This is a genomic window from Mycobacterium sp. 1245805.9 (assembly GCF_001672915.1).
GTDB lineage: Bacteria > Actinomycetota > Actinomycetes > Mycobacteriales > Mycobacteriaceae > Mycobacterium.
In genome coordinates, this window is record NZ_LZKR01000040.1 from 1 (window position 1) to 50,588 (window position 50,588).

At 68.3% G+C, this 50,588-nt stretch carries 51 protein-coding genes and 1 pseudogene; 11 read left to right on the forward strand and 41 right to left on the reverse strand.

Features of this window, described 5'->3' with window-relative positions; translation table 11 throughout:
* The 9 genes from A9X00_RS06610 to A9X00_RS06650 all read right to left on the reverse strand — a co-directional run.
* Positions 1–727: hypothetical protein (locus A9X00_RS06610; protein ID WP_197515081.1), on the reverse strand; the 727-nt coding region annotated here is incomplete at its 3' end.
* 16 nt (positions 728–743) lie between these two features.
* On the reverse strand, positions 744–1,709 hold the full coding sequence (locus A9X00_RS06615) for an MlaD family protein (protein WP_067150786.1): 966 nt from the start codon (positions 1,707–1,709) through the stop codon (positions 744–746).
* The gene (locus A9X00_RS06620; protein ID WP_067150789.1) at positions 1,706–2,779 is read right to left on the reverse strand and encodes an MlaD family protein; all 1,074 of its coding nucleotides are present in this window, start codon (positions 2,777–2,779) and stop codon (positions 1,706–1,708) included. Before A9X00_RS06620 ends, A9X00_RS06615 begins: the two co-directional genes overlap by 4 nt.
* Complete coding sequence (locus A9X00_RS06625; protein WP_067150792.1) at positions 2,776–3,933, reverse strand: MlaD family protein; 1,158 nt, start codon at positions 3,931–3,933, stop codon at positions 2,776–2,778. The genes A9X00_RS06620 and A9X00_RS06625 overlap by 4 nt, the downstream gene beginning before the upstream one ends.
* Position 3,934: 1 nt before the next feature.
* Positions 3,935–4,957 (reverse strand): MlaD family protein, encoded by a 1,023-nt coding sequence (locus tag A9X00_RS06630; protein ID WP_067150795.1) that lies wholly within the window; start codon positions 4,955–4,957, stop codon positions 3,935–3,937.
* Positions 4,957–5,967, reverse strand: coding sequence for an MCE family protein (locus tag A9X00_RS06635; protein WP_067150798.1), 1,011 nt, complete (start codon positions 5,965–5,967; stop codon positions 4,957–4,959). The genes A9X00_RS06630 and A9X00_RS06635 overlap by 1 nt, the downstream gene beginning before the upstream one ends.
* Positions 5,964–7,016 carry an MlaD family protein gene (locus A9X00_RS06640; RefSeq protein WP_067150801.1) on the reverse strand — a complete coding sequence of 351 codons (1,053 nt, stop codon included), beginning with the start codon at positions 7,014–7,016 and terminating at the stop codon, positions 5,964–5,966. Before A9X00_RS06640 ends, A9X00_RS06635 begins: the two co-directional genes overlap by 4 nt.
* A 3-nt stretch (positions 7,017–7,019) precedes the next feature.
* On the reverse strand, positions 7,020–7,880 hold the full coding sequence (locus A9X00_RS06645; RefSeq protein ID WP_067150916.1) for an ABC transporter permease: 861 nt from the start codon (positions 7,878–7,880) through the stop codon (positions 7,020–7,022).
* Between the two features lie 8 nt (positions 7,881–7,888).
* Positions 7,889–8,650 carry an ABC transporter permease gene (locus A9X00_RS06650; RefSeq protein WP_067150919.1) on the reverse strand — a complete coding sequence of 254 codons (762 nt, stop codon included), beginning with the start codon at positions 8,648–8,650 and terminating at the stop codon, positions 7,889–7,891.
* Positions 8,651–9,239: 589 nt separating this feature from the next.
* On the opposite strand from A9X00_RS06650, the gene A9X00_RS06655 reads away from it, so the two are divergent.
* Genes A9X00_RS06655 through A9X00_RS06675 form a run of 5 tightly spaced genes read left to right on the forward strand, consistent with a single transcriptional unit; the run spans position 9,240 to position 13,342 of the window.
* On the forward strand, positions 9,240–10,199 hold the full coding sequence (locus A9X00_RS06655; RefSeq protein ID WP_067150804.1) for a DUF4129 domain-containing protein: 960 nt from the start codon (positions 9,240–9,242) through the stop codon (positions 10,197–10,199).
* Positions 10,196–10,678, forward strand: coding sequence for a hypothetical protein (locus A9X00_RS06660; protein WP_067150807.1), 483 nt, complete (start codon positions 10,196–10,198; stop codon positions 10,676–10,678). Before A9X00_RS06655 ends, A9X00_RS06660 begins: the two co-directional genes overlap by 4 nt.
* Positions 10,675–11,643: a MoxR family ATPase gene (locus A9X00_RS06665; RefSeq protein WP_067150810.1), complete on the forward strand. Its 969-nt coding sequence runs from the start codon at positions 10,675–10,677 to the stop codon at positions 11,641–11,643. Before A9X00_RS06660 ends, A9X00_RS06665 begins: the two co-directional genes overlap by 4 nt.
* A gap of 5 nt (positions 11,644–11,648) precedes the next feature.
* On the forward strand, positions 11,649–12,908 hold the full coding sequence (locus tag A9X00_RS06670; protein ID WP_067150813.1) for a DUF58 domain-containing protein: 1,260 nt from the start codon (positions 11,649–11,651) through the stop codon (positions 12,906–12,908).
* On the forward strand, positions 12,905–13,342 hold the full coding sequence (locus A9X00_RS06675) for a hypothetical protein (RefSeq protein WP_067150816.1): 438 nt from the start codon (positions 12,905–12,907) through the stop codon (positions 13,340–13,342). Before A9X00_RS06670 ends, A9X00_RS06675 begins: the two co-directional genes overlap by 4 nt.
* Position 13,343: 1 nt before the next feature.
* Here the strand turns inward: A9X00_RS06675 and nuoN are convergent, their stop codons facing one another.
* The 27 genes and pseudogenes from nuoN to A9X00_RS06805 all read right to left on the reverse strand — a co-directional run bounded on the left by nuoN (position 13,344) and on the right by A9X00_RS06805 (position 39,390).
* Positions 13,344–14,924 carry an NADH-quinone oxidoreductase subunit NuoN gene (nuoN, locus tag A9X00_RS06680; protein WP_067150818.1) on the reverse strand — a complete coding sequence of 527 codons (1,581 nt, stop codon included), beginning with the start codon at positions 14,922–14,924 and terminating at the stop codon, positions 13,344–13,346.
* Positions 14,921–16,507 (reverse strand): NADH-quinone oxidoreductase subunit M, encoded by a 1,587-nt coding sequence (locus A9X00_RS06685; protein ID WP_067150922.1) that lies wholly within the window; start codon positions 16,505–16,507, stop codon positions 14,921–14,923. The genes nuoN and A9X00_RS06685 overlap by 4 nt, the downstream gene beginning before the upstream one ends.
* The gene (gene nuoL, locus A9X00_RS06690) at positions 16,504–18,390 is read right to left on the reverse strand and encodes an NADH-quinone oxidoreductase subunit L (RefSeq protein ID WP_067150821.1); all 1,887 of its coding nucleotides are present in this window, start codon (positions 18,388–18,390) and stop codon (positions 16,504–16,506) included. Before nuoL ends, A9X00_RS06685 begins: the two co-directional genes overlap by 4 nt.
* 12 nt (positions 18,391–18,402) lie before the next feature.
* A complete protein-coding gene (gene nuoK, locus A9X00_RS06695) occupies positions 18,403–18,702 on the reverse strand; it encodes an NADH-quinone oxidoreductase subunit NuoK (RefSeq protein WP_007168303.1) in 300 nt (99 codons plus the stop codon).
* The gene (locus A9X00_RS06700) at positions 18,699–19,490 is read right to left on the reverse strand and encodes an NADH-quinone oxidoreductase subunit J (protein ID WP_067150823.1); all 792 of its coding nucleotides are present in this window, start codon (positions 19,488–19,490) and stop codon (positions 18,699–18,701) included. Before A9X00_RS06700 ends, nuoK begins: the two co-directional genes overlap by 4 nt.
* Complete coding sequence (gene nuoI / locus A9X00_RS06705; protein WP_067150825.1) at positions 19,487–20,032, reverse strand: NADH-quinone oxidoreductase subunit NuoI; 546 nt, start codon at positions 20,030–20,032, stop codon at positions 19,487–19,489. Before nuoI ends, A9X00_RS06700 begins: the two co-directional genes overlap by 4 nt.
* The gene (nuoH, locus tag A9X00_RS06710) at positions 20,025–21,284 is read right to left on the reverse strand and encodes an NADH-quinone oxidoreductase subunit NuoH (protein WP_197515083.1); all 1,260 of its coding nucleotides are present in this window, start codon (positions 21,282–21,284) and stop codon (positions 20,025–20,027) included. Before nuoH ends, nuoI begins: the two co-directional genes overlap by 8 nt.
* An 8-nt stretch (positions 21,285–21,292) precedes the next feature.
* Positions 21,293–23,710: an NADH-quinone oxidoreductase subunit G gene (locus A9X00_RS06715; protein ID WP_067150832.1), complete on the reverse strand. Its 2,418-nt coding sequence runs from the start codon at positions 23,708–23,710 to the stop codon at positions 21,293–21,295.
* Positions 23,707–23,781 (reverse strand): annotated as a pseudogene (locus tag A9X00_RS31670) (16S rRNA (guanine(966)-N(2))-methyltransferase RsmD); the annotation flags it as partial. The gene A9X00_RS06715 and the pseudogene A9X00_RS31670, both read right to left, overlap by 4 nt.
* 13 nt (positions 23,782–23,794) lie before the next feature.
* A complete protein-coding gene (gene nuoF / locus A9X00_RS06720; protein WP_067150835.1) occupies positions 23,795–25,129 on the reverse strand; it encodes an NADH-quinone oxidoreductase subunit NuoF in 1,335 nt (444 codons plus the stop codon).
* A complete protein-coding gene (nuoE, locus tag A9X00_RS06725) occupies positions 25,129–25,887 on the reverse strand; it encodes an NADH-quinone oxidoreductase subunit NuoE (RefSeq protein WP_067150838.1) in 759 nt (252 codons plus the stop codon). The genes nuoF and nuoE overlap by 1 nt, the downstream gene beginning before the upstream one ends.
* Positions 25,884–27,200 (reverse strand): NADH dehydrogenase (quinone) subunit D, encoded by a 1,317-nt coding sequence (gene nuoD, locus A9X00_RS06730; RefSeq protein ID WP_197515082.1) that lies wholly within the window; start codon positions 27,198–27,200, stop codon positions 25,884–25,886. Before nuoD ends, nuoE begins: the two co-directional genes overlap by 4 nt.
* Positions 27,200–27,928 carry an NADH-quinone oxidoreductase subunit C gene (locus A9X00_RS06735; protein WP_067150843.1) on the reverse strand — a complete coding sequence of 243 codons (729 nt, stop codon included), beginning with the start codon at positions 27,926–27,928 and terminating at the stop codon, positions 27,200–27,202. Before A9X00_RS06735 ends, nuoD begins: the two co-directional genes overlap by 1 nt.
* The gene (locus A9X00_RS06740; protein ID WP_067150846.1) at positions 27,925–28,479 is read right to left on the reverse strand and encodes an NADH-quinone oxidoreductase subunit B family protein; all 555 of its coding nucleotides are present in this window, start codon (positions 28,477–28,479) and stop codon (positions 27,925–27,927) included. Before A9X00_RS06740 ends, A9X00_RS06735 begins: the two co-directional genes overlap by 4 nt.
* Before the next feature lie 8 nt (positions 28,480–28,487).
* On the reverse strand, positions 28,488–28,865 hold the full coding sequence (locus A9X00_RS06745) for an NADH-quinone oxidoreductase subunit A (RefSeq protein ID WP_067150849.1): 378 nt from the start codon (positions 28,863–28,865) through the stop codon (positions 28,488–28,490).
* 263 nt (positions 28,866–29,128) lie between these two features.
* Entirely contained in the window at positions 29,129–29,530 is a 402-nt protein-coding gene (locus A9X00_RS06750) for a response regulator transcription factor (RefSeq protein ID WP_067150852.1), read from the reverse strand.
* Between the two features lie 29 nt (positions 29,531–29,559).
* Complete coding sequence (locus A9X00_RS06755; protein WP_067150855.1) at positions 29,560–30,096, reverse strand: YceI family protein; 537 nt, start codon at positions 30,094–30,096, stop codon at positions 29,560–29,562.
* 33 nt (positions 30,097–30,129) lie between these two features.
* On the reverse strand, positions 30,130–30,531 hold the full coding sequence (locus A9X00_RS06760; RefSeq protein WP_067150858.1) for a nuclear transport factor 2 family protein: 402 nt from the start codon (positions 30,529–30,531) through the stop codon (positions 30,130–30,132).
* A gap of 65 nt (positions 30,532–30,596) precedes the next feature.
* Positions 30,597–30,938 carry a DUF6285 domain-containing protein gene (locus A9X00_RS31675; RefSeq protein ID WP_067150861.1) on the reverse strand — a complete coding sequence of 114 codons (342 nt, stop codon included), beginning with the start codon at positions 30,936–30,938 and terminating at the stop codon, positions 30,597–30,599.
* Complete coding sequence (locus tag A9X00_RS06770) at positions 30,935–31,912, reverse strand: phosphotransferase family protein (RefSeq protein ID WP_369830724.1); 978 nt, start codon at positions 31,910–31,912, stop codon at positions 30,935–30,937. The genes A9X00_RS31675 and A9X00_RS06770 overlap by 4 nt, the downstream gene beginning before the upstream one ends.
* Positions 31,913–31,914: 2 nt before the next feature.
* A complete protein-coding gene (locus tag A9X00_RS06775) occupies positions 31,915–33,153 on the reverse strand; it encodes an acyl-CoA dehydrogenase family protein (RefSeq protein WP_067150867.1) in 1,239 nt (412 codons plus the stop codon).
* Between the two features lie 2 nt (positions 33,154–33,155).
* Positions 33,156–33,773, reverse strand: a complete 618-nt coding sequence (locus A9X00_RS06780) for a TetR/AcrR family transcriptional regulator (protein ID WP_067150870.1) — start codon at positions 33,771–33,773, stop codon at positions 33,156–33,158.
* Entirely contained in the window at positions 33,773–34,669 is an 897-nt protein-coding gene (locus A9X00_RS06785; RefSeq protein WP_067150873.1) for a hydroxymethylglutaryl-CoA lyase, read from the reverse strand. The genes A9X00_RS06780 and A9X00_RS06785 overlap by 1 nt, the downstream gene beginning before the upstream one ends.
* A complete protein-coding gene (locus A9X00_RS06790) occupies positions 34,666–35,865 on the reverse strand; it encodes a CaiB/BaiF CoA-transferase family protein (RefSeq protein WP_067150876.1) in 1,200 nt (399 codons plus the stop codon). Before A9X00_RS06790 ends, A9X00_RS06785 begins: the two co-directional genes overlap by 4 nt.
* Positions 35,862–37,037: a S9 family peptidase gene (locus A9X00_RS06795; RefSeq protein WP_067150879.1), complete on the reverse strand. Its 1,176-nt coding sequence runs from the start codon at positions 37,035–37,037 to the stop codon at positions 35,862–35,864. Before A9X00_RS06795 ends, A9X00_RS06790 begins: the two co-directional genes overlap by 4 nt.
* Positions 37,037–38,128, reverse strand: coding sequence for a homogentisate 1,2-dioxygenase (locus tag A9X00_RS06800; protein WP_067150882.1), 1,092 nt, complete (start codon positions 38,126–38,128; stop codon positions 37,037–37,039). Before A9X00_RS06800 ends, A9X00_RS06795 begins: the two co-directional genes overlap by 1 nt.
* 290 nt (positions 38,129–38,418) lie before the next feature.
* Positions 38,419–39,390: an NADPH:quinone oxidoreductase family protein gene (locus A9X00_RS06805; RefSeq protein ID WP_067150885.1), complete on the reverse strand. Its 972-nt coding sequence runs from the start codon at positions 39,388–39,390 to the stop codon at positions 38,419–38,421.
* 71 nt (positions 39,391–39,461) lie between these two features.
* Here A9X00_RS06805 and A9X00_RS06810 point away from each other — a divergent pair, with 71 nt between their 5' ends.
* Both A9X00_RS06810 and A9X00_RS06815 read left to right on the forward strand, forming a co-directional pair.
* Positions 39,462–40,319 carry an oxidoreductase gene (locus tag A9X00_RS06810; protein WP_067150887.1) on the forward strand — a complete coding sequence of 286 codons (858 nt, stop codon included), beginning with the start codon at positions 39,462–39,464 and terminating at the stop codon, positions 40,317–40,319.
* Entirely contained in the window at positions 40,316–40,840 is a 525-nt protein-coding gene (locus A9X00_RS06815) for a GNAT family N-acetyltransferase (protein WP_067150890.1), read from the forward strand. Before A9X00_RS06810 ends, A9X00_RS06815 begins: the two co-directional genes overlap by 4 nt.
* Here A9X00_RS06815 and A9X00_RS06820 read toward each other — a convergent pair.
* The 3 genes from A9X00_RS06820 to hisN form a co-directional block, all read right to left on the reverse strand.
* A complete protein-coding gene (locus A9X00_RS06820; protein ID WP_067150892.1) occupies positions 40,833–42,038 on the reverse strand; it encodes an acyl-CoA dehydrogenase family protein in 1,206 nt (401 codons plus the stop codon). The two genes, A9X00_RS06815 and A9X00_RS06820, sit on opposite strands and share 8 nt — an antisense overlap.
* Positions 42,039–42,082: 44 nt before the next feature.
* Positions 42,083–43,492, reverse strand: coding sequence for an acyl-CoA dehydrogenase family protein (locus A9X00_RS06825; protein ID WP_067150895.1), 1,410 nt, complete (start codon positions 43,490–43,492; stop codon positions 42,083–42,085).
* 80 nt (positions 43,493–43,572) lie between these two features.
* Positions 43,573–44,358, reverse strand: a complete 786-nt coding sequence (gene hisN, locus A9X00_RS06830; RefSeq protein WP_067150897.1) for a histidinol-phosphatase — start codon at positions 44,356–44,358, stop codon at positions 43,573–43,575.
* 22 nt (positions 44,359–44,380) lie between these two features.
* Here hisN and A9X00_RS06835 point away from each other — a divergent pair, with 22 nt between their 5' ends.
* On the forward strand, positions 44,381–44,710 hold the full coding sequence (locus A9X00_RS06835) for a hypothetical protein (protein WP_067150900.1): 330 nt from the start codon (positions 44,381–44,383) through the stop codon (positions 44,708–44,710).
* Between the two features lie 3 nt (positions 44,711–44,713).
* On the opposite strand, the gene A9X00_RS06840 is transcribed toward A9X00_RS06835, so the two are convergent.
* Positions 44,714–45,874: a PPE family protein gene (locus A9X00_RS06840; protein WP_067150903.1), complete on the reverse strand. Its 1,161-nt coding sequence runs from the start codon at positions 45,872–45,874 to the stop codon at positions 44,714–44,716.
* A gap of 524 nt (positions 45,875–46,398) precedes the next feature.
* Between A9X00_RS06840 and A9X00_RS06845 the strand changes: the two genes are divergently transcribed.
* Positions 46,399–47,049, forward strand: coding sequence for a response regulator transcription factor (locus A9X00_RS06845; protein ID WP_304441542.1), 651 nt, complete (start codon positions 46,399–46,401; stop codon positions 47,047–47,049).
* 9 nt (positions 47,050–47,058) lie between these two features.
* Here A9X00_RS06845 and A9X00_RS06850 read toward each other — a convergent pair whose 3' ends face one another.
* Positions 47,059–48,429 carry an FAD-dependent oxidoreductase gene (locus A9X00_RS06850; RefSeq protein WP_067150909.1) on the reverse strand — a complete coding sequence of 457 codons (1,371 nt, stop codon included), beginning with the start codon at positions 48,427–48,429 and terminating at the stop codon, positions 47,059–47,061.
* Between the two features lie 141 nt (positions 48,430–48,570).
* Here A9X00_RS06850 and prfB point away from each other — a divergent pair, with 141 nt between their 5' ends.
* Positions 48,571–49,689 carry a peptide chain release factor 2 gene (prfB, locus tag A9X00_RS06855; protein ID WP_067150911.1) on the forward strand — a complete coding sequence of 373 codons (1,119 nt, stop codon included), beginning with the start codon at positions 48,571–48,573 and terminating at the stop codon, positions 49,687–49,689.
* Positions 49,679–50,588, forward strand: a 910-nt coding sequence (locus A9X00_RS06860) for a mechanosensitive ion channel family protein (RefSeq protein ID WP_067150913.1), incomplete at its 3' end; no start/stop codon positions are given. The genes prfB and A9X00_RS06860, both read left to right, overlap by 11 nt.

The window sequence follows — 50,588 nt, forward strand, 5'->3', positions numbered from 1 at the left end:
TCGTCTTAAAGGTTCGAGCATTGGCCCTACCTTTATCCACAGTCGCGGTTTTATCCACAGATTGGTGTTCGGGCGGCGGGAGCTGCTGCTCGATGGGCGGGCGGGCGCCGGCCTTGGGGCCGATATCGGCGACCTGCCAGGCGTTGCCCACCCTGTTCACCGTGACCTGCAGCAGGATGATCGACACCTTGGGCGTCGGGTTCTGCAGATTGCGCGTCGTCTGGTGGGCGGACACCACCACCTGGTAGACCCCGCCGGGCTGGGCCACCGGGTCGGTGGCCAGCACCTCACCGGTGGAGGTGACCTGCGCCTGCAGCATGATGCTCTTCAGCAGATCGGAGGCGTTGACGTACTTGTCCTTGAGTTGTTGCGACACACCGTCTTCGACCGAGCGGAAGAAGGCGTTCGGGTCCTCGAAGCTGTAGGTCAGCGACTTCAGCGCGTACTCCTTTGCCAGCTGTGCCGCCGCGTCGCGGTCGGCCTGCTGCTGGCGCAGCTGCGCGAGCTGCCTGGACACGTCGTGGTATTTGATGAACCCGAACACGCCGCCGGCGAGTACCACCGCCGAGACGACGGCCGCCGCCCATCGCCTCGAGACCTTCGGCCGGAACCTGGACAACCCTCGGGGCGGCTCGGCGGCCGCGACGGTGTCGTCGGCGCCGTCGTCGGGCGCCGTGGGCTCGGGGTCGTCCACGGTTTCATCTTTGTCGACAGTTGAGTTGGTCATGCCCGTTCTTTCTTGATCATTGGTGCCATGCGGGAACGTTGAGTTGAACCCGCATGCCGCCGGTGTCGTTGAAGGTCGATTCCCAGAAGTCGAGCCAGTGCCCGGCATCGACCTTGACGTCGTGGAGGGGTGCGAGCGCGGTTTCCATAACGGTGGCGAAGGTGCTCAGCGGGCCGGCAAGCATGTCGATGTACTGGCTCAACTTCCCCACCAGGATGCCGGCCGGGTCGTCGGGACCCACCACGCCGACGCCGCTGTGCGAAAGGGTTTCGATCTCGTGGACCATCCGCAGGAACGCCGGCACCGAACGCGGCAGCAGTTTTCCCGTCTCGCTGATCACTTCGCCGGCGTTGATGTCACCCAGGTTGGTGGTCATCGTCGAGACGTTGTTGAACAGGGTGGCCATCAGCTGCTTGTCGTCGTGGATCACTTTGGCCGTCAACCCGGCCGTGGTGGCAAGGGAATCGAGGGTGGCGTCGTTGCCGGCGAACGCCGCGGCGACGTTGCTGATGATCGTGCGAACCTGGTCGAGGTTGAGCGCCGAGATCAGGGCATTGGCCTTGGTGAGCAGGTCGGCGCCGGTGACCATCGGCGCGACCCGGTCCGGCGGGATCACCGCCCCGTCGGTGAAGTACGGCGGCGCAATCAGTTTCGGTTTGAAGTCGATGTACTGCTCGCCCGCCGCGGAGAGGTTTTCCACGCTGATCGGGCTGTCGGCGGGCACCGGGTGTTCGCGGTCGAGGTCGATCGAGACCGCCAGTCCGGTCGCGGTGGTCTCGATGCCGGTCACCCGGCCGACCTTGATGCCGCGCATTGTCACTTCCGACGTGGGCATCAGGCCGCCGGAAGTGTTGAGCAGCAGGGTGAGTCGGGTGACCTGTTTCGTCGGGCTGATGTCGAGCACGCCGATCGACATGTAGGCCGCGCCGAGCAGCGTCATCACGGCCAGGATGGCCAGCGTGACGCGGGCATTGAACTTCACGGCAGCATTCCCATCGTCTGCATCGCCGAGACCGCCGCGTCGGCCTTGTCGGCGGGGTCCACGCCCTCGCGGCCGGTCGGTGGATGAAGTTCGGAGACAATGTATTTCGGGCCGCCGTTGCGGAAAAATCCGAGGAGTTTGTAGTGCAGGAACGCGATGAGCTTGTCGGCCAGCACCGGAATGGTGGTGTCGAGGGTCGCCAGGGTTCCGACCAATGGCGTGATGTAGGAGAGCATTTGCATCATGTCCCCGGCGACCGGGTTGAGGATCTGTCCGCCGAGGTCACCGATTTCCTTGGAGTCTCCGACGACGTTCAGGATGGCGAGGGTGATCGCCGACAGCCCTTGGAGTTTGGGCGGGCCTTCGGTGACCAGCCGGTTGAACACCGTGGTGTTGGCGGCCGCGTTGGTGGTGATGTTGTCCATGCTGGACAGGATCCCGTCGATGGTGTCCTGGTTGGCCGCCAAGTCGTTGAGCACGCCGGCGACGGTCTGCTGGGTCCGGGTCAGCTCGTCGGGGTCCTTGGGGAACGCGTGGTTGAGGTTGACCACGGTGCTTTGCAGCGTGCCGATCGCGCCGCCGGCCACCAGGTTCGACACCGAGCGCAGCACGTCTTCGACGTTGTCGGCCGGCGCGGTGTTGCGCAACGGAATCGTGTCGCCGTCGCGCAGTTTCGGCTGCGCCAGATCCCCAGCTCTGTCCCCGGCTCGATCCCCGGCCCGATCCTCCGGCGGCAGCAGCGCGATGTAGATGTCGCCCAGCGGGGTGGCCTGGCGCAGTTCGGCGCGGGTGTTGGCGGGAAGCCTGCTGTCGCCGGCGATGTCGACGTACGCGACCGCCGTGGTGCCGTCGAGCTGGACGTGGTCGAGCACCCCGATCTGCACCCCGCCGAAGTCCACCTTGGCGCGGGCGGGCAGGTTGAGCACGCTGGAGAACTGGATCTTGACCCGGTAGGAGTCCTCGGGGCTGTAGGCGCCCGGGACGGGCAGCCGCGTCGGGTCCAGCGAACATGCCGCCGTCAGGCCGATCGTCAGCAGGGCCAGCAGAACGCGCATCGATCGCCGGGTCATGACAGCGCGGCCCCCAGGATGAGATCGGTCAGGCCGAGGGTGACCGGATCCGACGCGGTGCCCGACGCGCATGCCGCCGCGGCGCCGGGGACGTTGCGCTTGCGCAGCCCCTCGCAGATGGCGCCGGCCTGCGACGGCGAAATCGCCACCTGCGGTGGGATATACGTGACGTCGTGGGTTCCCCACGCCGGCTCGTAGATGTCGCTGATCCAGTGGCTGAACTGCGGCCACGAGTTGATCATCGCGAGGATGGCGGGGGTGTGCCTGTTCAGCATGTCCCGCAGCCAGGTGATTCCCTTGTCCAACTTCTGATAGAGCCGCGGCCCCCACCGGTCCAGCGCCTCGACCAGGATCGGCAGCAGGTGGGACATGTGGCTCAGGGCCGCGCCGAAGTTGTCCGACAGGCCCTCGATCAACTCGGTGGTGGTCGGCAGCATTCGGACGAACGAGGCGAAGCTGTCCCAGTTCTTGAGGAAGTCAGAGGTGAGGATCTCGCTGTTCTCGAACAGCTGCCGGTAGTCGGCGTCGGCCTTATAGGGGTCGGCCAGCATCGTGACCAGGTTGCCGAGCGTCTGGTTGAGTCCGGGGCCGGTGCCGTCCAGGGAGCGGCTGAACGCGCGCAGGCTGTCGTTGATGGCCTGCACGCCCGGCGACTTCGACGGGTCCTGGCCGGGTTGGGGCCCCATGATGGTGTCGGCGAGCTTGCCTACGGCGGAAAAGGTTTCGCTGACGCTGATCGGTGTTTTGGTGGACTTCAGCTTGATGCAGCCCGGGCCGGTGAATTTCGGACCTCCGGTGTAGGGCTTGGTCAGTTCGATATGGCGGTCGGTGACGATCGATTGCGAGTAGGTGACCGCACCGACGTCGGCCGGCAGGTCGAGGTCGGTGGGGACGGTGAAGTCGACCTCGACGTGGTCGGCCTTGTTGACGATCGCGGTCGTCGAGCCGACCTCGATGCCGAGCAGCGCCACCTTGTTGCCCGGGTAAAGCCCTACCGCGTCGGTGAATTCGGCGCACATCGCCCGGGTGTGGCTCGGCATGAGGAGCTTGGTGCCGACGACCGCCGCCGCCGCGACCGCCGCCCCCACGGCCACGACCGCGGCGATCCCCAGCGGGGACCGCAGCCGAGAGCCGAGCGCCGAAAGCCGGGCCATGTCAACAGTTCCTCATGATGTTGGGCAGGCACAGGTCCTGCCCGGGCACCAGCCGGTTGTGTTTGTCGAAGACGACCCCGTTCCCGCTGAGCATCGGCCCGACGATGTTGAGGGTCTGACCCAGGTTCTCGAGCGCCTCGCCGATGCGCTCGGGGTGGGCGCCCAGCGTCTCGCTGATGTCGTCGAGGCCGTTGACGACCGGCGCGACCTCCCGGCCCCAAAAAACGGTGAGGCGGTCCATGATGCGGGCCAATTCGGACAACAGGCCGAAGAATTCGATGATGTCGACCGACCTCGAGGTGTAGGCCCTGCCGAGGATGTCGAGCTGCTCGAACAGCGTGATGAGCTGCTTACGCTCGGCGACCGTGGCCCGCAGGCCGTTGTTGACGAAGTCCAGACCGCGATGGAAGTCGGCCGTCGTCTTGCTCAGCGACGCGGTGAGCGCGTTGGCCGACCGGAGCAGGTCGCGGACCGCGTCGGGATACCGGTTGGCCGCGTTGGCCACCTCGGTGAAGGTGTCGTGGATGACTTGGCCGTCGACTTGCTTGATCAGCGGGGTCGCGGCCTGGATTATGTCGTTGGCCTCGAACGGCAGCGTGACGCGCTGCGGCGGAATCACGTTGCGGCCCAACGGCAGACCGCCCTTCGGGTCGAGCGCCACATAGTGGCCGCCCAGCGGGGTCAGCAGCTTGATGTCCAGGGTGGATTCCGAACCGACCACCACCGACTGCTTGATGTCGAACTTCATCTCGACGACGGCGCCGGCCAGCCGGATGCCGGTCACCTTCCCGACCGGGATGCCGGCGATGCGCACCTGGTCGCCGGCGCGCACGCCGCCGGAGTTGGGCAGGTGCGCGGTGTAGCCGGTCTGGCCGGTGGGATTGAGGTAAGCCATCGCGGTGGCGGCCAACGCCGCGACGATTACGACGACGCCGACGATGCCGTTGCGGCGATTGCGGACGGCGGCCGCGCGTTCGTCGAGCACGGGGCGCCGCCGTCCCGTCCCCTTGTCGCCGAACACCATTACCGGCACACCACCAGGTTCTGTTGCGCGAATGACACCTGCCCGATCCCGGGCAGGGTGACTTCGCCGTGCGAGCAGCTAAACGTTGGCGTGGCGGGCTTTTCGTCGGCCAGCCAGTCCCGCATGCCCTGGATCAGCGACGGCGCCAGCGACAGGCCCGCGATGATCGTCGCGGTCTGCGGCCACATCCGGTTGAACAGGTCGTACAGCGGGACCGTCGTCCCGTCGAAGATGCGCTCGAAGTACTGCAGGAAATGGGTGGTGTTCCGCAAGACGGGCAGTCCGGCTTCCATCGCCTCGCTGAATTCCTCGCCCTTGGAGGCGAACTTCGTCACCACGTCGTTGAGCGTGGCGATGAGGTGAAACAGTTGCTGCGATTTGCCGCCCAGGTCCGCCGAGATCGCGCTGAGGTTGCGCAGCACGCCGGCGATGACCGCCTGCCGGTCCACGGCCAGCTTGGAAATGACGTCGAGGTCGTGCAGGAACGGGCCGATTCCGTTCTCGTCGCCCTGGATCAGCCGCAGCAGGTTCTCGCCCAACTGGTTGAACTGGGCGGGGTCGAGGGTCTGGAATATCGGCCGAAAGCCGTTGAACAGCTTGGCCACATCGAACGACGGGATCGTCTGTGCCAGCGCGATGGTACCCCCGGCCGCCAGCCGTTGCTGCGGCTCGGCCGGCTGGACGAGTTCCACGTAGCGCTGGCCGAGCAGGGTCTGATAGCGCACCGCGGCGACGGTGTTGGCGAACACCGGGTGGTCGTTTTGCGCGGTGAAATCGACTTTGGCGATGCGCCCGTCGAGCCGGATGGTCTCCACCTTGCCGACCTGCACCCCGGAAATGCGGACGTCGTCGCCGACGTAGAGCCCCGACACGTCGGAGAACGCGGCGGTGTAGCGGGAGACCGCCCCGGTGACCGGGGAACGCAAGGCGGTCAACACGATCAGCGTGCACACCACCGCGACCGCGGTGAAGACGGTCAGCCACACCACCGATTTGGTGACACTTCTCATCGGCCACCCCGCTGCGGCGCCGCCGGGGGCGGGGAGGGCAGGGCCGCCGCCAGCCCCGGCATCGTGTCCAGGGTGACCTCGATCTGCATGCGGACCTTGCCGTCGATGATGGGGAACGCCGCGCTGGTGCGGTCCAGCAGACCCGAGAGCCGGTCATAGACCGGCGCCATGCTGCCCTGCATGTACGACAGCGGCAGCAAGACATCGGTCGTCGCGCGCATGAACGGCGCCAGCCACGAAACGTTCCGCACGATCATCTTGTCGCTGGTGAACAGGAGCTTGGCGGTCTGGTCCAGGATCACGTTCATGCGCTCGACCCCGTCGGGGTGCGCCAGAAACTCCATCCCGTTGAGCAGGTCGTAGGCCAGCCCGATCAGGGGGATCGAGTCGCTGGCACCGTTGACCACCGAGGCGAACACCGAAAGCGACTGCGAGAACGGCACTTTCTGGGAGTCGACAAGCATCTTGACCAGATCGAAGTACGACCGGGTGACCGGCTCGGTCAGGTCGGCGCGCCGGCGCACCACCTCGATGATGTGGTCGACGTCGGGCGAGTCCGCGATCCGGCCGAGCTTTTGGCCCTGACGCAGCAGCCCGGTGATGGAGGCCGACCGCGCGTTGGCACCGATCAGCAGTGTCTGGTTCGGCCGCAGGCGGGGGCCCGCGCCGCTGCTGACCAGTTCGACCGCCGCGAGCCCAAAAGTGTTCGACGACATGAAATTCGCCGTCGTGTCCGAGGCCAGTGCTCTCGCCTGCCGCGGCTCGAGTTCCACCGTGATCTTCTGCCTGTTGTACCCGACCGATTGCAGCGTTTTGACCGATCCGATCGTCAGGCCGCGGAACTTCACCTCCGCGCCCGGCGTCAGGCCCTCACCGATCGAATCGGCCACCACGGTCAGCGTGAACGTGTCGGCGTAGCCGCCGGTGCCGAGCTGATACAGCACGATGCCCGAGATAGCCAGCGCTATCGCGGCGATCAGGCCACGGATCCGCAACGAGCGCGAGCTGGGCGCCCGCGCTCCCTGGTCCGAACCCGGCAGTGTCGCCATGGGTTATCCCGATATCCGAATGCCGGGATTGTTGCCCCAGAACAACAGTGTGAGCACCATGTCCGCGGCGACCACCGTGACGATGCTGGCCCGGATCGCCCGGCCCGAGGCCCGCCCCACGCCCTCGGGACCACCGCTGGCGTAGTAGCCCTGATAGCAGTGGATTGCGATGATCAGCGTCACGAAGATGGCCGCCTTGAGCACCGAGAACACCACGTCGGACGGCTGGATGAACGAGTCGAAGTAGTGATAGTAGGTGCCCGACGACTGCCCGTGCAGCACGTTGACCACCATCGCGCACGACGCGTAGCTCAACGCGAGCGTCACCACGTACAGCGGGACGATGGTGATCATGCCGGCGATCACCCGGGTGGTGACCACGAACGGGATCGACTGAATGCCAAGGGCTTCCAGCGCGTCGATCTCCTCCGAGATCCGCATGGCGCCGATCTCGGCGGTCATGCGGCACCCGGCCTGGGCCGCGAAGCCGATCCCCGCGATCATCGGTGCCATCTCGCGGGTGTTGGCGTACGCGGAGACGAAGCCGGTCAGCGGGCCCATCCCGACCATGTCGAGGGCCCCGTACCCTTCGACCCCCACCGAACCACCGACCGCCGCGCCCATGAACACCAGCACGCCGATGGTGCCGCCCCCGACGATGAGCGACCCGTTTCCCCAGATCATGTCGACCAGCAGCACCCCGGTCTGGTGCCGGTAGCGCTTCAGCGTGTGCGGGATCGCGCCGAGCACCTGGGCGCCGAAGCTGACCTGGTGACCGAGGCGCTGGACCAGCGAATCGCCCCGGTGCGCCAACCAGCGCGGGGCCCGCAGGGGCTGCGGTAGATGTCGTGCGGGCTCTGCCATGCGGGCCATCAGCCCACTCGCAGCGGCATCGACATCGACAGCCCCTGCGTGATCACCAGGTTGATGACGAACACCGAGACGATGCCGATCACCACGGAGGCGTTGACGGCGTCGGCCACGCCGCGGGCGCCGCCCTTGGTCTCCAGGCCGCGCTGGCAGGCCACCAGGATCACGATCACGCCGAACAGCCAGGTCTTGAGGACGGCCACGACGACGTCGCTGACGCTGGCGAAGGACGCGAACGACGCGATGTAGCTACCCGGGGTGCCGGACTGGAAGCCGACGTTGATCGCGTAGCCCGCCGCCAGCCCCATGAAGATGATGAAGGAGCACAGCACCGGAGCCACGATGACGATCGCGGCCAGCCGGGGGGTGACCAGCCGCTGCACCGGGTTGATGCCCATCACCCGCAGCGCGTCGACCTCTTCGCGAATGGTGCGGGCGCCGAGATCGGTGGCCACCGCCGAACCGGCGGCGCCGCCAAGCAGCAGCGCCGCGACGACCGGCGCACCCTGCCGGATTACCCCGAGGCCGCCGGCCGCGCCGGACACCGAGGAGGCGCCGACCTGCTGGACGAAGTTGCCCACCTGCACCGCCACGATCACCCCGAATGGGATGGACACCAGCAACGCGGGTATCGCGGTGACGCTGATGATGAACCAGGCTTGGTTGACGGTGTCCCGCCAGGGGTGGCGCAACCTGACCAGATCCGTGATCAGGTACCTGAAGGACTGGGCGGCCAGGTCGAAGAAGCGGCCCAGCGTCTGCATCGAGGAATCGAGCTGGCGCAGGACGTACCGGAAGGGTTTGCCCAGCGCCGTGCCGGTCCGGGAGGCCGTCGGCGCCGCGACCGCGGCATCCGGGACGGCCTGGCCGTCTTCCGGTTCGTCAGACGGCAGCACCACCTGACTGAGGTCAGGCTCACCGTTTGTGGTGGTGCCGGCGTCGGCGTCGATACAGGCGACTGCGTCGCCTTCTGTCTCAGTCGGTGGTTCAGCCGCTGTCGCGTTGTATACAGCGGTCAACGGCAGGTCCCTCCTTAATCGCTGCCACGGGTTCTCAGCCAATCAAAGATTGGGGGCTTGGTCGACGTGCGTCCAATAGTGACACCGAGTACGTGCGTTCTACCAGCGGCGGCGAGCACCTGTCCCAGGAAGCAGTGCAGTGTGACGTACGCCACATTTTGACACGACTCTAAGCCCCGAGCGGCGGCGGTCCTGGCCTGTGGATAAAGCCGCAACTGCGGTCCGGCTCGGGGCAGGAGCCGCGGCGTCGTTCCTGGCGGGATGGGCGCTTGACGTGCCAGTATGAACCAAGACAGAGCCGCAACCGCGCATGCAACCGGTCGGGTGGTGCCCCATGCCCGTTATGAAGCCCGGTATTGACAAGCCGACGGGGCGCGTGGTTGCCCTGATCGTCCTGTTGATCTTTGTCGCCGCCGCGCTCCGCGGGTACTTCCCGGCCCAAGGGCATGCGGCGCACGCGGAGGCGGGCGGCGGCCGGGCGGCGCTGCTGTTCGTCATCGCGGCGCTGAGCGGGGCGCTCGCGCTGCTGGCGATCGCGGTCATCGCGCGGTTGCGGGATCCGCGCGCGCCGGCACCCGCCCAGGCGGACCTGTCCGACCTGCTCGGCACCGGCAAGGGCCGGCCGAGCTGGCGCGTGCTGCTGATCGGGCTGCTGCTGATCGTGGCCTGGCTGCTGATCGTGACCCTGCTGGTCCGCTATCTGGTGCCGCACGACGCCAATCCCTCGGCCCCCACCCAGGTCCCCGCCGCGCGGCCGTCGGCGCCCCCCGGCGGCCCGGAGACCACCCAGCGGCCGCCGGGCCACGGTTCGGGGGACATGTTCGGCGTCCTGCTTGCCGGCACGATCCCGATGATGCTGGTGATCGTGGCCGGGTCGCTGACCATGGCCCGGCGGCGGTGGCGCGCCCCCCGACCGGTCATGGTGGCCGACGATCGTGTCGAATCGCCGGCAGGCGAGCCACGGTCGGAGTCGCTGGCCCGCGCGGCCGAAGTGGGACTGGCCGAGATCGGTGACCTCAACCGCGAACCCCGCGAGGCGATCATCGCGTGCTACGCCGCGATGGAACGCGAGCTCGCCCGCGTGCCCGGGGCCGCCCCGCAGGACTTTGATACGCCGACCGAGGTGCTGGTCCGGGCCGTCGAACACCATGCGCTGCACGCCGATAACGCGGAGCGGCTGGTCAACCTGTTCGAGGAGGCGCGTTTTTCCCCGCACGTGATGAACGAGGGGCACCGCGAGGTGGCGGTCGACGTCCTGCGGCTGGTCCTGGCGGAGTTGCGGAGCCCGGTATGAGAAGGCTTGTAGCCCTGGGTGTTTGCCTCGTGGTGGGGATCGAGCTGCTGGCCTTGACGCTGCACGGCCGCCGCTTCCTGCTGGCCGCCTCCGGTGTCGGCCTGGCCCTGGTCTTGCTCAACGTCCGCCGCTACGTGGGGCGCGGCGGCGAACCCGCGGCCGAGCCGGACTACGACGAGCTGGGGGATTCGTTGCGGCGCTGGCTTTCCACCACCGAGGCGACGATCCGGCGGTCGGACTCCACGCGGGCGGACTGGGATCGGCATCTGCGCCCCATGCTCGCCCGGCGCTACGAAATGACCACGGGGCACAAGCAATCCAAGGACCCGGCGACGTATCACGCCAGCGGTCGAATGCTTTTCGGCGCGGAACTGTGGGAATGGGTCAATCCGAACAACGTCGCGCGCACCGGTGACCGCGAACCCGGGCCCGGCCGCGGGGTGTTGGAAGAGATTCTGCGAAAGTTGGAGCAAATATGACGCTGCCGGTCGCGACCACTACCGCACGCTGCGAGGCGGTACTCGACGAAATCGAACGCGTGGTGGTGGGGAAGCGCTCGGCGCTGACGCTGATCCTGACCGCGGTGCTGGCGCGCGGCCACGTGCTCATCGAGGACCTGCCCGGCCTCGGCAAGACGCTGATCGCGCGATCCTTCGCCGCCGCGTTGGGGCTTCGGTTCACCCGGGTGCAGTTCACCCCGGACCTGCTGCCCGCGGACCTGCTCGGCTCCACGATCTACGACATGCAGTCCGGCAGCTTCGCGTTCCGGTCCGGCCCGATCTTCACCAACCTGTTGCTTGCCGACGAGATCAACCGCACACCGCCGAAGACGCAGGCGGCCCTGCTGGAGGCGATGGCCGAGGGCCAGGTGAGCATCGACGGCGAAACCCACAAGCTCCCAACGCCGTTCATCGTCCTGGCGACCGACAACCCGATCGAGTACGAGGGCACCTATCCGTTGCCGGAGGCGCAGCTGGACCGGTTCGCGATCCGGCTGGAGCTGCGATACCTCTCGGAGCGCGACGAGACCTCGATGCTGCGCCGCCGCCTCGACCGCGGCTCGGCCGAACCGACCGTCAACCAGGTGGTGGACGGGCACGACCTGCTGGCGATGCGCGAGTCGGTCGAGCAGGTGACCGTGCACGAGGACGTGCTGCACTACGTGGTGTCGCTGGCCACCGCCACCCGCCACCACCCGCAGGTCGCCGTGGGCGCCAGCCCGCGCGCCGAACTCGACCTCGTTCAACTCGCCCGCGCCCGGGCGTTGCTGCTCGGCCGCGACTATGTGATCCCCGAGGACGTCAAGGCGCTCGCCGTCGCCGCCGTCGCGCATCGCATCACCCTGCGCCCGGAGATGTGGGTGCGCAAGATCCAGGGGGCCGACGTCGTCGGGGAATTGCTGCGACGCTTGCCGGTGCCCCGAACCAGCGGGGGACACGGTTGACTTCGATGGGCACCGAAGTCGAGTTTCGATGGCGCGCATCGTCGTTGGCCCGCTCGATCGCGACCTGCGCCGGGGTTGCGCTGGCCGCCGCGGTGATCGGCGCGCGCTGGCAGCTGCTCGCGTTCGCGGCGCCGCTGCTGGGCGTGCTGTGTTCGATCAGCTGGCAACCCCCGGTGCCGAAGATCCGGGTGCACGGGCAGCCCGATTCGCAGCGCTGCTTCGAAAACGAACAGGCGCGGGTGCGGGTGTGGCTGACGGAGGAGAGCGACACCCCGACGTCGGCGGTGGAGCTGACCGTGCGGCCCGTCGCGGGCATGCAGCTCGAGGAGCTCGACACCGATTCGCGCCACGCGAAAACCGTTGCGGCGATGGCACAGCGCTGGGGCCGCTACCCCGTGCGGGCGCGGGTCGACGTGCTGGCGCGGGGCGGGTTGCTGGCGGGGACGGGCACCGTCGACGCCGCCGACGTCATCGTGTTCCCGCTGACGCCCCCGCAGTCGACGCCGATCCCGCAGATCGAGTTGCTCGACCGGCTGGGTGCCCACCTAACCCGGCACATCGGCCCGGGTGTCGAGTACGCCGACATCCGGCCCTACGTGCCCGGTGATCAGCTGCGGGCGGTGAACTGGCCGGTGAGCGCGCGCCGGCGCCAGCTGCACGTGACGCAGCGACTGACCGATCGCGCCGCCGACGTGGTGGTGCTGATCGACACGTATCGCCAACCCGCGGGCCCGGCGACCGAAGCCACCGAACGCGTCGTGCGCGGCGCCGCGCAGGTGGTGCAGACTGCCCTGCGGCACGGCGATCGTGCCGGGATCGTCGCCCTCGGCGGCAACCGCCCGCGCTGGCTGGGCGCCGACATCGGGCAGCGCCAGTTCTACCGGGTGCTCGACACCGTGCTCGGCGCCGGCGACCGATTCGAAAACACCACCGGCACATTGGCTCCCCGCGCGGCGGTTCCCGTGGGCGCGATCGTCATCGCGTTCTCCACACTGCTCGACACGGAATTCGCGCTGGCGCTGATCGACCTGCGCAAGCGCGGCCACGTCGTGATCGCCGTCGACATCCTCGACAGCTCACCCTTCGAAAGCCGCCAGGACCCGCTGATCGATCGGATGTGGGCGCTGCAGCGCTCGGCCATGTACCGCGACATGGCGACCGTCGGCGTCGACATCGTGGCGTGGCGGGGCGACAGCACGCTGGATCAGTCGATGGCCGTGCTGCCCGACCGCCGCCATCGCGTCCGGGGACGGCTGCGGGCATGAGGTGGACCACGCTCGGCGTCGCAACCGTTTTCGGCGCGCTCGTGGTGGGGCTGGCCGCGTTCGGCACGCACGGGCCGGCGCTCGTCGCGGGCGTGGCGGCCGCCGTCGCGGTGGCTGTCTCCGTGGTTTTCCGCCCGGCGGCGACGCTCGCCGTGCTGCTGTCGGTGGCGACCATCCTGGCGTCGGACCCGTCGCTCGTCTTCGCCGCCTGGTCCGGGCTGTGCGCGGTGGCCTACCTGGTGTGCCGGCACGCGGTCGGGACGCCCGCCGGCGGTGTCATGTGGGCCTGGCCGACCGCCGTTGCGGCCGTGGGGTTTACCTGCGCGGGACTGGTCGCGGCGTCGTTCCCGCTGCAGTTGCCGTGGTTGCCGCTCGCCGCGCCGGTCGGGGTCCTGGCGATCTACGTCCTGGCCACCCGCCCGTTCGTCAGCTGACTCAGTGCAGCAGCTGGGCCGCCTGATCGGCCAGATCCAGCAGCTGCTGCGGGAAGATCCCCAAAATCACTGTGACGGCGGCACATACCGCGATCGCGATTTTGCTCAGGATGCCGGGCTCCACCACGTGCGGGGTGTCGTCGGTGGCTTCGGTGAAGAACATCGACACGATGACGCGCACGTAGAAGTACGCGGCGACACCGCTGGCGACGACGCCGATGACGACCAGCGGCACGGCGCCGCCCTGGGCGGCGGCCTTGAACACCGCGAGCTTGCTGACGAACCCGCTCGTCAACGGGATGCCGGCGAAGGCCAACAGGAACATCGAAAACATCACGCCCACAATGGGGGAGCGCTGCCCAAGCCCGGCCCAGTGCGCAATCTTCGCGTCCTCGACGCCGTCGGCGTTGCGGATCAGGCTCACGATGGCGAACGCGCCCACCGTGCTGAAGCTGTAGGCGACCAGGTAGAACAGCGTGGCCGCCAGGCCCGCCGGGTTGTCGGCGATCACGCCGGTGAGGATGAAGCCCACATGCGCGACCGAGGAATAGGCCAGCATCCGCTTGACGTCGGTCTGGTTCACCGCCGTGACGGTGCCCACGGCCATGGTCAGGATCGAAATCGCCCACAGCACCGGGCGCCACTCGTGGTGCAGCGGGGGTAGCGCGACGTAGACGACGCGGAGCAGCGCCCCGAAGGCCGCCACCTTGGTGGCCGCCGCCATGAAACCCGTGATCGGGGTGGGCGCGCCCTGGTAGACGTCGGGAATCCAGGAGTGGAACGGGACCGCGCCCACCTTGAACAGCAGGCCGACCGACAGCAGCGCGACCCCGATGAGCGCCATCGAGCTATCCCCATGGGCGGCAAGGGCATCCCGGATGCCCGGCAGCAGGAGCGTGCCGGTCGCGCCGTAGAGCAGCGCGACGCCGTAGAGGAAGAACGCCGAGGAGAACGCGCCCAGCAGGAAGTACTTCATTGACGCTTCCTGGGACAGCAGACGGCGATGCCGGGCCAGCCCGCACATCAGGTACAGCGGCAGCGACAAGACTTCCAGCGCGACGAACATCGTCAACAGGTCGTTGGACGCGGGGAACACCATCATGCCGCCGACCGACAGCATCACCAGCGGGAAGAGCTCGGTCTGCGCGGCCCCGGCGCGCTCGGCCTCCCGCTCGGCATGGGCGCCGGGAACCGCGGACGCCTGCGGTGTAAAGGAATCCAGCCCGCCCGTGCCCACCTTCGCGGCGACCTTGCTTTCCGCCTTGGCTTGGGTCCGCTCGCCGATGAAGATGACCGCGAGCACCGCGACCAGCAGCACCGTGCCCTGCAGATACAGCGTCGGCCGGTCGATGGCCACCGCCCCCAGCACCGCGGTGCGACCGGACGCGGGAATCGACTCGGCGACCTCGATGTCGGCGAACAACGCCGCGATCAGGCCGCCGAGGGCCAGCGTCATCTGCGCGGCGTAGCGAATCCGCCTGGGCAGGAAGGCCTCGACGAGGATGCCGACAACCGCGACGGAAAAGATGATGAGCATCGGGCACAGCAGGAAGTACTCGACGCTGGGGGTCGGCAGGGTCATCGGTGCGGTCCTTCGGCAGTCCGGGGCGGCACGCTCGGCGCTGGGTCATGCTGGCCGATGGTGGTCATGGTGTTCGCGACGGCGGGATTGATGATGTCGAGCACCGGCTTGGGATAGACGCCCAGCACGAACAGCAGCGCGAGCAACGGTGCCACGACGACCAATTCGCGCGCCCGCAGGTCGGTGATCCGGTCGTTGCCCTCGGCCACCGGGCCCGTCATCACCCGCTGGTAGAGCCACAGCATGTAGATGGCCGCGAGCACCAAGGCGGTCACCCCGAACGCCGCCGCCAGCCAGTACCGGTTGAAAGTGCCCAGCAGGACCAGGAATTCGCTGACGAACGGCGCCAGGCCGGGCAGCGACAGCGTCGCCATGGCGGAAACCAGGAAGGTGCCGGCCAGGATCGGCGCGACCTTCTGCACGCCGCCGTAGTCGGCGATCGCCCGGCTGCCGCGCCGGGTCACCAGGAATCCGGCGATCAGGAACACCGCGGCGGTGGAGATGCCGTGGTTGAGCATGTACAGCGTCGACCCGCTCTGCCCCTGGCTGGTCATCACGAAGATCCCGGCGATGATGAACCCGAAGTGCGAGATCGACGTGTAGGCGATCAGGCGCATCATGTCGGCCTGGCCGATCGCCACGATCGCGCCGTAGATCACGCCGATGATCGCCAGCGTCACGATCGCCGGACGGAAATACGTTGAGGCGTCGGGGAACAGCTGCAGGCAGTAGCGCAGCATGCCGAAGGTGCCGACCTTGTCCATCACGGCCGTAATCAGCACCGCCGTCGCCGGCGTGGCCTCGACGCAGGCATCGGGCAGCCAGCGGTGCAGCGGCCACAGCGGGGCCTTGATCGCGAACGCGAACATGAAGCCCAGGAACAGCGCCTTGAACACCGCGGGGTCGGCGCCGTAGCGGCCCGACGCGACGCCGGCCACGATGTCACGGAAGTCGAAGGTGCCCGACCCGTGCTGCGCGGTGACTACGTACAGCCCGATGACCGCCGCCAGCATGATCAGGCCGCCGAACAGGTTGTACAGCAGGAACTTCACCGCCGCGCGGGACCGGCCGGAGCCCTGCCCGAAGCCGCCGATCAGGAAGTACATCGGCACCAGCATGGCCTCGAAGAAGACGTAGAACAGCAGCACGTCCAGCGCGACCACCGAGATCAGCACCATCGCCTCGATGGCCAGCGTCAGCGCGACGTAGGCGTGCACGCTACGGGTATTCGCCTGGGTGCCCCTGTTGCCGTCGTTCCACCCGGCCACCTGCAGCAGCGGGATCAGCACCGCGGTCAGCAGCACCAGCACCACCGCGATGCCGTCCACGCCGAGCGAGTAGCCCGCGCCGAACGCCGGTATCCACTTGTGGCTTTCGACGAACTGGTAGGTGGGGCCGCCGGTCTTGAAGCCGACGGTGACGACGATCGCCACCGCCAGCGTCAGCACACCGAAAACCAGGCCGGTCCACTTGGCGAGCTGCCGCAGCCCCGGGGGCAGCAGGATGATCAGCAGGGAGCCCGCCAGCGGCAACAGCCACAGGGCGCTCAGCCACGGCACGTCGGTAAAGAAACTTCCGCTCACCACACCCTCACCGCCAGGATCAGTGCGGCCACCAGCACGGCGCCCGCCAGCATCGACAATGCGTAGTTGCGGGCAAAGCCGGTTTGGAAGCGCCGCAGGGCGTTTGACGTCCGGCCCACCAGCGCGGCCAGGGCGTTGACCGAGCCGTCGACGCCCGCGTTGTCGACTTCGACCAGTGCGTCGGTCAGCTGCGCGCCGGGGCGCATGAACACCTCCTCGTTGAACGCGTCGCCGTAGAGGTCGGCGCGCGCGGCGGTCGTGAGCGCCGAGACCCGCACCGGGGCGACCCGCGGGACGGGCGCGGTGCCGTACATCCGGTAGGCCACCGCGATGCCGACGGCGACGACGCCCAGCGCCACGACGGTGGTGACCCAGGCCGGCAGGGCGTGGGCGGATTCCTCGTGCACCCCGACGACGGGCTCGAGCCAGCGCTGCAGGGCGCCGCCCCACCACAGCAGGAAGCCGGAGAACACCGAGCCGACGGCGAGCAGGATCATCGGCCAGGCCATCACGGCCGGCGCCTCGTGCGGATGCGCGTTGGGGGCCCAACGCTTTTCACCGAAGAAGGTCATCAGCATGACCCGGGTCATGTAGAACGCGGTGACGCCGGCGCCCGTCCGCGCGGCGCCGCCCAGCACGTAGCCCCGGGTGTCCCCGGTGGACAGCGCCGCCTCGATGATCTTGTCCTTGGAGAAGAAGCCGGCGAACGGCGGCACGCCGATGATGGCCAGGTATCCCAGCCCGAACGTGGCGAACGTGACCGGGAGGGCCTTGCGCAGCCCGCCGTAGCGGCGCATGTCCTGTTCCTCGTGCATCGCGTGGATGATCGAGCCGGACCCGAGGAACAGGCCGGCCTTGAAGAAGCCGTGGGTGAGCAGGTGCATGATCGCGAACGCGTAGCCGGCCGGGCCGAGGCCGGCGGCCAGCACCATGTAGCCGATCTGGCTCATCGTCGACGCCGCCAGGGCGCGCTTGATGTCGTCCTTGGCGCAGCCGATGAACGCCCCGAACAGCAGGGTGACGGCGCCGACGATGACCACGCCCAATTGCGCGCCGGGCGAGAGGTTGTAGAGCGGATTGGACCGCACGATCAGGTACACGCCGGCGGTCACCATGGTGGCGGCGTGGATCAGGGCGGACACCGGCGTCGGGCCCTCCATCGCGTCGCCCAGCCAGGCCTGCAGCGGCACCTGCGCGGACTTGCCGCAGGCGCCCACCAGCAGCAGCAACCCCATCGCCGTCAGCACGCCGCGGCTGGCCGCCGGGGCGCCGGCGAAAACACCGGCGTACGACAGGGTTCCGAACGTGCTGAACATGATGAACATGGCCAGGGCTAAGCCGGCGTCACCGACCCGGTTCATGACGAACGCCTTCTTGGCCGCGGTGGCGGCCGACGGCTTGTGGTACCAGAAGCCGATCAGCAGGTAGGAGGCCAGGCCGACGCCCTCCCAGCCGACGTAGAGCACCAGGTAGTTGTCGGCGACCACCAGCAGCAGCATCGAGGCCAGGAACAGGTTGAGGTAGCCGAAAAACCGGCGGCGGTCGGGGTCCTCGGCCATGTAGCCGACCGAATAGATGTGGATCAGCGACCCGACCCCGGAGATCAACAGCACGAAGCACATCGACAACTGGTCGATCTGCAGCCCGAGGTCCACCTGCAGTTGCCCGACGGGGATCCAGGTGAACAGCTTCTGGTGGATGGCGCGGTCGGCGTCGCCGCGGCCGAGCATGTCGGCGAGCAGCGTCGCGCCCACCCCGAACGCCGCCAGCGCGGTGGCGCAACCCAACAGGTGGCCCCACGCGTCGGTGAGCCTGCCCCCGAACAACAAGATCGCGGCACCCGCCAACGGCAGCGCCACCAGCAGCCAGGTGTAGTCAGTCATCTCGGCGTTCTTTTAGCCTTTGAGTAGGTTCGCGTCGTCGACGGAAGCGGATTTGCGCGCACGGAAAATCGTCATGATGATCGCCAGGCCCACGACGACCTCGCACGCGGCCACCACCATCGTGAAGAACGCGATCATCTGGCCGTCGAGGTGGCCGTGCATTCGCGCGAACGTGACGAACGCCAGGTTGACTGCGTTGAGCATCAGCTCGACGCACATGAACATCACGATGGCGTTGCGGCGCAACAACACACCCGATGCCCCGATGGTGAACAGCAGCGCCGAAAGGTAGAGGTAGTTGGCCGGATTCACGACGCACCACCCTTCACCGCTTTGGCGGATCGGGTCTCTTTCCCGTCCGCGCCGCGGATCCGCAGGATGGGCGACACCGACAACTCCGAGTACGAGCCGTCGGGCAGCAGCGCGGCGACGTCGACGGCGTTCTGGCGCGCGTAGACACCCGGGTTGGGCAGCGGGGTGGGGCGCCCGCCGGCCCGGAAGCGTTCCTCGGAGAGCTCACGCTGGGTCTTGCGCCGCTCGAAACGCTCTCGGTGCGCCAGCACCATCGCGCCGACCGCCGCGGTGATCAGCAGGGCGCTGGTCAGCTCGAAGGCCCACAGGTAACGCGAAAAGATCAGCGCCGCCAGCCCTTCCACGTTGCCGTTGGCATTGGCGGTGGTGAGCCCCACGAAACCTCCGGTCGCCACGTTGCCGATGCCGGCCAGCAGCAGAACGCCGAACCCGACGCCGGTCAGCACCGCCGCGACGCGCTGGCCGCGCAGCGTCTCCTTCAGCGATTCCGCCGAGTCCACGCCGATCAGCATCAGCACGAACAGGAAAAGCATCATCACCGCGCCGGTGTAGACGACGACCTGAACGACACCGAGAAACAGCGCGTCCTGGATCATGTAGAACACCGCCAGGATGATCATGGTCATCGCCAGGAACATCGCCGAGTACACGGCGTTGACGGCGAGCACCACCCCCAGCGCGCCGATCACGGCGACCGCGCCCAGCACCCAGAACGTGACCGCCTCGCCGGTGGAGGTGCGCACGATGGTCTCCGCGGCGAGCGGGGTTGAGGCGAGCACAGCGATCATCGGGTGTCTCCGGAGTTCTGCCGCTGCCGCAACCCCTGCGCGGTCACGTTGCCCTGGTAGTAGTCCTTGTCGGTGGCGCCCTCCGCCCTCGGGTGCGGCGGGGCGAGCATGTCCTGCAGCAGCGGGGCGAGCAGCCGGTCCTTCTCGTAGATGAGGTCGGCGCGGTTGTCGTCGGCCATCTCGTAGTCGTTGGTCATCGTCAGCGCCCTGGTCGGGCAGGCCTCGATGCACAGGCCGCAGCCGATGCAACGCAGGTAGTTGATCTGGTACACGCGGCCGTAGCGCTCGCCCGGGGAATACCTGAGCTCCTCGGTGTTGTCGGCGCCCTCGACGTAGATCGCGTCGGCGGGGCAGGCCCACGCGCACAGCTCGCACCCGATGCATTTCTCCAGCCCGTCGGGATAGCGGTTGAGTTGGTGGCGCCCGTGGTAGCGCGGCGCGACGGGGCCTGGCTTTTCCGGATACTCCTCGGTCACCCTCTTCTTGAACATCGACCCGAGGGTCACGCCGAAACCTGCGACGGCGTCGAAGAATTTAGGCACGTGCTTTCTCCTTGCTCGCGCCGACTTTCTGCGTCGGCAGCGGCGGTGTCGGGAAGGCGGGCTCGGTGGCCTCCGGGGCGGAGGTTTCCACGCCCTGGCGGCGCAGCTCGCGTTCCATCGCGCGAATGGTCGGTGTGCTGAACGGTTTTCGCAACAGCAGCACCAGCGCCGCGGCGAAGACCACGCTGCTGACCACCAGGATCGGCGTCCAATGCGCGTACCCCTGGTTGCGCGCGGTCCGGATGACCGCGGCGATCAACACCCACACCAGCGAGGCCGGGATCAGCAGCTTCCAGCCCAGCGCCATGAACTGGTCGTAGCGCAGCCGCGGCAGGCTGGCCCGCAGCCAGAAGTAGATGAACAGGAAGGTCCACATCTTGGCGGTGAACCAGAGCACCGGCCACCAGCCGGTGTTGGCGCCCGCCCACATGTTCAGCGGCCACGGCGCGTGCCAGCCACCGAAGAACAGCGCGGTGGCGAGCGACGACACCGTCATCATGTTGACGTACTCGGCCAGCATGAACATCGCGAACTTCAGCGACGAGTACTCGGTGTGGAATCCCGCGACCAGCTCGCCCTCGGCCTCGGGCAAATCGAATGGCGCCCTGTTGGTTTCGCCGACCATCGAGATCAGGTAGATCACGAAGGACGGCAACAGCAAAAAGACGTACCAGACCCGGTCCTGTGCGCCGACGATCTGCGACGTCGACATGGAGCCGGCGTAGAGGAACACCGCCGCGAACGACAGCCCCATCGCCACCTCGTAGGAGATGACCTGCGCGGTGGAGCGCACCCCACCCAGGAGCGGGTAGGTGGATCCCGATGCCCAGCCGCCCAGCACGATGCCGTACACCCCGATCGCCGACAGGCCCAGGATGAACAGCACCGCGACCGGAAGATCGGTCAGCTGCAACGGCGTGTGGTGGCCGAACACGCTGACCACCGGTCCGAACGGGATGAACGCGAACGCGGTGAACGCCGGAATCGTCGAAATGACCGGCGCCGTAAAGTACACGAACTTGTCGATGCCGCCGGGGGAGATGCTCTCCTTGAGCGCCAACTTGATCCCGTCGGCCAGGCTCTGCAGCGCGCCCCACGGCCCCACCCGGTTGGGGCCGGGCCGCAGCTGCATCCAGCCGAGAATCTTGCGTTCGAGCAGGATCGCGACCAGCACGTTGAGCATGAGGAAGACGAAGATGGCCAGCGCCTTGCCGAGCACCAACCACCACGGGTCGTGCCCGAAGGCGGACAAGGGGACGGTCATGTTCCCGCTCCGATCTCGACGACGCTGCCGAGCGTGACGCCCAATTTCCGGTGCACCGCCGAACCCGGCGAGTTCAGCGGAAGCCACACCACCCGGTCCGGCATGTCGGTGACGGCCAGCGGCAGCATGATCGAGCCGCGCGGCGTGCTGACCGTGACGTTGTCACCGTCGGCGGCGCCGATCTCGGAGGCGGTTTCGGCCGACAGCCGCACCACGGGCTTGCGGGCGGTGCCGGCCAAATGCGGTTCGCCGTCCTGCATTCGGCCCTCGTCGAGCAGCAGCCGCCATCCGGTCAGCACGGCCTGCCCTTGCTGCGGTGTGGCCGGTTCCGGCGCCGCGACCTGCGGGTCGGCGGCGTGTCCGCCCTCCCAGGTGCCGAGGGCGGCGAGTTCCTCGCGGGCCGCCTCGACGGTGGTCGTTCCCAGGTAGACACCCATCTCGTCGGCCAGCGTGTCCAGCACCCGGTGGTCCGACTGCCCGGCCTCTCCGGTGGTGCCGCGCAGCGCCGGCGCGAACGCGCGGTAGCGGCCTTCCCAGTTGACGAAGGCACCGTACTTCTGGGTCGTCGGCGCGACCGGGAACACCACGTCGGCGCGTTCGGTGACGGGGCTGTGCCGCAACTCGAGGCTGACGACGAATCCGGCGGCGTCCAGCGCGGCCAGCACCGCCTCCGGATCGGGGAAGTCGTTGGGTTCGATGCCGCCGATCAGCAGCGCCGCCAGGGACCCGTCGGCGGCGGCGGCCAGGATGCCGTCGACGTCGCGCCCAGGGGCAGAAGGCAATTCGTCGACGTTCCACGCCGCGGCCACCTGCGCGCGGGCGGCGTCGTCGGCGACCGGGGGGCCGCCGGGCAGCAGGGTGGGAAGCGCGCCGGCTTCCAGCGCGCCGCGTTCACCGGCGCGGCGCGGCACCCACGCCAGCCGGGCGCCGGTGGCGTCGGCGAGGCGGGCCGCGGCGGACAGGCCGCCGGGCACCGTGGCGAGGCGCTCGCCGACCATGATGACCGCGCCCGGTTTCGACAGCAGCTCGCCCGCCTCGCCGGTGGCCAGCCCGTCCAGCGCGGCGGCTTCGGCGCCGGGCACGGTCTTGACCAACCGGCCCTTCATCTTCGTCAGCGCCCGGGTGGCGAACGGCGCGATCGCGTACACGGGCAGCCCGTGCTTGCGGGCGGCCTTGCGCAACCGCAGAAAAACGATGGGCGACTCGTCCTCCGGCTCGAAGCCGACCAGCACCACCACGGGCGCCGACTCCAGGTCCGAGTAGCTCACGGTCATCGGCCGACCGGCGACCCGGCCGGCCAGGAAATCGGCCTCCTCGGCGGAATGCGGGCGGGCGCGGAAGTCGATGTCGTTGCTGTCCAGCGTGATTCGGGCGAACTTGCTGTACGCGTAGGCGTCTTCCCAGGTCGCCCGGCCGCCCACCAGCACGCCGGCGCGCCCGCGGGCCGCCTCGAGCCCCTGGGCCGCGGCCACGATCGCGTGCGACCACGAGGCCGGCTGCAGCGTGCCGTCCGCGTCCCGGATCAGGGGAGTGGTGATGACGTCCGGCTGGGTCGCGTAGTTGAACGCCCACCGGCCCTTGTCGCAGTTCCACTCCTCGTTGACCTCGGGGTCGTCACCGGCCAAGCGGCGCAAGACTTTTCCGCGGCGGTGGTCGGTGCGCTGCGCGCAACCCGAGGCGCAGTGCTCGCACACGCTCGGGCTGGAGACCAGGTCGAAGGGGCGGGCCCGGAAGCGGTACGCGGTCCCGGTCAGCGCGCCCACCGGGCAGATCTGCACCGTGTTGCCCGAAAAGTACGAGTCGAACGGCTCGTTGGCGTAGATGCCGACCTGCTGCAGGGCGCCGCGCTCCTGCATGTCGATGAAGGGGTCGCCGGCGATCTGCTCGGAGAACCGCGTGCAGCGGGCGCACAGGATGCAGCGCTCGCGGTCCAGCAGCACCTGCGAGGAGATGTTGATCGGCTTGGCGAAGGTGCGCTTGACGTCGGTGAAGCGGGATTCGGCCCGCCCGTTGGACATCGCCTGGTTCTGCAGCGGGCATTCGCCGCCCTTGTCGCACATCGGGCAGTCCAGCGGGTGGTTGATCAGCAGCAGCTCCATGACCCCGTGCTGGGCCTTGTCCGCGGCCTCCGAGGTCAGCTGGGTGCGCACCACCATGTCGTCGGTGGCCACCGTGGTGCACGACGCCATCGGCTTGCGTTGTCCCTCGACCTCGACCAGGCACTGGCGGCACGCGCCGACCGGGTCGAGCAGCGGGTGGTCGCAGAACCGGGGGATCTGGACGCCCATCAGCTCGGCCGCGCGAATCACCAACGTGCCCTTGGGGACGCTGATCTCGGCGCCGTCGATGGTCAATGTCACCATGTCCGGCGGACGCACCTCGTCGCCGGATTCGGTTTTAGCCGCACTAGTCACGTGCGCCGCTCCTCCTCATCGCTTCGTCCCCCGCAAGCGGGCGGTACCCCCACTGCATCGTCGCCGGCGCGTGTCATCGGCGGGTCAGGCCTTTCCGTTCGCGCTCAGCATGGAATCCCGGGGGTCGAACGGGCAGCCGGCGCCCTCGACGTGGGCGACGTACTCGTCGCGGAACAGCTTGATCGAGGACATCACCGGGCTGGCGGCGCCATCGCCCAACGCGCAGAACGACTTTCCCAGGATCGTGTCGGAGATGTCCGACAGCTTGTCGATGTCCTCCAGGGTGCCCTTCCCGGTTTCCAGCCGCTCGTAGATCTTGTCGAGCCAGAACGTGCCCTCGCGGCACGGCGTGCACTTACCGCACGACTCGTGCTTGTAGAACTCGGTCCAGCGGCGCACCGCGCGCACCACACACGTTGTCTCGTCGAAGATCTCGAGCGCCTTGGTCCCCAGCATCGAACCGGCGGCGCCCACGCCCTCGTAGTCCAGCGGCACGTCGAGGTGCTCGTCGGTCAGCAGCGGCGTCGACGACCCGCCTGGGGTCCAGAACTTCAGCCGGTGCCCGGCGCGCACCCCGCCGGCGTAGGCGAGCAATTCGCGCAGCGTGATGCCGAGCGGGGCCTCGTACTGGCCGGGCCGGGCGACGTGCCCGGACAGCGAATACAGCGTGAAGCCGGGTGATTTCTCGCTGCCCATCGAGCGGAACCACTCGACGCCGTTGAGGATGATCGGCGGGACGCTGGCGATGGTCTCGACGTTGTTGATCACCGTGGGGGATCCGTAGAGGCCGGCCACCGCGGGGAACGGCGGGCGCAGCCGCGGCTGGCCGCGCCGGCCCTCCAGCGAGTCCAGCAGCGCGGTCTCCTCGCCGCAGATGTACGCGCCGGCACCGGCGTGCACCACCAGCTCCAGGTCGAAGCCGGAGCCGTTGATGTCGCGACCCAGGTAGCCGGCGGCGTAGGCCTCGGCCACCGCGTTCTGCAGCCGGCGCAGCACCGGCACCACTTCCCCGCGCACGTAGATGAACGCGTGGCTGGCCCGGATCGCGTAGGAGGCGATGATGACGCCCTCGACGAGCAGGTGCGGCGTGGCGAACATCAGCGGAATGTCTTTGCACGTACCGGGTTCCGACTCGTCGGCGTTGACCACCAGGTAGTGCGGCTTGGCCGCCGGGCCGCTGTCGCCCTGCGGGATGAACGACCACTTCGTCCCCGTCGAGAAGCCCGCGCCGCCGCGGCCGCGCAGGCCGGAGTCCTTGACGGCCCCCATCACCTCGTCGGGGTCCATCGCCAGCGCCTTCTGCATGGCCTGGTAGCCGTCGTTGCGGCGGTAGGTCTCCAATGTCCACGACTCGGGATCGTCCCAGTAGCGGCTGATCACCGGAGTCAACGGCGTGGCCTGCGCGCCGGCGTCGGCCATCAGTCTTCCTTCCCGGGGGCCGGCGGCGCCTCCATGCCGAGTTCCCTGGCCACCTTCAGCCCGGCCAATGTCGCCGCGCCCGCGCCGCCCTGGCCCTCGTCGGGGCGCTCGTCGGGCAGGCCGGCCAGGATGCGTGACGTCTCGCGGAACACGCACAGCGGGGCGCCGCGGGTGGGCGCGGCCGGCTTGCCCGCCCGCAGGGAGTCCACCAGTTCGCGCGCCGATTCCGGTGTTTGGTTGTCGAAGAACTCCCAGTTGACCATCACCACCGGCGCGTAGTCGCACGCCGCGTTGCACTCGATGTGTTGCAGGGTGACCGACCCGTCGTCGGTGGTCTGGTCGTTGCCGATGCCCAAATGCTCCTTGAGGGAGTCGAATATCGCGTCGCCGCCCATGACGGCGCACAGCGTGTTGGTGCAGACACCGACCAGGTAGTCGCCGGTGGGCCCGCGCCGATACATCGTGTAAAAGCTTGCCACCGCGGACACTTCGGCGCCGGTCAACCCGAGCTGCTCGCCGCAGAACTCCAGGCCCGCCGGGGTGAGGTAGGAGTCCTGCGCCTGCACCAGGTGCAGCAACGGCAGCAGCGCCGAGCGCTTGTTGGGGTAGCGGCCGATGATCTCCTTGGCGTCGACCTCGAGGCGCGAGCGCACCTCGGGCGAATACGACTGCGGCGCACCCTCGGTCACGAACGCGTTGGGTTCCTCCGGCGGCGGTCCGAGCCGGATGAACACCGGCTGACCCTGCGGTCCGGTCATCGGTCGACCCCGCCCATCACCGGGTCGATGCTGGCGACCGCGGCGATCAGGTCCGCGACCATCCCGCCCTCACACATCGCGGCGACGGCCTGCAGGTTGGTGAAGGACGGGTCCCGGTAGTGCACCCGGTATGGCCGGGTGCCGCCGTCGCTGACCATGTGCACCCCGAGCTCGCCGCGCGGCGATTCCACCGCGGTGTAAACCTGGCCGGCCGGAACGCGGATGCCCTCGGTGACGAGCTTGAAGTGGTGGATCAGCGCCTCCATCGAGCTGCCCATGATCTTCGCGATGTGCTCGGGCGAGTTGCCCAGGCCGTCGGGCCCCAGCTTCAGGTCGGCGGGCCAGGCGATCTTGCGGTTCTCGACCATCGTCGGCCCCGGCCGCAACTTGTCCAGACACTGCTCCACGATCTTGATCGACTCCCACATCTCCTTGACGCGAATGATGTAGCGCCCGTACGCATCACAACCGTCGTCGGTGATGACGTCGAACTCGTAGTTCTCGTAGCCGCAATAGGGTTCGCTCTTGCGCAGGTCGTGCGGCAGCCCGGTGGAACGCAGAATGGGCCCGGTGATGCCCAGCGCCATGCAGCCGGTCAGGTCGAGGTAGCCCACGCCCTCGGTGCGCGCCTTCCAGATAGCGTTCTCGTTGAGCAGGTCGCCCATTTCGCGCAGCGGCTGCTTCAACTCCTTGAGCGCCTCGGCGATCTCGGTTTCCGCGTTGGGCGGCAGGTCCTGCGCGACCCCGCCGGGCCGGATGTAGGCGCTGTTCATCCGCAGGCCGGTGATCGACTCGAACAGCTTCAGCACGATCTCGCGGCCGCGGAAGCCGACGAACATCGGGGTCATCGCGCCCAGTTCCATGCCGCCGGTCGCCAGCGCGACCAGGTGCGACGAGATCCGGTTGAGCTCCATCATCATCACCCGGATGACGTTGACCCGCTCCGGAATCTCGTCGGTGATGCCGAGCAGCTTCTCCACGCCCAGGCAGTAGGCGGTCTCGTTGAAAAATGGTGACAGGTAGTCCATTCGGGTCACGAACGTGACGCCCTGGGTCCAGTAACGGTATTCGAGATTCTTCTCGATCCCGGTGTGCAGGTAGCCGATTCCGCACCGGGCCTGCGTGACAGTTTCGCCCTCGATCTCGAGGATCAGCCGCAGCACGCCGTGCGTGGACGGGTGCTGGGGGCCCATGTTGACGACGATGCGCTCGCCGGGGTCGGCGTTGCGGGCGGCGTCGACGATCTGGTCCCAGTCCTGACCGCCGGCGACCAGAACCGTCTCAGGATCAGTCATTCCTCTCGTTTGAGTCATTAGTTGTAACCCCTGCGTTCGTCGGGCGGAGGTATCTGCGCACCCTTGTACTCGACCGGAATGCCGCCCAGCGGATAGTCCTTGCGTTGCGGGTGCCCGTGCCAGTCGTCGGGCATCTCGATCCTGGTGAGCGACGGGTGGCCGTCGAAGATGATCCCGAAGAAGTCGTAGGTCTCGCGCTCGTGCCAGTCGTTGGTGGGGTACACGCCGTACAGCGACGGGATGTGCGGATCACTGTCCGGCGCAGCCACTTCCAGCCGCAGCCGACGGTTGTGGGTGATCGACTGCAGGGGGTAGACGGCGTGCAGCTCCCGGCCCGTCTCGTGCGGGTAATGCACCCCGTTGACGCCCAGGCACATCTCGAACCGCAGGTCGGGTTCGTCGCGCAGCCGCTGGGCGACCTGGGGCAGCAGATCGCGGCGCACGTGCAGGGTCAGCTCGTCGCGGTCGACCACGACCTTCTCGATCGCGTCGTCGAATTCGATGCCGTTGCGGCCCAGCGCCTCCGCCAGCCGGTCGGCGATGTCGTCGAAGTAACCGCCGTAGGGTCGGGGGCTGCCGCCCGGCAGCGTGATCTCGCGCACCAGCCGCCCGTAACCGGAGGTGTCACCGGTGCCGCGCACCCCGAACATGCCGCGACGGACGTCGATCACCTCTTCGTCGGCCGTCGGGACCGATCCCCCCACTTCGCTGGCCGCTACCGTCGGGTCGTGTTCGGGCGAGCTCATCGCAGCAGCCCGCGCATCTCGATCGTGGGCGTGGCCGCCAGCGCGGCCTGTTCGGCTTCGGCGATGGCTTCCTCGCGGTTGACGCCCAGCGGCATCTCCTGAATCTTCTCGTGCAGCTTCAGGATTGCGTGCAGCAACATCTCGGGGCGGGGCGGGCAGCCGGGCAGGTAGATGTCGACCGGGACGACGTGATCGACACCCTGCACGATCGAGTAGTTGTTGAACATCCCGCCCGACGACGCGCACACGCCCATGGCCAGCACCCATTTGGGCTCGCCCATCTGGTCGTAGATCTGGCGCAGCACCGGGGCCATCTTCTGGCTGACCCGACCGGCCACGATCATCAGGTCGGCCTGCCGGGGCGTCGCCGAGAACCGCTCCATGCCGAAGCGCGCGATGTCGAACCTCGGTCCGGCGGTTGCCATCATCTCGATCGCGCAGCACGCCAGCCCGAACGTCGCCGGCCACAACGAGTTCTTGCGGACGTAGCCGGCCACCTTCTCGACGGTGGACAGGAGGATGCCACCGGGCAGCTGTTCTTCCAGGCCCACTCTTTACCTCAATCCCATGTCAGGCCGCCGCGGCGCCACACGTAGGCGTAGGCCACGAAGACCGTGAGCATGAACACCACCATCTCGACCAACGCAAAGGTCCCGAGCGCGTCGTAGCTAACGGCCCAGGGATACAAGAACACGATTTCGATGTCGAAGACGATAAACAGCATTGCGGTCAGGTAATACTTCACCGGGAACCGCTGTCCGGCCGTTGCGTGCGGGCCGCTCACAGGGGATTCCGTGGGCTCGATCCCGCATTCGTAGGCCGCCAGTTTCGACTTGTTGTAGCGCTTCGGCCCGGCCACGCTCGCGATTCCGACCGAGCCGATGGCAAAGGCGGCGGCAATCCCGCCGAGTACCAGGATGGGTATGTAGACGTTCAACTCGCTCCATGATCCGTCGTAATGCGGCCGCCTTTTCAACTGAGCGGGCGGCCGGGCGGTGACCGGGCTGCTGTGACGAACCGGGTCTGTGGCCCGTCACAGTGACCTTCAACATAGCGTCGTTGGCGTCGGCGCACGTGCTCGGGGTGGTGCTATTTGCCCGGTTGTAACGTCCCCGCGTCCGGGCGAGTCGTCGCGGGGGTGCTGAGCACCCGCCCACACGGCCTACGGTTCCGTGTCGGCGCAGGTGAGAGCGGTAATTGCTAGCGGGCGGGGGCGCGGAGCAACCCGAGCACCGTGCGGCCCAGCACGATGGGGTCCAGCGGGTGCGGCACGGCGGCGTCGGCGCGCGACCAATTGGCCAGCCACGCGTCGTCGCGGCGGCCGGTGAGCACCACGATCGGCGGGCAGGTCTCGAGTTCGTCCCTGAGCTGTTTGGCGATGCCCATGCCGCCGGTGGGCGTCGCCTCGCCGTCGAGAATGGCCAAGTCGATGCCGCCCTCGTCCATCGTGCGGACCACCATGGGCCCGGTCGCCACCTCGACGTAGGTCAACTCGGGGAGGTCCGGGTGCAGCTGCTTGCCCAACGCGCGCTTCACCCGTTCGCGGGTTTCGACGTTGTTGCTGTAGACGAGGATCCGCAGGGCGCTGCTGGAGTCGGGCACGCTCAGATGGTACTGGTGGCGCGCAAGCCCTACCGGGTTGCCCGAACGAAGACCGCCTGCGCGGCCGCCGTCGCGGTCGCGCCGATCATGCCGAACCTGTTCCAGCCCAGGTCGAATTGGGACCGGTCGACCTTCGTTTCCCCGGCGATCTGAATCGAACCGTCCTCCAGCTCGGTGATCGTGACCGGCAGGGGCAGCGGCGCGGTGACGCCCTTGATGGTGAGGCTGGCTCGAAGGTCGGCGGCCCTGCCCCGGGTCGGGTTTACCGCGGTGACGACGACGCTGATTTCGGGGAAACGCTCGACGTCGAAGAAATCGGGCGAGCGCAGGTGCTTGTCGCGACGGCCGATGCCGGTGGACAGCGACGCGGCCCGGATGTCGACGCGGCCGAAAACCGCGCCCTTGCCGGTGAGCTGCCCGTCGCCGCCGAACTCGCCGAAGCGGCCCTTGACGTTCACCAGGCCCCAGAAGTTCCTCACCTTGAAGGTGACGGCCGAGCGGTCGGGAACCAGGGTCCACACGCCGGCCAGGTCGGGATCGCTCAGCAGTGTTTCCAGTGTCGTCATCGTCCCCCCCTGTACTGGTGGCAAATCTAGTCGTTAGGTGAGCAGCGGCGCGATGTCGGCGGGGTCGAAGTATTCGTCGATCCGTTCGATGAGCCCGTCGGCGCCCACCTTGATCACGATGCAGACTCGCATGGAGATCGATTGGCCGGCACGGCCGGTGGCGTTCAGGATGTGCTGCTGGACGAAGCCCGCGACGGAGCCATCATCGAAGAGCCGTCGGTCGATGATGTCGTAGTGGCGCTCGGTGGTGGCGGTGATGAACCAGTCGATGACCCGCATCGCCCGGGCCTTGTCGTTATCGCGGGGCGCGCCGGTGCGCCAGACCGCGATGTCGTTGCTCCACAGTCGATCGACCGCGGCGGCGTCGCCGCTCTCGATCGCCGCGAACAGGCGGTCGGCCACGTCGACGACGGTCTGTGCGGTGGCAGCGGACATGGGGCTCCTAAGTCTGATTGTCGGGTTCCTCCTCGCGCCGCTGCGCGGCGCGCATCGTCACCCTCCTAGTCCGATTGCTCGTATCCGGGATGGGCGACGGCCAGGCGACGCCGGACCAGGATGCGCAGGCAGGCGGTGACGTCGTCGGCGCGGCCGTCCAGCTCGCCGGCCCGGATCGCGGCGGCAAGCGCTTCCTCGTCGGCGAAGCCCAGGCCGGCCAGCGCCGCGCCGGCCTCCGCCTCGCTCTCGTCGAGCAGTTCGCGCTCGACGATGCGCAACGCGTTCGCGGCCACCCTGGCGTGGAAGTTGACCTGCCCGCTGGTCGCCTCGCGGACGTCGGTTTCGAGGAACTCGGCCACCGCGGCGACGAGCTCGGCCGCGAGCGGGCGTCCGTAGGCGCCGATCACGGGGTCCGCTCCAGCAGGTCGAGCAGGTCCCACTCGGTCTCGCACACGCGGCGCCCGATCGTCGCCAGCTCCACCGAGCGGAACTCGCCGCTCAGGTGCCGCTCGGCCTGGTAGCGGCAGATGACACCCCAGCGCAGCGTCGCCAGCACCAGCCACCAGTGAAACGCCACCCGGTCGACGCTAGCCGCACCGGCCTGTTCGTAGGCATGGAGAAAGGCCTCGATGCTGCCGAGGCCGCCGGCCGCCAGGCCGGCCGGGGCGCCGAACCGCCAGGCCCGGATGCAGAACCACGCCAGGTCCTCGTAAGCCTCGCCTAGGTGGACCAGCTCCCAGTCCAGGACGGCGGCCAGGTCCGACCCGTCGACGATGAGGTTGCCCATCCGGTAGTCGCCGTGCACCAGGACCGGGTTCGACGGCTCGGTGTTGTTGGGCCGGTTGGCCTCGAGCCAGCGAAACGCCCACTCGAACGTGGCGGTGGTGTCGTCCATGGCGTCGAGCCGCTCGCGCCACTGCGCGAGTTGGTCCTCGTGTGCCAGGCCGGGAATGTCCGGATCGGCGCGATGGATGGCGGCCAGCGCCCACGCGCACTGCTGCAGCAGTCGGCTGCGGCCCGCTTGGCCGTCGGAGGCGTCGAGCCGACGCTGGATGCGCCGGACAATCGTCTCGCCCTTGATCTCGTCGCAGATCAGGAACGGATTGCCCAGTGCGGCAACGGAATCGTCGGCGACCAGGATGTGGGGGACCGGCGCTCCGGACGCCGCGGCCGCGGCCTGGGCGCGGGCCTCCAGCTCCATGCCGGCATGCACGTCGTCTGGCGGGCCGGTGCGCAGGATCAGCGAACGGCGCTGTTCGCCGGTGACGGCGTCGAACGCCCACGTGGTGCGGCTGGCGCCGCCGGTCAGCGCCCGCAGCTTCTCGATCGTGACGGACCCGCCCAGTATCGGGCGCAACACCACGGACAAGCTCTCCTGCAGCGTCACTTGTGGCCAAACTTGAACAGCCGCTGCGCCACCCGCCGGATCTGGATCTCCTCGGCGCCCTCGGTGATCCGGTAGCGGCGGTGATGGCGGTAGATGTGCTCGAACTGCTCGTGGCGGCTGTAGCCGAGGCCGCCGAAGACCTGCATGGCCCGGTCGGCCGCGTCGCAGACCAGCCGGTTGGCGCGGTAATTGGCCATCGACACCTTGTCCGAGACCTCCATGTGGTGGTTGCGGTCCAGATGCCAGGCCGCGTATTGCACCAGTAGCCGCACCATCTGGGCCTCGGTCTGCAGCTCGGCCAGCGGCCATTGCACGGCCTGGTTGACCGACAGCGGCTTGCCGAAAACCGTGCGGCCACCGGCGTATTCGGCGGCGCGGTCGATGCAGTACTGGGCGGCGCCCAGGCTGCTCGCCGCCTGCCGGATCCGGTTCTCGTGCAGGAAGGTCTGCGCGACTTCCAGGCCGCGGTCCACCTCGCCGAGCACGCCGTCGGCGGGCACCCGCACGTCGGTCAGCTCGACCTCGCCGTGGTCGGTGGGCATGTTGAACGTCCACCAGTAGTAGGGCACACGGAACCCGGGCGCATCCGTCGGGACGAGGAACGCGGTGATGCCCAGCGCGGCCCCCGGTTCGCCCGAGGTGCGCGCGAAGATCAGGTCGTGGGTGGCGCGGTGCACCCCGGTGTTGAACCGCTTCGAGCCGTTGAGCACCCACCCGTCGCCGTCGCGTTCGGCGCGGGTCTCCAGCCAGGTCGCGTCGGAGCCGTGCCGAGGCTCGGTCAGCCCGAACGCCATCGACCGCTCCCCGGTGATCAACGCCTCCGACCAGTCGCGGCGCTGCTCGTCGGTGCCGAAGCGTTCCATCATGATCACCTGCGGGAAATTTCCGACGATCGACGACTCGTTCTGCAGGTCGTTGTGCAGCCCAAGGCCCTTGTGCGCCAAGTATTCCCGAATGACGGCCATGTCCAGGTTGGTGCCGTCGCGGCCGCCCAGCGACGCCGGCAGACCGTAGCGCAGCCAGCCCGCCTTGTCGGCCCGCCTGCGCATCTCGGCGAGCAGATCTTCCCACTCGCGTGACGGGATGCCGTCGTTGTCCCAGTCGGTGCGGGCATGTTCGCGGCGATGGTCGAAATACTGGATGTTGTCGCGTTCCAGGGGCTTGATCTCCGACTCGATGAACGCGTCCATCTCGGCGAGCACTCCCGGAAGATGCTCTGGCAGAGTGAAATCCACGGTTACTCCTTTGTGCCGTAGAGGGTTTTCTTCCAGACCGTCGACAAGGTGGTGATGGCGTCGTGGTCGCTGATCTGCAGGCCCAGGCCGGACGGGCCCGCGAAGACGGTGGTGAAGTTCTCGAACAACAGCGCGATCGCGGCCGCCGTGTGTTGGGGGTTGAGCTCGGTTCCGTAGCCCTGCTGCTGCGCGCGGCGCACCGAGGCGGCGACGATGTCCATGCCGAAGCGCCGGAACTCGTTCTGCACGCGCGCAAAGCGCGGCTGGGTGGCCGCCAGCTGTGCCACGGCGATCATGATGCCGATGTTCTGCTTGAACATGTTCCAGTACCCGGTGACCACCGACGTGAAGAACGCGTCGTCATCCGGGGATTCGGGTAGCTCGAGGCGCAGTCCGGGCGGCGCCACGACCTCGTGCAGGAACGACTCCGCCAGCGCGGCCAGCAGGTCTTCCTTGTCGGCGAAATACCGGTAGAACACGGCGGGCGACTTGCCCGCGGCGGACGTGATGTCGGCCAGCGTGGTGCCGTGAAAGCCGCGCTCGGCGAACAGTTTCCGGGCGGCCTGTTCGATGGCCTGCCTGGTCTGGCGGCCCTTTGCGGTCAACGAGTCGGCCGGCATCAGTTCCGGATTCGGTCGCCGGCGCGCAGCAGCGCGCTCGGCAGGTCATGGCCGACAACGGATTTGGCGACTCCGGCCGCGGCGATGGCGGCCCGCAGGTCCACGTCGACGTCGACGCCGCTGTCGGTCAGCAGGTAGACGAGGTCCTCGGTGGCGATGTTGCCGGTGGCGCCCGGGGCGAACGGGCAGCCGCCGAGCCCGCCGACCGAGGCGTCCAGCCTCGTCACCCCCGCCTCGACCGCCGTGTACGCGCTGGCCAGCCCGGCGCCGCGGGTGTTGTGGAAGTGCCCGCCCAGCGGCATGTCACCGATCACCGGACGCAGTTGGGCGACGAGCGAACTCACGCGTCGCGGGGTGGTGGTGCCGATGGTGTCCGCGACGGAGAACCGGTCGACGCCTTGATCGCGGGCGGCCGCGCCGATCTCGAGCACCCGCTCGGGCGGCGTCGGGCCGTCGAACGGGCAGTCCCACGCGGTGGCGACGATCACCTCGACGGTGACGCCGGCGCCATGCGCGATGGCGACGATCTCCCCGATCTGCCTGGCGGCCTCGGCGCTGTCGCGCCCGACGTTGGCCTCGCTGAACGCGTCGCTGGCGGCGACCACGTATTCGATGGAGCGCAGCCCCGCGGCGACCGCGCGGCGGGCACCGTTGGGGCTGGCGACCAGGGCGGAGAACTCGATGTCGGGGTAGTCGTGCAGGTGCGCGGCGACTTCGGCGGCATCGGCCATCGACGGCACCTTCGACGGCGACACGAACGCGGTGGCCTCGACCTCGCGCACCCCGGTGGCGGCCACCGCGGCCAGCAGTTCCAGCTTGGCGGACAACGGGATTGGCTTTTCGATCTGCAGGCCGTCGCGCAGGGACACCTCGCGAATGTCGACGTGGGTGTTCATAAAACCCCCTCGGCCCTTAGTTCTTCGAGCTCCATTGCGGTCTTGCCGAGCAGCCCGATGTAGACGTCGTCGTTGTGTTGTCCCGGGCGGGCGGGTCCGGCGTTGCGGACGCCGCCGGGGGAGTCCGAGAGCACCGGGATCACGCCCGGTCCCAGCACGTTGCGGCCGATCCGTTCGTCGTAGTGCTCGACCAGCATGCCGCGGGCCCGCAGCTGCGGGTCGTCGACCACCTGGGCGACCGTGTTGATCGGACCGGCGATCACCCCTGCGGCACTGAGGGTTTCGATGATGTCACCGGGCTGGCGTTCCGAGGCCCACGCGCCGATGATCTCGTCGAGTTCGTCTTGGTTGCGGCCGCGGCCGCCGTGCGTGGCGAACCGGTCGTCGGTGGCCAGTTCCGGGCGCCCCATCGCCTTGCACAGCCGCGCGAACACGGTGTCCTGGTTGGCGGCGATCACCACCCAGGAGCCGTCGGCGCTGCGGTAGATGTTGGACGGCGCGATGCCCTCCAGCCTGGTGCCCGACGGCCCGCGCACCACGCCCCCGACGTCGTAGTCGGGGATCGTGGATTCCTGTACCGCCAAGCAGGATTCGGTCAGCGCAACGTCGACCACCTGTCCGCGCCCGGTGACGCCGCGGCGGTACAGCGCGGCCAGCGCGCCCTGGGCGCCGAACATGCCGGCCAGGCTGTCGCCGAGCGAGAGCGCCAGCCGGGGCGGCGGCCCGCCGGGGAATCCGTTGAGGTGCCGCAGCCCGCTCGCGGCCTCGGCCACCGACGCGTAGCCGGCCTTGTGCGCCTCGGGCCCGGTCTGTCCGTAGCCGGACACCCGGACCAGGATGATGCCCGGGTTGCGGTCGGACAGCACGTCGTAGCCCAGCTCCCATTTCTCCAGGGTGCCCGGGCGGAAGTTCTCGACGACGATGTCGGACTTCGCGACGAGGTCGAGGAACAGCCCGCGGCCGCGGGGCTTTCGCAGATCGAGCGTGATGGCCCGCTTGTTGCGCGCGTGCACCGTCCAGAACACGTGGTGCCCGTCCACTTCGGCCTGGCCCCAGGTCCGCAGCGGGTCCGGCGCGCCGGGGGGTTCCACCTTGATGACGTCGGCGCCCATGTCGCCGAGCAGCCGGCCGGCGAACGGCCCGGCGATCAGGGTGCCGAGTTCCAGCACCCGCACTCCGTCCAGTGGGCCCGTCACTCTTTGCTCGCGAAGTCGTGGCGGACCAGCCAGTCGGTGACCACGTCGACGGCGTGCCGCAGCTTGTCCCGCTGGTCGGGGCCGGCGTAATAATGTGTGGCGCCGGGGATTTCGTGCATCTCCTTGTCCGGGTGCCCGATCGCCTGGTAGAGCCGCCGGGTGTGGCTGGGCGTGCAGGCGTCGTCGGCCAGGTTACCGATCACCAGCGCCGGGACCGCGAGGTCGCGCCCGCAGGCTACCCCGTCGCCGCGGGCGTCGTCGTAGCTCCATTGCGAGAGCCAGCCGCGCAGCGTGCAGAAGCGGGCCAACCCGACCGGGCTCATGTTCACCACTCGAGGATCGCCCAGATAGCACGTCCCCGGGGTGCGTTCGTTGGGATCGACGCTCGGGTCGAGCCAGCGCGGGTCGGCCATGGTGCCGTGCACGACGAAGCAGAATTCTTCGTCGGGGCGCCCGGCGGCCCGCAGTTCGGCCAGCTTGTCCTTGACCCACGCGGTGATGCGGCGGTTGCGGTCGATCTGGGCCCGCCGGTAGCCGGCCAGGAATTCCTGGCTGTAGGGCGGCTGGTTGGGGTTGTCCGGGTTGTAGAGGTCGAGCTCGGGATCGCGCTTGGTGGGGTCGGATTCGTCGAGGATCGACGCGTCCAGCCATTCGGTGAGCGTGCCGTGCCGGCTGATGTGCGCGGCGAGCAGCATGACGCCGTCGGCCGCGGGCAGGTCGAGCCGTGTCAGGTCGGGGCCGTCCCCGGACGGGCTCGACGTGATGGTCGCGCGCTGGGCCTGCTGCTGGTAGAACATCGACAGCGAGCCGCCGCCGCTCCATCCGGCCAGCACCACCTTGGAATAGCCCAGCCTCTTCTTTGCGTCCTTGATGCACTCGCCGAGGTCCTCGACCACCTTCTCCATCAGCAGCGCCGAATCCGTGCCGCGGAATCGGCTGTTGCAGTAGATGACGTGGTGGCCGGCGCGGGCCAGCGCGCCCGTCATCGGGAGGTATGCGCCGCCGCCGATGGGATGCATGAACACCAGCACGGTGTCGGACGGCTTGTCCCTGGGCTTGAGCAGATAGCTTTCCAGCACCGTGATCTCCGCCAGCCCGCCGTACACGTCGCGGACCGCGGAATTGTTCTGGAACGCAACGAGATACGGGATGCGGTCGTATTCGTGTTTCATCAGTGCTGCCCGAGGTCGTGCGCCAGCACCTCGGCCGACGGGCTCAGCCGCCGGCGGGTGTCGACGGCGATGACCTGCCAGTCCACCCGCGCATGCTCGTCGAACTTGCGGCGCGCGCGTTCCCGCGCCTTCTCCGGCGCGCCGTGGTGAACCCCTTGCGGTGCATGGGTGATCAGGCCCGGCGGCATCGGGATGCCGTAGAGCGACCCGCCGTGGAAGAAGGCGATCTCGTCGTAGTCGACGTTGCGGTGATACCAGGGCGTGCGCTCGGTGCCGGGGACGCCTTCGGCCGGCTTGGGCAGGAAGTTCATCACGTAGACGCCGGTGGCCTGCATGAACAGATGCACTGTCGGCGGCAGGTGGACGCTGTCCGAAGTGATTACGTTGTAGTCGGCGATGTTGAACGTGAACGGAAAGTTGTCACCGCGCCAGCCTTCGACGTCGATCGGATTGTGTTGGTAGAACAGCGTTGTCGGCCCGCCCTCATGGACGAGCCGCACCTCGTACTCGTCACGGCCGTCGTCGTCGATCGGCTCCGGCTCGGGGATCGTGGCCTGCGACGGGTCGAACGGAAAGTGGCGCCCGAGCGCCCCGGGCGGCGGCACCCGGAACTCGTCGCTGGCCTCGATCATCAGCAGCGTCGTCTCGGTATCGGGCAGGTGCCGCCAGGTGCAGGCCTTCGGGATGTAGACCCAATCGCCCTCCCGGTAGCGCAGCGGCCCGAATTCCGTCTCCAGCAGGCCCGCGCCGCGGTGCACGAAGCACAGCAGGTCCCCGTCGACATGACGGGCGTAGAACGGCATCGCCTCGTGGCGGCGGCTCAACAGGATTCGGCAGTCGTCGTTGCTGAACATCAGCAGCGGCCCGCCACCGGCGTCGGTGGCATCACTGGGTTTCAGCTCGCCGGCGAGCACGTCGACCGGCCGCAGCGGGCCGACCGACCGATAGGCAGTGGGGTCGTGGCGGCGGTACATGTTGGCGGTCCGGCCGGTGAATCCGCCCCGGCCCAGCTCGTCGTCCTTGAGCCCGTCGAGATCGGCGTGCAGCCGCCGCGGCGTCTTCCCTTTTCGCAGGTGAATGAAGGATTCCATAGGTCACTCCAGGCGCGGGGCGGGCGAAACTGAAAGTGACATTACTTTTTGTTTTGGTGTCACACAAGGGCGGAACAGACACGGAACCGCGTTCGCCCGGCGGCGAGTCTGCGTCTATCGCAAATGAGCCGAAACCCCCACCGCCCCGAGCGTGAAGCTGCTGCGGGATTCCGCGCTGATTTTCGCAGTGGGTTCACGCTCGGCGGCGGTGCTTCATCCCCCGCCACGGAGCGAAGCACCGCAGGCAGCTGCCTGCGCACTGTCGCGATCAGCGGGACGACATACGGCCGTCAGTCGCGGATGCGCACCACGACTTTGCCCTTGGCCGTGCGGTTCTCGAGCGATGCGACCGCCGCGGCCGCCTGCTCCAGCGGGTAGACCTCCGGCGTGGGGGCGGCCAGCTGGCCCGAGCTCAGCAGCCGCTCGAGCCCGGCCCACTGCTCGGCCAGCGCGTCCGGGTGCGTCGCGGTCCAGGCTCCCCAGCCCACGCCGACGACGTCAATGTTGTTGAGCAGCAGCCGGTTCACCTTGACGGTCGGAATCTCCCCGCCGGTGAACCCGATGACCAGCAGCCGGCCGCCGGGCGCGAGCGAACGCAGCGAATCGGTGAAACGGTCGCCGCCGACCGGGTCGACCACCACGTCGACGCCGCGGCCCCCGGTGAGCTCCTTGACGGCGTCCTTGAACCCCTCGGCCAGCACCACGTCGGTGGCGCCGGCGGCCGTCGCGACGTCGGCCTTGTCCGCGGTACTGACGACCGCGATCGCGCGCGACGCCCCGAGCAGCGATGCCAGCCGCAGCGTCGAGGTTCCGATCCCGCCCGCCGCGCCGTGCACCAGCACGGTCTCGCCCTGGGCCAACCGGCCGCGCACGGTCAGCGCGAAGTACACCGTCAGGTCGTTGAACAGCAGGCCGGCGCCCGCCTCGAAGCTCACGTTGTCCGGCAGCTTGAACACCCGGTCGGGCTGCACGACGGCCACCTCGGCCATGCCGCCGGACAGCATCGTCAGCCCGACGACCCGGTCGCCGGCCTTGACGTGGCTGTTGTCCGGCGCCGACCGCACCACGCCGGCGATCTCGGCGCCGAGCACGAACGGCGGCTCCGGCCGGTACTGATACAGCCCGCGGGTCAGCAGCGCGTCGGGGAACGCCGCGCCGGCCGCGTGCACCTCGACGACCACACCGTCCCCAGCGGGTTCGTCGACCTCCGCCACCTCGATCGCGTCTGGACCATCTAGCCGAGTCACCCGTGCCGCCCGCATGGTCGGACAGCCTAACGCCGGCTCCGAATCCGCCCGCAACGTGCCCATATCGACGGCGCTAACCTCACCTCATGGATTCCTTTCCACTTGGTAGCTATTCGGTTGCCCGCATCGGCTTCGGCGCAATGCAGCTGCCCGGCCCGAACGTTTTCGGGCCGCCGCGGGACCGTGACGAAGCGCTGGCGGTGCTGCGCCGGGCGGTCGAACTCGGCGTCGACCACATCGACACCGCCCAGTTCTACGGCCCCGACGTGGCCAACGAGCTGATCCGCGAGGCGCTGCATCCGTACCCGGAGAACCTGGCCCTGGTGAGCAAGGTCGGCGGGCGGCGTGACGAATCCGGAGCCTGGCTGCCGGTCGACGAGCCGGCCGACTTGCGCCGCGACATCGAAGCCAACCTGAGCGCTCTCGGCGTGGACCAACTGGCCGCGGTCAACCTGAGGCTCTTCGAGAGCGACGGGCCCGACGAACTGTTCGACGAGCAGCTCTCGGTGATGATCGACGCGCGTGACGAGGGACTGATCGGCGGGATCGGGCTGAGCAGCATCAACCGTGAGCACCTGCTGCACGCCCTCGAACGGACCGAGATCGCCTGTGTGCAAAACGCTTTCAACCTCGTTCAGCGAGAGTCGGCCGCGGTACTGGAGGAATGTACTCGGCGGGGGATTGCGTTCGTCCCCTTCTTTCCGCTCGGCGCGGCCTTCGTCAAGCCGAACCCGGTGCTCACCAACCCGCTGGTGGTCGACACCGCCCGGCGTCTCGGCCGGACTCCCGCTCAGGTCGCGCTGGCGTGGACGCTGAGCGTGGCGCCCAACGTGCTCCTGATCCCGGGTACCTCATCGGTGGCGCACCTCGAAGAGAACATGGACGTCGCGTCCGTCGAGCTGGACGACGACACCCGCGAACGCCTGAACGCCGTCGCTGCTTGACGCGCGTCCGACCCGCCACCGCCGCCGACGCCGCGGCGTGCGCCGACATCTACCGGCCCTACGTGCTTGACACCGTCATCTCGTTCGAGACGGAGGTGCCGACCGTCGAGGAGATGGCGCGCCGCATCGCGGGCGCCCACGAGTGGCTGGTGCTCGAGGACTCCGACGTCGTGAGCGGTTACGCCTATGCGCACCAGTTCAATCCGCGTGCGGCGTACCGATGGTCGGTCGAGACGAGCATCTACCTCGCCCCGGATCGACTGCGCCGCGGCGGGGGCCGGCTGCTCTACACCGAACTGCTGCGCCGGCTCGCCGAACGCGGTTTCCGGCGGGCGTTCGCCGGCATCGCCCAACCCAACGAGGCCAGCAACGCGCTGCACAAGGCGTTCGGCTTTCGGCCGGTGGGCTACTACCCGCGCGTGGGGTGGAAGCTTGGCGCCTGGCAGGACGTGGAGTGGTGGCAGCTCGACCTGCTCGGCCCCGACGAGGATGCGGACGCGCCGCGACCGATCGCTACTTGAGTTCGGCCGACGACAGCCCCAGCAGCCGCCGCGCGACCACCAGCTGCTGGATCTGTTGGGTGCCCTCGAAGATGTCGAGGATCTTGGAGTCGCGCGCCCACTTCTCCAGCATGGACTGCTCGGAATACCCTGCGGTGCCCGCCAATTCGACGGACTTGAGGGTGACGTCGCTGGCCATCCGCCCGGCCTTGGCCTTGCTCATCGAGGCCTCTTTGGAGTTGGGGATCTTGTTGTCGGCCTGCCACGCCGCGCGCAGCGACAGCAGGTAGCTGGCCTCCCAGTCGGCCTCCATCCGCAGGAACTCCGCCGCGGCCGCGCTTTGGGCGTGCGACGGCCGGTCGTAGGAGATCTCGACCCCGGCCTCGGTGAGGATCTTGCGGATTTCCTCCAGCGCGGCGCGGCCGACCCCGATGGCCATGGCGGCGACGATCGGGCGGGTGTTGTCGAAGGTCTCCATCACCCCCGAAAAGCCCTTGCCCACCTCGATTTCGGGGTTGCCCAGCAGGTTGTCCTTGGGGATGCGGACGTTGTCGAACCGGATCGCCGCGGTGTCCGAACCCTTGATGCCGAGCTTGTGCTCGAGGCGTTCGACGGTGACGCCGGGATGTTCGCGCGGCACGATGAACGACTTGATCGCGGCGCGGCCCTGTGATTTGTCCAGCGTGGCCCACACCACGATGTGGGTGGCGCGCGAACCCGCGGTGACGAAGATCTTCTCGCCGTTGATGACGTACTCGTCGCCGTCGAGCTTGGCGGTGGTGGACACAGCCGCGGAGTCGGATCCGAAGCCGGGTTCGGTGATCGCCATCGCCGCCCAGACCTTGCCCAGGCGTTGCAGTTGTTCGTCGGTGGCGACCGCGGAGATGGCGGCGTTACCGAGCCCCTGATAGGGAACCGACAGCATCATCGCGACGTCGCCCCAGCAGGCTTCCATCGTCTGCAGCAGCGCGGCCATGTTGGCGCCGTTGTGGTTTCGGTCCCTGTCCTCGTCCTCGTCGCGCAGCGCGTCGGCACCGGCGAAGGCCACCGATTCGGATGCGCCCTCGAAAAGGCTGATCAGGGTGTCGAGCTCGACCGGGTAGGCGTGCTCCTTGAGGTCGTATTTGCGTGCGATCGGCCGCATCATCTCGGCGGCGCCCTGGTGGGTCTTGACGATCACCGACTGCAGCTTGCGGGGAAGTTCCAGATTGATTGCCATGGTTGAACTTTCGGCTCGACTCAGATAACGACTCAGATAACGACCTAGATGACGACGACGCCCTCGGCGACGCCGATGGCCCGCAGGTCGCGGTACCAGCGCTCGACCGGGTGCTCCTTGGTGAAGCCGTGGCCGCCGAGCAGTTGCACGCCGTCCAGGCCGATCTGCATGCCCTTGTCGGCGCCGAGCCGCTTGGCCAGCGCCGCCTCCCGGGCGAACGGCAGGCCCTGTTCGGCGCGAGCGGCGCCGCGCCAGGTGATCAGCCGCAGTCCGTCCAACTCGATGGCGATGTTGGCGCACATGAAGGCCACGGCCTGCCGATGCGCGATCGGCTCGCCGAAGGCATGGCGTTCCTTGACGTATGGGACGACGTAGTCGAGGACGGCGTGCGAGGTGCCGACGGCGAGCGCCGCCCAGCCGAGCCGGGACAGCGCGATCGCCTCGGAGTAGTCCTCGTCGCAGGCGTCGTCCTCGCCCAGGCGGGCGCTCAGCGGCACCGACACCCCGGACAGCTCGACCTGGCCCAGGGCCGCGGCGCGTATTCCCATGCTCGGATCCGCTTTGACGGTAAGGCCTTTGGCGGACGATTCGACGATGAACAATGCGGGCTTGCCGTTCAGCTGGGCGCCGACGACGAACAGCTCGGCGTCGGAGGCGGCCGGAACCAACGACTTCACGCCGTCGAGCCGGTAGCCGCTCGGGGTGCGCACGGCGGTGGTCTTCAACCGGGTGGGGTCGAACAGCGGTTGCGGTTCGGCGATCGCCACGCATGCCTGCGGGACGTTCTCGCCGGCGAATTCGTGCAGGTAGGTGGCCTGCTGGTCGGCGCTGCCCCAGTGGGTCAACGCCGCGGCGACGCCGCCGGGCGCCAGGATCGGCAGGGCCAGGCCCATGTCGCCGTAGGCCAGCGCCTCGGCCGCCAGCACGTTGGTCACGCTGGAGCGGTGCGCGGCGATGCCGTCGAAGTCCTCGGGGATGTTGATCGCGGTGATGCCCAACTCGGCGGCCTTCGCGATCAGGTCGGGCGGGTAGGTCGCGGCCTCGTCGGCGTCGTGCGCCGCGGGACGCAGCACCTCGGCGGCGAACTCGTCGAGGGTCTCGACGATCATCTTCTGCTCGTCGTCGGGCGTCAGGTCGAAGTAGTCCTTGCCGCTGGACTTGAGCCGGGTCGGTCCGCCGCGCAGGTTCTGGATCCGCTTGAACTGGCGGGCAGTGGCCCCGGCGGTGGAGAAGATGGCCTTGGTGCCGTAGCCCAGGCTCCGGTTGAGCGGGTCACGCAGGTGGTATTTGTCCAAGAACTCCTGGCCGACCAGTGGCGTGAGCAGCGCCAGGGTGATGTCGATGCCGGTCCGCTTGTGCGGTTGCAGCCCGACGCCGGTCTTGCGGCCGCGGCGCCGGATGCGTGAGCGGGTGTTCTCTGAAGTCTGTTTTGAACCGGAACGGGTGTCGGTCATTTCAGCCTCTGTCGATGGGCGTTGCGGATAAAACCTATCTTACTCCGGAGTAAGATAGATGCGACCACGTGTTAACTAATTCACAAAGAGTAGGCCCGCAGGCGCGAAAGCACCTGCTCGTGCAGCAGTCCGTTGGTTGCCACGGCGCTGCCGGCGTGCGGGCCCGCGGTCCCGTCCAGGCCGGTGAACGTTCCGCCCGCCTCGCGCACCAGGATGTCGAGCGCCGCCAGATCCCACACCGACACCTCCGGTTCGGCGGCGACGTCGACCGCCCCCTCGGCCACCAGGCAGTAAGAGAAGAAGTCGCCGTAGGCCCGCACCCGCCACACCGCATCGGTCAGCCCGACGAAGCGATCGCGCAGGCCGCGTTGCGCCCATCCCGACAGGCTCGAGAACGACAGGCTCGCCGAATCCAGCTGCGCCACTGAGGAAACGGACAGCGGTCGCGGGGGACCGCCGTCGACCGCGGCGAACGCGCCGCGGCCACGCGCCGCCCACCACCGACGGTGCAGCGCCGGTGCACTCACGACGCCGACCGACGAAACGCCGTCCTCGAGCAACGCGATCAGGCTGGCCCACACCGGCACCCCGCGCACGAAATTCTTGGTGCCGTCGATCGGATCGATGATCCATTGCCGCCCGCTGAAGGTGGCGGTTCCACCGAACTCCTCGCCGACGATGCCGTCGCCCGGGCGTTCGCGCCCCAGCACGTCGCGCAGTTCGGTTTCCACCGCGCGATCGGCGTCGGTGACCGGGGTCAGATCGGGTTTGGTGTCGACGCGCAGGTCGAGCGCGCCGAACCGCGCGGCGGTGAGCGCGTCGGCACGGTCGGCCAGCGCGAGCGCCAGCGCCAGGTCGTCGGTCATTGAATCGTCCTACCATGGCCGGATGTGGGAATACGGTGTGCTGATTCTGCTCGTGGCGGTCCTGGGGGTCGCCCTTGCCCAGCGGTTCGCCCCGCGCGGTCCCCGCGGTGAGCTGGCGAGCGGCACGCTGCTGGTGACCGGCGTCAGCCCGCGACCGGACGCGACCGGCGAGCAGTACGTCACCGTCGCCGGCGTCATCAACGGACCCACGGTCAGCGACTACGAGGTGTATCAGCGCATGGCGGTCGACGTCGACCACTGGCCGACCATGGGCCAGCTGCTCCCGGTGGTCTATTCGCCCAAGAACCCCGACAAGTGGCGGTTCGCGCCGGCCGAACCGCCGGCCGCGTAGCGGTCACCCGCCCGCGGGCGGGCGGGTCATCACGGTGAGCCGGGTTCCGTAGCGCGGCAGGACGCCCGACGCCCGGGCCAACGTCCCCGCCGGCATCCCGGGAACGCCCGGGTAGCCGGAACCGACCAGCTCGTCGGTGCCCGGAAGGGTGGTCAGGCCGGCGGGCTCCAGCGCCGACACGCGACCGGCCGACGGCGCCGACCAGCTGGCGGGCACCGACATCGGCCCGAGGGCGTTGGCCCGCCCCATGCTCACCGTGATCGCGTTGGGCATCCCGCCGAGCCCGGAGCTGCCGGCCGCACCGGTCAGATTGGGCAGCAACCCCATGGGCCCGAGCGCGGGTGCGGGCGCCGCGGCGCCGGCCAGATACGTCAGGTTGCTTTGGGCTCCGATGAGCGACACCGGAATGCCCTCGATGCTGGCGAGTGAGCCGGTCGCCGTGTTCGTGGCCAGGATGCCGTCGAGCACGTTCAGGCTGTCCAGCCCGTTGGAGGTGAGGGGAATGGGGCTGAGCTTCAGCAAGTCGTTGAGGTTGTCGTAAATCTGATCGCTCCACGTCCGCAGCGTCTCGTACAAGTCGGCCAACGGGTTGCTGGCCGCCTGATTGGCCGCGGCGGTCTGCTCGTTGACCCCGTCGGGGTTGGTGGTCTGCTGCGGGGACGCGAACGACGTCAGCCGGGAAGCAGCGGCCGAGGTGGCGGCGTAGCCGTTCATCGCGGTCGCGTCCTGGGCCCACATCTCGGCGTACTGGGCCTCGGTGGCCGCGATCGCCGCGGTGTTCTGGCCGAAGAAGTTTGTCGCGATCAGCGCCTGCAGCTGCGCGCGGTTGACCGCGATCACCGGCGGGGGCACCGTCATGGCGAACGCCTGGTCAAACGCCGCCGCCGCGGCCCTTGCCTGCATGGCCGTCTGCTTCGTCTGGTGGGCGGTCGTGGTCAGCCACTCCACGTAGGGAGTCGCCGCGGCGGTCATCGCCGCCGACGCCGGGCCGTGCCAGTGCAGCGTGGTCAGGGCCGAGAGCACCGAGCCATACGTCTCGGCCGTGGTGCCCAATTCGGCGGACAGCGAGTCCCAGCTTCCCGCCGCCGCCAAGAGCGACCCGGAACCCGGACCGCTGTACATCCTGGCGGAATTGAATTCGGGCGGAAAAAAGGCGTAATCCATTGTCAGATCTCCCTTATGGGTGTGCCGGATGAACCGTGCCGAGCCCGAATCGGCACCTTTTCCGCCGCCGGCCCGCCGGCGGTGGTCATAAAAATGTAGGCGTCAATCCGCGTTTGTACTGGAGTTTTAGTGCGAAAAGGCAAGTGGGTCAGGGCGATAACGGATGCTCGATTTCCGAGCCTGAAAACAGCCAAATTCATTTTTGGGGCCGGCCGCCCGAAGCAGAATCCGCCGAGCGGTGCGGCGTCGCGACGACGGTGACGGTCCACCCCGTCGTCGATAGGGACCAATGGCCCCCATTTGTAGACCGAATGCCCCTGGGTCGCGCCGGTCTGTGCTCAATAGCGTTGGGTGGGGCGAATCCGTGATTTGCCCCGCCCGACCAGCACAGGAGACCGCGATGCTTCAGCCAGCCCCGACGGTCGTCGCGGGTGTTGGCCCGGAAAGTGCCGAGCTGCGCGGCGCGCACAACCCGGGAACCCCCGTTCCCTTCGCGCGTTCGGGCAACTCGTAGAGGCGCGCGGGTGGGGACTCGGTTGGGCTCCGGAGGAGTGGCGCTACGAGTATTTTTGGTCGACGACCACGAGGCGGTGCGGCGCGGCCTGGTCGATTTGCTTTGTGCGGACCCCGAACTCGACTGCGTCGGCGAGGCCGGGTCCGTCGCCGAGGCGATGAGCAAGATTCCGGCGGTCGGCCCGGACGTCGCGGTGCTCGACGACTGGTTGCCCGACGGCAACGGCATCGAACTGTGCCGCGAACTGTTGTCGTGCGTGCTCGATCTGCGCTGCCTGATCCTGACGTCGTTCACGTCCGACGAGGCGTTGCTGAACGCGATCCTGGCCGGTGCCAGCGGCTATGTCGTCAAAGACGTCAAGGGAATGGAATTGGCTTGCGCCATCAAGGATGTGGGCGCCGGACGGTCGCTGCTCGACACCCAGGCCGCGGCGGCATTGCTGGCAAGACTGTGGTGGAACATCGAGAACAGCGACGAGCTGTGGGCCTTCACCGAACGGGAACGAACGTTGTTGGCATTGCTCGGCGACGGCCTGACCAACCGGCAAATCGCCGACCGGACGCTGCTTGCCGAAGACGTCGTGAAGAACCACGTGTCGCGCTTGCTGGTCAAGCTGGGTGTGACCCACCAGCCCAATCGGGCTTACCGCCAGTGGTTTTGAGGCGCCGGCTCAGCCGTGGCTGATCCGTAGCATTTCGGCCACGTTCGGCAGCTTGACGCGGGGACGGCCGTGCGGCTCGCCGGCCGCCCGCTCGTGGCGATCGATGAGTTCCCAATGGGCCGACGTGACGACTTTCGGCTGCCGGGACGTCAGCCAGTCGGCCAGCTGGTCGGCGTGGTCGTCGGGGAACTCCGCGAGCGCCCCTCGTTGTTTAGATGCGGCCAGGTCGTTCAGCAGCGTGTCGACGGTGTCCTGGGAGTCCTTCTTATTCGTACCGATCACACCGGTCGGCCCCCGCTTGATCCACCCGACGACGTACTCGTTCGAGCTGCCATGCACGCGGCCGCCGGTGTTTGGGATGGTTGCGCTCTTGTCGTCGAAAGGCAGCCCGGGCGTTGGCATTCCGCGGTATCCCACGGAGCGCACCACCAACTGGGCCGGCAGTTCCTCTCGCTCGCCGATGTCCTTGGCCGACACCCAGCCGGTCTCGTCGGTGACCAGCTCGTTGCGGCCCAACACGATGCTCTCGACCTTGCCGTCGCCCTTGATCTCGATCGGCGAAGTCAGAAAGCGGAAGACTATCCGGCGGTGACCGGGCCGCGGCGCGCGCGCGGCGTAGTCCCGCAGCACCTTGATGTTTTGCTTGGTCGTCTTGCCCGCCGCGGCCGCGTCCTCGTCGCTGATGCCCTCCAGCTGCGCCGGGTCGACGATCACGTCGACCCCCTCGAGATCCGCCAGCTCCCGCAACTCCAGCGTGGTGAACGCCGTCTGCAGCGGCCCGCGACGGCCGACGACCACCACCTCGTCGACGCCGCACGGGCGAAGCGACTCCAGGGCGTGGTCGGCGATGTCGGTGCGGGCAAGCTCGTCGGGGTCGGTCACCAGGATGCGGGCGACGTCCAGCGCCACGTTGCCGTTGCCGATGACCACGGCCCGGGCGCCCGACAGATCCGGGGTCGACTCCTCGAAGTGCGGATGCGCGTTGTACCAGCCGACGAATTCGACGGCGGCCATGCTGCCCGGCAGGTCCTCGCCGGGGATCTTCAACGACCGATCCGATTGCGCGCCGATGGCGTAGATCACCGCGTGGTAGCGCTCGGCGAGTTCGGCGGCGCTCACGTGCTCACCGACCACCACGTTGCCGTAGAAACGGAGCCGGGGGTCTTCGGCGGTCTTCTCGAATTGCTTGCTGATCGACTTGATCTTCGGGTGGTCGGGCGCGACGCCGGAGCGGACCAGCCCCCAGGGCGTCGGCAGCATCTCGAGTATGTCGATGGCCACATCGATGTCCTCCGACGCGTCGGCCGCCTTGAGCAACGATGCCGCGGCGAAAAAACCCGAGGGCCCGGAGCCGACGATGGCGACATGATATGGACGCATACTCCAGCCTTCTGGGTCGTGCCGGGCAGCGCGCGAGGGGGCTGAGCGTCGCGGTCCGGGCTGCACATACTGGTCACCTGATGCTAAACGCTGCGGCCCGGACGACGACCTGTGCGTTCATCGCCGGTAACGTGGGCGGCTGTGGAACCCGACCGTCAAGCCGACATCGCCGCCCTTGACTCCACCCTGACCACGGTGGAGCGGGTGCTCGACGTGGAGGGTCTGCGCAGCCGCATCGAGAAGCTCGAGCACGAGGCGTCCGATCCCAAACTGTGGGACGACCAGAGCAACGCGCAGCGGGTGACCAGCCAGTTATCCCACGCGCAGGGGGAGCTGCGCCGCATCGAAGAGCTGCGCCAGCGCCTCGACGATCTTCCGGTGATGTACGAGCTGGCGGCGGAAGAAGGGGATGCCGCCAGCGGCATTGACGCCCTCGCCGAGGCCGATGCCGAACTCAAGGCGCTGCGCGCCGATATAGAGGCCGCCGAGGTGCGCACGCTGTTGTCGGGCGAGTACGACGAGCGCGAGGCGCTGGTCACCATTCGCTCCGGCGCCGGTGGGGTGGACGCGGCCGACTGGGCCGAGATGCTGATGCGGATGTACATCCGCTGGGCGGAGCAACACAAGTACGGCGTGGAGGTGTTCGACACCTCCTACGCCGAAGAAGCGGGGATCAAGAGCGCGACGTTCGCCGTGCATGCGCCGTATGCCTACGGCACGCTGTCCGTCGAACAGGGCACGCACCGGCTGGTGCGGATCAGCCCGTTCGACAACCAGAGCCGGCGCCAGACGTCCTTCGCCGAAGTCGAGGTGCTTCCGGTGGTGGAGACCACCGATCACATCGATATCCCCGACGGCGACGTGCGGGTGGACGTGTATCGCTCGAGCGGTCCGGGCGGTCAGTCGGTGAACACCACCGACTCGGCGGTTCGTTTGACCCACATCCCAACGGGTATCGTCGTGACTTGCCAGAACGAAAAATCGCAACTGCAGAACAAGATCTCGGCAATGCGAGTGCTTCAGGCAAAGTTATTGGAGCGCAAGCGATCAGAAGAACGCGCTGAGCTGGACGCGTTGAAGGGTGAGGGCGGCAGCTCCTGGGGCAACCAGATGCGCTCCTACGTACTGCACCCGTATCAGATGGTCAAGGATCTGCGAACCGAGTACGAGGTGGGCAATCCGGCCGCCGTCCTGGACGGAGACATCGACGGGTTCCTGGAAGCGGGAATCCGGTGGCGCAACCGAAAAGATGACGACTAACACGACTGTTCTTGCTTCGACAACTTCGATAAACGCGCTGGGCTGGCACGAATTCTGGCGCGGCGAAGCCGGCCAGTGGATCATCACCCGTGGCCTGCGCATCGTCATGGTGCTGATCGCGGCGGTGCTGATGGCCCGGTTCGTGAACTGGGTGGCACAACAGGTGACCCGTCAGCTGACCGAGGGCTTCGCCGAAAGCGACGCGCTGGTGCGCTCGGAGACGTCCAAGCACCGCCAGGCGCTGGCGTCGGTGATCTCCTGGGTGTCGGTCGTCATCATCGGCATCTGGGTCATCATGCAGATCGCCAACGTGCTGCAGTTTTCCGTGGGGGGACTGGTCGCGCCCGCCACCGTGGTCGGCGCCGCGCTGGGTTTCGGCGCCCAGCAGCTGGTGCGGGATCTGCTATCCGGCTTCTTCATCCTGGTGGAGAAGCAGTACGGGTTCGGTGACCTGGTCACCCTGACCGTCGTTTCCTCGACGGAAGCCACCGGCACCGTCGAGAACGTGACGCTGCGGGTCACCCGGCTGCGCTCGCCGGATGGCGAGGTGCTGACCATTCCCAACGGGCAGATCGTCAAGGTGGTCAACCTGTCCAAGGATTGGGCGCGCGCGGTGGTGGACATCCCGGTGTCGACCAACGCCGACCTGAACCGGGTCAACGAGGTCCTGCACCAGGAGTGCGACCGCGCGATGGAGAACCCGGTGCTCGGGGAATTGCTGTTGGACCCGCCCACCGTGATGGGGGTGGAAAGCATCGAGGTCGACACCGTCACCCTGCGGGTGGTGGCCCGCACCCTGCCCGGCAAACAGTTCGAGGTCGGGCGGCAGCTGCGCGTCCTGGTCATTCGGGCGCTGGCCCGCGTCGGCATCGTGACCGCGGCCGACGCGACGATAGGCC

What these genes read in the sequence shown, in the direction of transcription:
- A9X00_RS06675 (WP_067150816.1), top strand. Translation starts at nt 12,905, where the DNA reads ATGAGGTGGACCACGCTCGGCGTCGCAACCGTTTTCGGCGCGCTCGTG.
- A9X00_RS06650 (WP_067150919.1), bottom strand. Translation starts at nt 8,650, where the DNA reads ATGCAGACGCTGGGCCGCTTCTTCGACCTGGCCGCCCAGTCCTTCAGG.
- A9X00_RS06835 (WP_067150900.1), top strand. Translation starts at nt 44,381, where the DNA reads ATGTGGGAATACGGTGTGCTGATTCTGCTCGTGGCGGTCCTGGGGGTC.
- nuoF (WP_067150835.1), bottom strand. Translation starts at nt 25,129, where the DNA reads ATGGCCGACGCCGGCGCGCAGGCCACGCCGTTGACTCCGGTGATCAGC.
- A9X00_RS06700 (WP_067150823.1), bottom strand. Translation starts at nt 19,490, where the DNA reads ATGATCGCTGTGCTCGCCTCAACCCCGCTCGCCGCGGAGACCATCGTG.
- nuoD (WP_197515082.1), bottom strand. Translation starts at nt 27,200, where the DNA reads ATGACTCAAACGAGAGGAATGACTGATCCTGAGACGGTTCTGGTCGCC.
- A9X00_RS06840 (WP_067150903.1), bottom strand. Translation starts at nt 45,874, where the DNA reads ATGGATTACGCCTTTTTTCCGCCCGAATTCAATTCCGCCAGGATGTAC.
- A9X00_RS06645 (WP_067150916.1), bottom strand. Translation starts at nt 7,880, where the DNA reads ATGGCAGAGCCCGCACGACATCTACCGCAGCCCCTGCGGGCCCCGCGC.
- nuoE (WP_067150838.1), bottom strand. Translation starts at nt 25,887, where the DNA reads ATGACCGGACCGCAGGGTCAGCCGGTGTTCATCCGGCTCGGACCGCCG.
- A9X00_RS06800 (WP_067150882.1), bottom strand. Translation starts at nt 38,128, where the DNA reads ATGGAATCCTTCATTCACCTGCGAAAAGGGAAGACGCCGCGGCGGCTG.
- A9X00_RS06755 (WP_067150855.1), bottom strand. Translation starts at nt 30,096, where the DNA reads ATGACGACACTGGAAACACTGCTGAGCGATCCCGACCTGGCCGGCGTG.
- A9X00_RS06670 (WP_067150813.1), top strand. Translation starts at nt 11,649, where the DNA reads ATGGGCACCGAAGTCGAGTTTCGATGGCGCGCATCGTCGTTGGCCCGC.
- A9X00_RS06820 (WP_067150892.1), bottom strand. Translation starts at nt 42,038, where the DNA reads ATGGCAATCAATCTGGAACTTCCCCGCAAGCTGCAGTCGGTGATCGTC.
- A9X00_RS06625 (WP_067150792.1), bottom strand. Translation starts at nt 3,933, where the DNA reads ATGGCCCGGCTTTCGGCGCTCGGCTCTCGGCTGCGGTCCCCGCTGGGG.
- A9X00_RS06810 (WP_067150887.1), top strand. Translation starts at nt 39,462, where the DNA reads ATGGATTCCTTTCCACTTGGTAGCTATTCGGTTGCCCGCATCGGCTTC.
- A9X00_RS06665 (WP_067150810.1), top strand. Translation starts at nt 10,675, where the DNA reads ATGACGCTGCCGGTCGCGACCACTACCGCACGCTGCGAGGCGGTACTC.
- A9X00_RS06630 (WP_067150795.1), bottom strand. Translation starts at nt 4,957, where the DNA reads ATGGTGTTCGGCGACAAGGGGACGGGACGGCGGCGCCCCGTGCTCGAC.
- A9X00_RS06795 (WP_067150879.1), bottom strand. Translation starts at nt 37,037, where the DNA reads ATGAAACACGAATACGACCGCATCCCGTATCTCGTTGCGTTCCAGAAC.
- A9X00_RS06640 (WP_067150801.1), bottom strand. Translation starts at nt 7,016, where the DNA reads ATGGCGACACTGCCGGGTTCGGACCAGGGAGCGCGGGCGCCCAGCTCG.
- nuoL (WP_067150821.1), bottom strand. Translation starts at nt 18,390, where the DNA reads ATGACTGACTACACCTGGCTGCTGGTGGCGCTGCCGTTGGCGGGTGCC.
- A9X00_RS06635 (WP_067150798.1), bottom strand. Translation starts at nt 5,967, where the DNA reads ATGAGAAGTGTCACCAAATCGGTGGTGTGGCTGACCGTCTTCACCGCG.
- nuoN (WP_067150818.1), bottom strand. Translation starts at nt 14,924, where the DNA reads ATGACCCTGCCGACCCCCAGCGTCGAGTACTTCCTGCTGTGCCCGATG.
- A9X00_RS06760 (WP_067150858.1), bottom strand. Translation starts at nt 30,531, where the DNA reads ATGTCCGCTGCCACCGCACAGACCGTCGTCGACGTGGCCGACCGCCTG.
- A9X00_RS06735 (WP_067150843.1), bottom strand. Translation starts at nt 27,928, where the DNA reads ATGAGCTCGCCCGAACACGACCCGACGGTAGCGGCCAGCGAAGTGGGG.
- A9X00_RS06780 (WP_067150870.1), bottom strand. Translation starts at nt 33,773, where the DNA reads ATGCCGGCCGACTCGTTGACCGCAAAGGGCCGCCAGACCAGGCAGGCC.
- A9X00_RS06825 (WP_067150895.1), bottom strand. Translation starts at nt 43,492, where the DNA reads ATGACCGACACCCGTTCCGGTTCAAAACAGACTTCAGAGAACACCCGC.
- A9X00_RS06655 (WP_067150804.1), top strand. Translation starts at nt 9,240, where the DNA reads ATGCCCGTTATGAAGCCCGGTATTGACAAGCCGACGGGGCGCGTGGTT.
- A9X00_RS06850 (WP_067150909.1), bottom strand. Translation starts at nt 48,429, where the DNA reads ATGCGTCCATATCATGTCGCCATCGTCGGCTCCGGGCCCTCGGGTTTT.
- hisN (WP_067150897.1), bottom strand. Translation starts at nt 44,358, where the DNA reads ATGACCGACGACCTGGCGCTGGCGCTCGCGCTGGCCGACCGTGCCGAC.
- A9X00_RS06785 (WP_067150873.1), bottom strand. Translation starts at nt 34,669, where the DNA reads ATGAACACCCACGTCGACATTCGCGAGGTGTCCCTGCGCGACGGCCTG.
- A9X00_RS06620 (WP_067150789.1), bottom strand. Translation starts at nt 2,779, where the DNA reads ATGACCCGGCGATCGATGCGCGTTCTGCTGGCCCTGCTGACGATCGGC.
- A9X00_RS06660 (WP_067150807.1), top strand. Translation starts at nt 10,196, where the DNA reads ATGAGAAGGCTTGTAGCCCTGGGTGTTTGCCTCGTGGTGGGGATCGAG.
- A9X00_RS06805 (WP_067150885.1), bottom strand. Translation starts at nt 39,390, where the DNA reads ATGCGGGCGGCACGGGTGACTCGGCTAGATGGTCCAGACGCGATCGAG.